At 68.5% G+C, this 54,176-nt stretch carries 63 protein-coding genes (2 of these 63 running past the window's edge); 27 read left to right on the forward strand and 36 right to left on the reverse strand.

Annotated features, from left to right (window positions below):
• A protein-coding gene (locus EGH21_RS12880; RefSeq protein WP_220618886.1) for an SOS response-associated peptidase crosses the window boundary here: on the forward strand, positions 1–623 show its 3' portion. 76 nt of this gene lie to the left of the window's left edge; the window shows 623 of its 699 coding nt (coding positions 77–699); its start codon lies off the left edge, out of view; it ends in the stop codon at positions 621–623.
• Positions 624–685: 62 nt separating this feature from the next.
• Entirely contained in the window at positions 686–1,624 is a 939-nt protein-coding gene (cysK, locus tag EGH21_RS12885) for a cysteine synthase A (RefSeq protein WP_220618887.1), read from the forward strand.
• Between the two features lie 102 nt (positions 1,625–1,726).
• On the opposite strand, the gene EGH21_RS12890 is transcribed toward cysK, so the two are convergent.
• Positions 1,727–2,338 carry a translation initiation factor IF-2 subunit beta gene (locus tag EGH21_RS12890; protein ID WP_220618888.1) on the reverse strand — a complete coding sequence of 204 codons (612 nt, stop codon included), beginning with the start codon at positions 2,336–2,338 and terminating at the stop codon, positions 1,727–1,729.
• A gap of 163 nt (positions 2,339–2,501) precedes the next feature.
• Between EGH21_RS12890 and EGH21_RS12895 the strand changes: the two genes are divergently transcribed.
• Positions 2,502–3,590: a collagen-like triple helix repeat-containing protein gene (locus EGH21_RS12895; RefSeq protein WP_220618889.1), complete on the forward strand. Its 1,089-nt coding sequence runs from the start codon at positions 2,502–2,504 to the stop codon at positions 3,588–3,590.
• A 4-nt stretch (positions 3,591–3,594) separates the two neighbouring features.
• Here EGH21_RS12895 and EGH21_RS12900 read toward each other — a convergent pair whose 3' ends face one another.
• Positions 3,595–4,692 carry a CapA family protein gene (locus EGH21_RS12900; protein ID WP_220618890.1) on the reverse strand — a complete coding sequence of 366 codons (1,098 nt, stop codon included), beginning with the start codon at positions 4,690–4,692 and terminating at the stop codon, positions 3,595–3,597.
• A 48-nt stretch (positions 4,693–4,740) separates the two neighbouring features.
• Positions 4,741–6,537 (reverse strand): L-aspartate oxidase, encoded by a 1,797-nt coding sequence (locus tag EGH21_RS12905; protein ID WP_236035530.1) that lies wholly within the window; start codon positions 6,535–6,537, stop codon positions 4,741–4,743.
• A 140-nt stretch (positions 6,538–6,677) separates the two neighbouring features.
• On the opposite strand from EGH21_RS12905, the gene EGH21_RS12910 reads away from it, so the two are divergent.
• Entirely contained in the window at positions 6,678–8,234 is a 1,557-nt protein-coding gene (locus EGH21_RS12910; RefSeq protein WP_220618891.1) for a bacterio-opsin activator domain-containing protein, read from the forward strand.
• A gap of 53 nt (positions 8,235–8,287) precedes the next feature.
• Positions 8,288–8,566 (forward strand): HalOD1 output domain-containing protein, encoded by a 279-nt coding sequence (locus EGH21_RS12915; RefSeq protein ID WP_220618892.1) that lies wholly within the window; start codon positions 8,288–8,290, stop codon positions 8,564–8,566.
• A gap of 1 nt (position 8,567) precedes the next feature.
• On the opposite strand, the gene EGH21_RS12920 is transcribed toward EGH21_RS12915, so the two are convergent.
• The 4 genes from EGH21_RS12920 to EGH21_RS12935 all read right to left on the reverse strand — a co-directional run bounded on the left by EGH21_RS12920 (position 8,568) and on the right by EGH21_RS12935 (position 12,983).
• Complete coding sequence (locus EGH21_RS12920; RefSeq protein WP_220618893.1) at positions 8,568–9,641, reverse strand: ABC transporter ATP-binding protein; 1,074 nt, start codon at positions 9,639–9,641, stop codon at positions 8,568–8,570.
• Complete coding sequence (locus tag EGH21_RS12925) at positions 9,631–11,448, reverse strand: ABC transporter permease (RefSeq protein ID WP_220618894.1); 1,818 nt, start codon at positions 11,446–11,448, stop codon at positions 9,631–9,633. The genes EGH21_RS12920 and EGH21_RS12925 overlap by 11 nt, the downstream gene beginning before the upstream one ends.
• A 1-nt stretch (position 11,449) precedes the next feature.
• On the reverse strand, positions 11,450–12,520 hold the full coding sequence (locus EGH21_RS12930; protein ID WP_220618895.1) for a thiamine ABC transporter substrate-binding protein: 1,071 nt from the start codon (positions 12,518–12,520) through the stop codon (positions 11,450–11,452).
• A 106-nt stretch (positions 12,521–12,626) separates the two neighbouring features.
• Positions 12,627–12,983 (reverse strand): DUF5658 family protein, encoded by a 357-nt coding sequence (locus tag EGH21_RS12935; protein ID WP_220618896.1) that lies wholly within the window; start codon positions 12,981–12,983, stop codon positions 12,627–12,629.
• Between the two features lie 91 nt (positions 12,984–13,074).
• Here EGH21_RS12935 and EGH21_RS12940 point away from each other — a divergent pair, with 91 nt between their 5' ends.
• The 3 genes from EGH21_RS12940 to EGH21_RS12950 all read left to right on the forward strand — a co-directional run bounded on the left by EGH21_RS12940 (position 13,075) and on the right by EGH21_RS12950 (position 15,514).
• A complete protein-coding gene (locus EGH21_RS12940; RefSeq protein WP_220618897.1) occupies positions 13,075–13,731 on the forward strand; it encodes a sugar phosphate isomerase/epimerase family protein in 657 nt (218 codons plus the stop codon).
• Between the two features lie 50 nt (positions 13,732–13,781).
• Positions 13,782–14,891, forward strand: a complete 1,110-nt coding sequence (pdhA, locus tag EGH21_RS12945) for a pyruvate dehydrogenase (acetyl-transferring) E1 component subunit alpha (protein ID WP_220618898.1) — start codon at positions 13,782–13,784, stop codon at positions 14,889–14,891.
• A gap of 95 nt (positions 14,892–14,986) precedes the next feature.
• Entirely contained in the window at positions 14,987–15,514 is a 528-nt protein-coding gene (locus EGH21_RS12950; protein WP_220618899.1) for an HTH domain-containing protein, read from the forward strand.
• 15 nt (positions 15,515–15,529) lie between these two features.
• On the opposite strand, the gene EGH21_RS12955 is transcribed toward EGH21_RS12950, so the two are convergent.
• Complete coding sequence (locus EGH21_RS12955) at positions 15,530–15,775, reverse strand: DUF7861 family protein (RefSeq protein WP_220618900.1); 246 nt, start codon at positions 15,773–15,775, stop codon at positions 15,530–15,532.
• A gap of 88 nt (positions 15,776–15,863) precedes the next feature.
• On the opposite strand from EGH21_RS12955, the gene EGH21_RS12960 reads away from it, so the two are divergent.
• On the forward strand, positions 15,864–16,325 hold the full coding sequence (locus EGH21_RS12960) for a nucleoside deaminase (protein ID WP_220618901.1): 462 nt from the start codon (positions 15,864–15,866) through the stop codon (positions 16,323–16,325).
• Here EGH21_RS12960 and EGH21_RS12965 read toward each other — a convergent pair whose 3' ends face one another.
• A complete protein-coding gene (locus EGH21_RS12965) occupies positions 16,326–16,481 on the reverse strand; it encodes a hypothetical protein (RefSeq protein WP_220618902.1) in 156 nt (51 codons plus the stop codon).
• 93 nt (positions 16,482–16,574) lie between these two features.
• Here EGH21_RS12965 and EGH21_RS12970 point away from each other — a divergent pair, with 93 nt between their 5' ends.
• Positions 16,575–17,303 (forward strand): GIY-YIG domain-containing protein, encoded by a 729-nt coding sequence (locus EGH21_RS12970; RefSeq protein ID WP_220618903.1) that lies wholly within the window; start codon positions 16,575–16,577, stop codon positions 17,301–17,303.
• Between the two features lie 79 nt (positions 17,304–17,382).
• A complete protein-coding gene (locus EGH21_RS12975) occupies positions 17,383–17,577 on the forward strand; it encodes a hypothetical protein (RefSeq protein WP_220618904.1) in 195 nt (64 codons plus the stop codon).
• A gap of 118 nt (positions 17,578–17,695) precedes the next feature.
• Here the strand turns inward: EGH21_RS12975 and EGH21_RS12980 are convergent, their stop codons facing one another.
• Positions 17,696–18,277 carry a hypothetical protein gene (locus tag EGH21_RS12980; protein ID WP_220618905.1) on the reverse strand — a complete coding sequence of 194 codons (582 nt, stop codon included), beginning with the start codon at positions 18,275–18,277 and terminating at the stop codon, positions 17,696–17,698.
• A 218-nt stretch (positions 18,278–18,495) separates the two neighbouring features.
• Complete coding sequence (locus EGH21_RS12985) at positions 18,496–18,732, reverse strand: hypothetical protein (RefSeq protein WP_220618906.1); 237 nt, start codon at positions 18,730–18,732, stop codon at positions 18,496–18,498.
• A gap of 139 nt (positions 18,733–18,871) precedes the next feature.
• Here EGH21_RS12985 and EGH21_RS12990 point away from each other — a divergent pair, with 139 nt between their 5' ends.
• On the forward strand, positions 18,872–20,119 hold the full coding sequence (locus EGH21_RS12990) for a sulfatase-like hydrolase/transferase (protein ID WP_220618907.1): 1,248 nt from the start codon (positions 18,872–18,874) through the stop codon (positions 20,117–20,119).
• Positions 20,120–20,146: 27 nt separating this feature from the next.
• On the opposite strand, the gene EGH21_RS12995 is transcribed toward EGH21_RS12990, so the two are convergent.
• The gene (locus tag EGH21_RS12995; RefSeq protein ID WP_220618908.1) at positions 20,147–21,103 is read right to left on the reverse strand and encodes a nucleoside hydrolase; all 957 of its coding nucleotides are present in this window, start codon (positions 21,101–21,103) and stop codon (positions 20,147–20,149) included.
• Between the two features lie 191 nt (positions 21,104–21,294).
• Positions 21,295–21,483: a hypothetical protein gene (locus tag EGH21_RS13000; RefSeq protein WP_220618909.1), complete on the reverse strand. Its 189-nt coding sequence runs from the start codon at positions 21,481–21,483 to the stop codon at positions 21,295–21,297.
• Between the two features lie 325 nt (positions 21,484–21,808).
• On the opposite strand from EGH21_RS13000, the gene EGH21_RS13005 reads away from it, so the two are divergent.
• Together EGH21_RS13005 and EGH21_RS13010 are read left to right on the forward strand one after the other, a co-directional pair.
• The gene (locus EGH21_RS13005; protein WP_220618910.1) at positions 21,809–22,465 is read left to right on the forward strand and encodes a DsbA family protein; all 657 of its coding nucleotides are present in this window, start codon (positions 21,809–21,811) and stop codon (positions 22,463–22,465) included.
• Positions 22,465–23,067 (forward strand): hypothetical protein, encoded by a 603-nt coding sequence (locus EGH21_RS13010; protein ID WP_220618911.1) that lies wholly within the window; start codon positions 22,465–22,467, stop codon positions 23,065–23,067. Before EGH21_RS13005 ends, EGH21_RS13010 begins: the two co-directional genes overlap by 1 nt.
• 82 nt (positions 23,068–23,149) lie before the next feature.
• Here the strand turns inward: EGH21_RS13010 and EGH21_RS13015 are convergent, their stop codons facing one another.
• The 3 genes from EGH21_RS13015 to EGH21_RS13025 all read right to left on the reverse strand — a co-directional run bounded on the left by EGH21_RS13015 (position 23,150) and on the right by EGH21_RS13025 (position 26,100).
• A complete protein-coding gene (locus EGH21_RS13015; RefSeq protein ID WP_220618912.1) occupies positions 23,150–24,337 on the reverse strand; it encodes a redox-regulated ATPase YchF in 1,188 nt (395 codons plus the stop codon).
• A 191-nt stretch (positions 24,338–24,528) separates the two neighbouring features.
• Positions 24,529–25,032 (reverse strand): GNAT family N-acetyltransferase, encoded by a 504-nt coding sequence (locus tag EGH21_RS13020; protein WP_220618913.1) that lies wholly within the window; start codon positions 25,030–25,032, stop codon positions 24,529–24,531.
• A gap of 63 nt (positions 25,033–25,095) precedes the next feature.
• Positions 25,096–26,100: a deoxyhypusine synthase gene (locus EGH21_RS13025; protein WP_220618914.1), complete on the reverse strand. Its 1,005-nt coding sequence runs from the start codon at positions 26,098–26,100 to the stop codon at positions 25,096–25,098.
• Between the two features lie 185 nt (positions 26,101–26,285).
• On the opposite strand from EGH21_RS13025, the gene EGH21_RS13030 reads away from it, so the two are divergent.
• The 3 genes from EGH21_RS13030 to EGH21_RS13040 all read left to right on the forward strand — a co-directional run bounded on the left by EGH21_RS13030 (position 26,286) and on the right by EGH21_RS13040 (position 29,174).
• The gene (locus EGH21_RS13030) at positions 26,286–27,869 is read left to right on the forward strand and encodes a succinic semialdehyde dehydrogenase (protein WP_220618915.1); all 1,584 of its coding nucleotides are present in this window, start codon (positions 26,286–26,288) and stop codon (positions 27,867–27,869) included.
• A complete protein-coding gene (locus EGH21_RS13035) occupies positions 27,869–28,945 on the forward strand; it encodes an SDR family oxidoreductase (RefSeq protein ID WP_220618916.1) in 1,077 nt (358 codons plus the stop codon). The genes EGH21_RS13030 and EGH21_RS13035 overlap by 1 nt, the downstream gene beginning before the upstream one ends.
• A gap of 67 nt (positions 28,946–29,012) precedes the next feature.
• Positions 29,013–29,174, forward strand: a complete 162-nt coding sequence (locus EGH21_RS13040) for a hypothetical protein (RefSeq protein WP_220618917.1) — start codon at positions 29,013–29,015, stop codon at positions 29,172–29,174.
• Positions 29,175–29,180: 6 nt separating this feature from the next.
• Here the strand turns inward: EGH21_RS13040 and thrC are convergent, their stop codons facing one another.
• The 7 genes from thrC to EGH21_RS13075 are packed head-to-tail and all read right to left on the reverse strand — an operon-like array spanning position 29,181 to position 34,525.
• Positions 29,181–30,368, reverse strand: coding sequence for a threonine synthase (thrC, locus tag EGH21_RS13045; RefSeq protein ID WP_220618918.1), 1,188 nt, complete (start codon positions 30,366–30,368; stop codon positions 29,181–29,183).
• 40 nt (positions 30,369–30,408) lie between these two features.
• A complete protein-coding gene (locus EGH21_RS13050; RefSeq protein ID WP_220618919.1) occupies positions 30,409–30,972 on the reverse strand; it encodes a SprT family zinc-dependent metalloprotease in 564 nt (187 codons plus the stop codon).
• Complete coding sequence (locus EGH21_RS13055) at positions 30,972–31,739, reverse strand: Nif3-like dinuclear metal center hexameric protein (RefSeq protein ID WP_220618920.1); 768 nt, start codon at positions 31,737–31,739, stop codon at positions 30,972–30,974. The genes EGH21_RS13050 and EGH21_RS13055 overlap by 1 nt, the downstream gene beginning before the upstream one ends.
• Positions 31,740–31,771: 32 nt before the next feature.
• A complete protein-coding gene (locus EGH21_RS13060; RefSeq protein ID WP_220618921.1) occupies positions 31,772–32,497 on the reverse strand; it encodes a hypothetical protein in 726 nt (241 codons plus the stop codon).
• 41 nt (positions 32,498–32,538) lie between these two features.
• On the reverse strand, positions 32,539–33,303 hold the full coding sequence (locus tag EGH21_RS13065; RefSeq protein WP_220618922.1) for a LolA-like protein: 765 nt from the start codon (positions 33,301–33,303) through the stop codon (positions 32,539–32,541).
• Positions 33,304–33,341: 38 nt separating this feature from the next.
• Entirely contained in the window at positions 33,342–34,142 is an 801-nt protein-coding gene (speB, locus tag EGH21_RS13070; RefSeq protein ID WP_220618923.1) for an agmatinase, read from the reverse strand.
• 2 nt (positions 34,143–34,144) lie between these two features.
• Positions 34,145–34,525 carry a translation initiation factor IF-5A gene (locus EGH21_RS13075; RefSeq protein ID WP_220618924.1) on the reverse strand — a complete coding sequence of 127 codons (381 nt, stop codon included), beginning with the start codon at positions 34,523–34,525 and terminating at the stop codon, positions 34,145–34,147.
• A gap of 154 nt (positions 34,526–34,679) precedes the next feature.
• Between EGH21_RS13075 and EGH21_RS13080 the strand changes: the two genes are divergently transcribed.
• From EGH21_RS13080 to EGH21_RS13095, 4 genes are all read left to right on the forward strand, one after another.
• Positions 34,680–35,450: a phytanoyl-CoA dioxygenase family protein gene (locus EGH21_RS13080; protein WP_220618925.1), complete on the forward strand. Its 771-nt coding sequence runs from the start codon at positions 34,680–34,682 to the stop codon at positions 35,448–35,450.
• A complete protein-coding gene (locus EGH21_RS13085; protein ID WP_220618926.1) occupies positions 35,451–36,788 on the forward strand; it encodes an NRAMP family divalent metal transporter in 1,338 nt (445 codons plus the stop codon).
• 4 nt (positions 36,789–36,792) lie between these two features.
• Positions 36,793–37,341, forward strand: a complete 549-nt coding sequence (locus tag EGH21_RS13090; RefSeq protein WP_220618927.1) for a hypothetical protein — start codon at positions 36,793–36,795, stop codon at positions 37,339–37,341.
• Between the two features lie 104 nt (positions 37,342–37,445).
• On the forward strand, positions 37,446–37,751 hold the full coding sequence (locus tag EGH21_RS13095; RefSeq protein WP_220618928.1) for an antibiotic biosynthesis monooxygenase family protein: 306 nt from the start codon (positions 37,446–37,448) through the stop codon (positions 37,749–37,751).
• 8 nt (positions 37,752–37,759) lie between these two features.
• On the opposite strand, the gene EGH21_RS13100 is transcribed toward EGH21_RS13095, so the two are convergent.
• From EGH21_RS13100 to EGH21_RS13110, 3 genes are all read right to left on the reverse strand, one after another.
• Positions 37,760–39,460 (reverse strand): ABC1 kinase family protein, encoded by a 1,701-nt coding sequence (locus tag EGH21_RS13100; protein ID WP_220618929.1) that lies wholly within the window; start codon positions 39,458–39,460, stop codon positions 37,760–37,762.
• Positions 39,461–39,476: 16 nt separating this feature from the next.
• On the reverse strand, positions 39,477–39,833 hold the full coding sequence (locus tag EGH21_RS13105; RefSeq protein WP_220618930.1) for an Hsp20/alpha crystallin family protein: 357 nt from the start codon (positions 39,831–39,833) through the stop codon (positions 39,477–39,479).
• 83 nt (positions 39,834–39,916) lie between these two features.
• Positions 39,917–40,690, reverse strand: coding sequence for an E3 ubiquitin ligase family protein (locus EGH21_RS13110; protein WP_220618931.1), 774 nt, complete (start codon positions 40,688–40,690; stop codon positions 39,917–39,919).
• Between the two features lie 98 nt (positions 40,691–40,788).
• Here EGH21_RS13110 and EGH21_RS13115 point away from each other — a divergent pair, with 98 nt between their 5' ends.
• From EGH21_RS13115 to EGH21_RS13130, 4 genes are all read left to right on the forward strand, one after another.
• A complete protein-coding gene (locus tag EGH21_RS13115) occupies positions 40,789–41,718 on the forward strand; it encodes a molybdopterin-binding protein (protein WP_220618932.1) in 930 nt (309 codons plus the stop codon).
• A 318-nt stretch (positions 41,719–42,036) separates the two neighbouring features.
• Positions 42,037–43,926, forward strand: coding sequence for a type II/IV secretion system ATPase subunit (locus EGH21_RS13120; RefSeq protein WP_220618933.1), 1,890 nt, complete (start codon positions 42,037–42,039; stop codon positions 43,924–43,926).
• A 1-nt stretch (position 43,927) separates the two neighbouring features.
• Positions 43,928–46,063 (forward strand): type II secretion system F family protein, encoded by a 2,136-nt coding sequence (locus EGH21_RS13125; RefSeq protein WP_220618934.1) that lies wholly within the window; start codon positions 43,928–43,930, stop codon positions 46,061–46,063.
• Positions 46,064–46,071: 8 nt separating this feature from the next.
• Positions 46,072–47,736 (forward strand): hypothetical protein, encoded by a 1,665-nt coding sequence (locus EGH21_RS13130; protein WP_220618935.1) that lies wholly within the window; start codon positions 46,072–46,074, stop codon positions 47,734–47,736.
• Between the two features lies 1 nt (position 47,737).
• Here the strand turns inward: EGH21_RS13130 and EGH21_RS13135 are convergent, their stop codons facing one another.
• From EGH21_RS13135 to ahbB, 7 genes are all read right to left on the reverse strand, one after another.
• Positions 47,738–48,367: an HAD family hydrolase gene (locus EGH21_RS13135; protein WP_220618936.1), complete on the reverse strand. Its 630-nt coding sequence runs from the start codon at positions 48,365–48,367 to the stop codon at positions 47,738–47,740.
• An 82-nt stretch (positions 48,368–48,449) separates the two neighbouring features.
• The gene (gene lwrS, locus EGH21_RS13140) at positions 48,450–48,833 is read right to left on the reverse strand and encodes an LWR-salt protein (protein WP_220618937.1); all 384 of its coding nucleotides are present in this window, start codon (positions 48,831–48,833) and stop codon (positions 48,450–48,452) included.
• A gap of 4 nt (positions 48,834–48,837) precedes the next feature.
• The gene (locus EGH21_RS13145) at positions 48,838–49,116 is read right to left on the reverse strand and encodes a 4a-hydroxytetrahydrobiopterin dehydratase (RefSeq protein WP_220618938.1); all 279 of its coding nucleotides are present in this window, start codon (positions 49,114–49,116) and stop codon (positions 48,838–48,840) included.
• 37 nt (positions 49,117–49,153) lie between these two features.
• Positions 49,154–49,441, reverse strand: coding sequence for a hypothetical protein (locus tag EGH21_RS13150; protein ID WP_220618939.1), 288 nt, complete (start codon positions 49,439–49,441; stop codon positions 49,154–49,156).
• Positions 49,442–50,782 (reverse strand): glutamyl-tRNA reductase, encoded by a 1,341-nt coding sequence (gene hemA, locus EGH21_RS13155; RefSeq protein WP_220618940.1) that lies wholly within the window; start codon positions 50,780–50,782, stop codon positions 49,442–49,444.
• Positions 50,782–51,429, reverse strand: coding sequence for a precorrin-2 dehydrogenase/sirohydrochlorin ferrochelatase family protein (locus EGH21_RS13160; RefSeq protein WP_220618941.1), 648 nt, complete (start codon positions 51,427–51,429; stop codon positions 50,782–50,784). Before EGH21_RS13160 ends, hemA begins: the two co-directional genes overlap by 1 nt.
• The gene (gene ahbB, locus EGH21_RS13165) at positions 51,426–52,493 is read right to left on the reverse strand and encodes a siroheme decarboxylase subunit beta (RefSeq protein WP_220618942.1); all 1,068 of its coding nucleotides are present in this window, start codon (positions 52,491–52,493) and stop codon (positions 51,426–51,428) included. The genes EGH21_RS13160 and ahbB overlap by 4 nt, the downstream gene beginning before the upstream one ends.
• Before the next feature lie 136 nt (positions 52,494–52,629).
• Here ahbB and EGH21_RS13170 point away from each other — a divergent pair, with 136 nt between their 5' ends.
• A complete protein-coding gene (locus tag EGH21_RS13170) occupies positions 52,630–52,914 on the forward strand; it encodes a DUF7577 domain-containing protein (RefSeq protein ID WP_220618943.1) in 285 nt (94 codons plus the stop codon).
• On the opposite strand, the gene EGH21_RS13175 is transcribed toward EGH21_RS13170, so the two are convergent.
• The 3 genes from EGH21_RS13175 to EGH21_RS13185 form a co-directional block, all read right to left on the reverse strand.
• Complete coding sequence (locus EGH21_RS13175; protein ID WP_220618944.1) at positions 52,911–53,321, reverse strand: DUF5778 family protein; 411 nt, start codon at positions 53,319–53,321, stop codon at positions 52,911–52,913. The genes EGH21_RS13170 and EGH21_RS13175 overlap by 4 nt on opposite strands.
• Before the next feature lie 102 nt (positions 53,322–53,423).
• On the reverse strand, positions 53,424–53,618 hold the full coding sequence (locus EGH21_RS13180) for a cold-shock protein (RefSeq protein ID WP_220618945.1): 195 nt from the start codon (positions 53,616–53,618) through the stop codon (positions 53,424–53,426).
• A 2-nt stretch (positions 53,619–53,620) separates the two neighbouring features.
• On the reverse strand, positions 53,621–53,815 hold the full coding sequence (locus EGH21_RS13185) for a cold-shock protein (protein ID WP_220618946.1): 195 nt from the start codon (positions 53,813–53,815) through the stop codon (positions 53,621–53,623).
• 103 nt (positions 53,816–53,918) lie between these two features.
• Between EGH21_RS13185 and uppS the strand changes: the two genes are divergently transcribed.
• Positions 53,919–54,176 carry the beginning of a polyprenyl diphosphate synthase gene (gene uppS / locus EGH21_RS13190; protein WP_220618947.1) on the forward strand. 657 nt of this gene lie beyond the right edge of the window, so the window shows 258 of its 915 coding nt (coding positions 1–258); the start codon lies at positions 53,919–53,921; its stop codon lies beyond the right edge, outside the window.

Below are 54,176 nucleotides of genomic sequence, written 5' to 3' on the forward strand. Positions count from 1 at the left end.
TCGAGCCCCGCTACAACGCCGCGCCGAGTCAGTCCCTGCCGGTCGTCACGAACGAGGACCCCGACACCATCCAGCGGATGGAGTGGGGACTGATTCCCTCGTGGGCAGATTCGCGCTCCGATCACGGCTACATCAACGCCCGCGCCGAGACGCTCGGTCAAAAGCGGTCGTTCGCCGACGCCTACGAGTCGCGGCGGTGTCTGGTGCCCGCCGACGGCTTCTACGAGTGGACTCGACGAAACGGAGGGAAACAGCCCTACCGCGTCGCCCTCCCCGACGACGACGTCTTCGCGATGGCCGGCCTCTACGAGCGGTGGGAACCGCCACGGCGCCAGACCGGTCTCGGCGAGTTCGGCGGAGGCGGCGACGGCGGCGAGGACGACGTGATAGAGACGTTCACCGTCGTCACGACGGACCCCAACGACGCCGTCCGCGACCTCCACCACCGGATGGCCGTGATTCTCGACCCCAACGAGGAGGAGACGTGGCTGACCGCCGACACCGACACCGCAGCGGACCTGCTGGACCCGTACGACGGGCCGATGCAAACCTACCCCGTCTCGACGGCGGTCAACAGCCCCAGTAACGACCGCCCGGAGCTAATCGAGGAACTCGACACGTAGGCCTTCGACACCCACAGTTTTCTGGTGGGGGGCTTACCCCGACCAATCGTGAAGCCCGCGATATGCAATCGGTCGCGGCGTCACCGGAGACACGCACAGTCGCATCGGACGTGACGGACCTCGTCGGCGACACGCCACTCGTCCGTCTCGACTCGTTCGCCGAGAACCTGCTGGGGAAGTACGAGGCGGCCAATCCCTACTCGGTCAAGGACCGCATCGCGGCGTACATGATAGAGGCAGCGGCCGAGGTCGGCGAACTGCCCGATGGCGGGACCGTCGTCGAGGCGACCAGCGGCAACACGGGCATCGGACTCGCGGCGGTGTCGGCGGCCCGTGGTTACGACTGCGTGCTGACGATGCCCGAGTCGATGAGCGAGGAACGGCGGCGTCTGCTGTCGGGACTCGGTGCCGAGTTGGAACTGACGCCCGCCGACGACGGCATGAGCGGGGCCATCGACCGGGCGGACGAACTCGCGGCGGCCGACGACGCCGTGCGGGCCAGCCAGTTCGAGAACGCGGCCAACCCGCGCGCCCACCGGGAGACGACCGGCCCCGAAATCTGGCGGGACACGGACGGGGACGTGGACGCCGTCGTCGCCGGCGTCGGCACCGGCGGCACCATCACCGGCGTCTCCGAGTACATCAAAGAGGAGGAAGGGGCGTCCCTCACGTCCGTCGCCGTCGAACCCGAGGCCTCCCGACTGCTGTCGGACGACGACCCGGACAGCCACGGGATTCAGGGCATCGGCCCGGGGTTCGTCCCGGACGTCCTCCGGACCGAACTGCTGGACGAGGTGCGCGTCGCCGCCGAGGACGAGGCCGTCGCGGCGGCCCGCCGCCTCGCCGAGAGCGCGGGGCTGATGGTCGGTATCTCGGCCGGCGCGGCCCTGCACGCCGCCACCGAGTACGCCGACGACAACCCCGACGAGACGGTCGTGGTGGTCCTGCCGGACACCGGCGAGCGCTACCTCTCGACCGACCTCTGGGACGGTGGCGAGTAACTCGGACTTGCCGGCCGGACACGTGGGCCTCCGCCGCCGAGAGCGAGCGCTCGGTGTGATAGAGAACGGATAGACGCAGTGGAGACCCGACCGCAGAACCGCTTACTGGACGCGACCGAACGCGAGCGTCCCGCTGATGCTCTCGATGTAGGCGTTGACGACCTGCCCCTCGCGAGCGCCGGAGACGAAGATGGTGTACTTGCCCTTCTCGGCGACGCCGTCGCCCTCGCGGCCGGTGCCGGTAATCTTGACCTCGTAGGTCTCTCCTTCTTCGAGCGTGGGCGTCTGCTGTTGGGTGTTCTTGCTCGCGCTCTTCGAGACGGGCCGGAACGCACCACAGGCCTGACAGCGGAGCATGTCGACGCCGTCCTCGGTCTTGAGGACGGTGTCGGGGAGGCCACACTCCGAACACGTCACGTACTCGGCGACGTAGGCGTCGATGGCGGCCTGGAAGTCGGCCACGTCGAACGACCCGTTGTAGCGGGCTTCGCCGCCGTCGAACTGGCCGTTGGTCCCGAACTCGCGCTGGATACTACTGTGGAGGTGCTGGGCGTCTCGCGAGAGAGCGTCGGCGATGGACTCGAGGTTGGTCAACCGTGTGAACGCCCCGTCTGTCTGTCCCTCGGGGTCGGGGATGGAGAGTCGCTCACCCGCCTCTCTGGGCTGGTCTGGAAGCACGTCGTACGCTCGCTGGAGTGCGGCCTCGTAGTTCATACCTGCTAGAGCGCGTTCTGACGTAAATGGGTTCCGTGATAGCCGCTGTCAGTTCCCGTCGGCGGGGCCCAGCACCCCGTAGCCGGCGGGTAAGCCCGGCTTCACGAATCACCGCCGAGATATGCGCAGTATAACAAATGCCTACTCTCCGGTTGCGTTCAGTATGACGGATACTCCGCCCGAATCGTTGAACCGACGCCAGTTCCTCGCGACGACGGCGACGGCCGCCGGTGGCCTCGCCCTCGCCGCGGGGTCGGTCAGCGGCCACGACGACCGCTTCGTCGTCGAACAGGGCGACCGGTGTTTCCGCGTCGAACCGCTCTCGGGTGAGGAGTCAGTTCGGGACCTCTACCGCTGGGGAAAGGAGGACTTCTACTACAGTTCCACTGGGACGACAGACCTCCAGCGCGAGGACACGACCATCCTGTTTCTCTACGACGGGCCCGACGGCCTGAGTCTCGTCGTCGTCCACGACAAACTCGACGACGGTACCGACGGCGGGTCCGTCTCGTTCACCATCGAGAGCGTCCCAGTCGAAGCGAAGTGGGTCGTAAAAGACGACTTCTACGACGGGGACTCGAACTACGACCGCTGGGACATCGACGACACGGAGACGACCGTCGATTGGACGTGGGCCGCCGAGCGAACCGACGGCGGGGCGCTCCGTGGCCTCGACGTCGACGACCTCTCGCTGGTCATCAAGCCGCGGTTCAACGAGGACGCGGCCCTGTTCGAAGAGTACTACGACGGCCGCATCGACCGCTGGGAGGTCCTCTCGGGCGACATTGACGACCCGGACCGGTACACACTGGACCGCGGGAGGCGTCTGCGCCTCCGTCGAGGGTCCTGTGACGACGACCATCACCACGACGACGATGACGACGACCACGACGACCGCGACCGGGACGACCACGACGACCACGACGACGATGACGACGATGATGACCACGACGACGATGATGACCACGACGACGATGATGACCACGACGACGATGATGACCACGACGACGATGATGACCACGACGACGATGATGACCACGACGACGATGATGACCACGACGACCGCAGGAAGCGCGAGCGTGACGAGAAGGACGAAGATGACGAGAAGGAACGGGGGCCGCCGGACCACGCTGGGCCGCCCGACCACGCCGGCCCGAAGGAAGACTCGAACGCCCCCGATCACGCCGGTCCGCCCGACCACGCGGGCCCGCCGGACCACGCCGGCCCGAAGGACGACGAGGACGACGACTGACCGCTCAGCAGTCGCCGAGCGGAATCCGGAGGCCGGCACCGTCCCGTTCGACGCTGGTCCCGAACGGGGCCGAGAGCGAGCGCATCCGGTCGCGTAGCCACCGGGCCGCGACGTCGTCGGCCGGCGTCACCCGCGAGTTCGTGATTTCGACCGGCACCAGTTCGAGCGCCGAGAGCGTCCCGTCGGTGACGACCAGTTCGAACAGGAAACTCCGGTCGTTGTGGAGGCCGTCCTTGACGAGGTAGTCGTCGACGAAGTCGCCGGCGTCGTAGACGATGGGGCGGCCTCGATACGTCTCGACGCCCTGTATCACGTGTGCGCTGTGGCCGTGGACGACGTCCGCGCCGCGGTCGACGAGCCACCGCGCGAACGACTGCTGGGTCTCCGAGGGCGCAGTCTCCCAGTTCGGGCCCCAGTGGAGCGAGACGACCAGCAGGTCCGGGTCGCGCTCGCGGGCCCGTGCCAGTGCGCCCCCGACCCAGTGACGCGTGAGTCGGTCGCTCGGTCGCAGCGGCGCGTAGGCGGCCCCTGCGGCGTCCGCACGGGCGGCGTAACTGGGCGACTGGTCCGTGACGGCGACGACGGCGACGTCGAGACCACCGACTGCGAGGTGGGCCGGTTCGAAGGCCGACGCTCTGTCCGGTCCAGCGCCGGCCGTGGGAACGCCGGCGTCCTCGAGGTGAGTGAGCGTGTCGGTCAGCGCTCGCGGACCGAAGTCGAGGACGTGGTTGTTCGCCAGACTGGCGAACACCGTCCCGGCGCTGTCGAGGGCGGGAACTGCCCACGAGGGGTGGGCCCGGAAGTGGAAGGTCCGGCCCGGGCGCGGGTCGCCGCGCGCGGAGACGCAACACTCCAGATTCAGGAACAGGCCGTCGAGGGCGTCGAGGCGGTCGGCCATCCCGTCCCAGACGCCGGTCGGGTCGTCGCGCCAGCGCTCGTCGACGTTGCGGCCGAGCATCACGTCGCCGACGAAGCCCAGTCGAGCGGCCCCGTCGGCGTCGACGGGAACCGGGCACTCGACGGACACCTCGTCAGCACTGCCCAGACAGCCACCGAGACCGGCGAGTGACGACACGAGGACGGCGCGGCGCGTCGGAGTCATCGTCAGTCACGAAACGCGGCACCCTCTTGAACCCGGTCCCCGAGACGGCTATTCGAGGTGGTGGTAGTCCAGTTCGTAGCCGGCGTCCAGCGCCCGCTGGACCGCCTCGCTCGGGTCGCCGACGCCCCGCGTCCACAGCGAGAGCCCCGTGTCGTCCGCGCCGACGAGGACGTTCCGCCGCCAGTCGGGGTCCGTCTCGGGGAAGTCCGTGCGGTAGTGCGCGCCCCGTGATTCCTCGCGTTCGAGGGCACTCAGCAGGAGCGCTTCGGCCAGCGTCAGACTGAACGAGAGGTCGACGGCGAACTCGAAGGCGCGCCCGGTCCGGTCCCCGTCGACCCGGAGGTCGGCCGTCCGTTCGCGAATCTCGTCGAGTTCGGCCAGTCCCTCGCGGAGCGAGGCCTCGTCACGGAGGATTCCGGCGTGGTCCCACAGGCAGTCCCCGAGCGCTTCGAGGAGCGCCCGCGGCGTCACGTCGCCGTCGCTCGCTTCGAGGTCGGCTAGCGCCCGGAACTCGCGTTCCGCGAGAGCGCGGACGCTGTCGGGGAGCGACGGCCCCTCGTCGCCGACCTGTGTGGCGACGTGGTCACCGACGAGTTTCCCGACGGCGACCGTCTCGGCCAGCGAGTTGCCGCCCAGACGGTTCGCGCCGTGGACCCCCGCCACCGTCTCGCCGACGGCGTGGAGGCCCTCGACGCCGGTCTCGCCGGTGTGGAAGTCGATGTCGACGCCGCCCATCGAGTAGTGGGCGGTCGGCGCCACCTCCATCGGGGCCTCGGTGATGTCGACGCCCAGCGCCGCGAACCGCTCGTACATCCGCGGCAGACGCTCCCGGACGTACTCGTCGTCCCGGTGTGAGATGTCGAGGTAGACGCCGCCGTTCTCTGTGCCGCGCCCTTCACGCACCTCCTGTGCGATGGCGCGGGCGACCACGTCGCGGGCGTCGAGTTCCATCTGGTCGGGCGAGTACCGCTCCATGAACCGCTCGCCGTCGGCGTTGAACAGGCGGCCGCCCTCGCCGCGGACGGCCTCCGTGACGAGGCGGCCGTCCCACTCCTCGCCGTAACGGTCCCCGACCATCCCGGTCGGGTGGAACTGGACGAACTCGACGTCCAGGAGCGACGCGCCGGCCTGCAGGGCCAGCGCCGGGCCGTCGCCGTTGTTCTCGTCGTCCCGCGAAGAGTGGCGGTGGTACAGCGCGGAGTACCCGCCCGCGGCGAGCACCACGTGGTCGGCGACGAAACAGACGAACTCGCCGCTCTCCATGTGGTAGCCGGCGGCCCCGTGCACTCGCTCGCCGTCCGAGAGCAGTCTCGTGACCAGCACGTTGTCGCGGTACGGAATCTCCAGCGACTGGGCCTTCGCGACCAGCGTATCGAGCATCGCCTCGCCGGTCCGATCGCCGACGAAGCAGGTCCGGCGGAACGACTGGGCGCCGAAGTACCGCTGGTTGATGCGGCCGTCCTCGGTCCGGTCGAACGGCATCCCCCACTCCTCGAGTTCCCGAATCCGGTCGGGCATGTGCTTCGTCGTCACCTCGACGGCTTCCGGGTCGTTGATGTAGTGGCCCTCGTCCAGCGTGTCAGCGGCGTGGATAGTCCAGTCGTCATCCGGGTCCAGCGACCCCAGCGAGGCGTTGATGCCGCCAGCGGCCCACGTCGTGTGTGCGTCCCCGTGGTCCCGTTTCCCGACGACCAGCGGCTCGACGCCCTGTTCGGACAGTTCGATGGCGACGCGGGCCCCTGCGGCCCCTGCCCCGACGACGAGTACCGGCACCGACACCTCCTCGTACTCGACGTCGTGGTCCCGCGTCGCCGGCGCACTGCCTGTCTGGAGTCGGTCTCGCATGGTCGAACGTAGGTGCCGGAGCAGTTTAAACGGCTTGCGCGCGTGCGCGCACGGGCTGGCGAACTTCCGGTTGTCCTGCACACGCTCGACCCCGGACCCCACAAGAATTTCAGGCCGCCACGTCTACCGAACCGGTCTAGATGGAGTCGGACCGCCGCGCCCTCCTCGGTGCCCTGACGCTCGTATCGCTCGGTCTCGTGATGGCGGCTGTCGCGTCCTACGACGTCGCCGAGGACGTCCTCGTACAGGGGGACCTCGTCGTCCTGACCCTGCTCGAAAACGCCGTCCCGTTCGCGCTCGCCTTGCTCGTCGTGGGCGCCGGCGTCCGCGTCTACACCGACGACGGACCGCTCGAGGACCGCCTGACGGTGGTTCGGTGGGCGCTGGTCGGGACCGGCGGCGTCGCGCTCATGGTGCTGTGGACGCTCGGGTTCCAGCTCTGGCAAGGCACGGTCAAACCCGCGTTCATCGTCTCGTACACCGCTATCTGGGGCTGTGTCGCCGGCTTGCTCGTCGGCGTGTACGCAGTGCGACAGCGCAGACGCGAGCGGACCATCGAACGGGTCACCGACGTCACCGCCGAACTGTGGAACGTCGACACGGCGCTGGTCGGGGCGTCCTCTCGCCCGGCGATGGAACGGGCCGTCTGTAACCGACTGACAGAGGTCGACCGGTTCGACTACGCCTGGATAGGCGATACGACAGCGGAGAGCGACACCGTCGAACCGCGCGTCGAGAGCGGGCTGGACGGTTCGCCCGACGGCCCCGCCGTCACCGACGGCGGGAGCACCATCCAGCAGGCGGCCCGGCGCGACGGCGAACCGAGGGTGGACCTGTCCCCGCGGGACTCCCTCACCGCGAGAATCGCCGTCCCGGTCCGGTACGACGGCGCGCCCTACGGCGTCCTCACGGTCGGTATCGACAGCGAAGCCGCGTTCGGGAAGTTCGAGCGCGAGGCCCTCGACAACCTCGGACGGCGTCTCGGCGACGCCATCCACGCACTCCGCTCGCGGGAGGCGCTCCTCTCGGACACGCTCGTCGAGTTCACCGTCGAAGTCACCGGGGCCGAGCAGTTCTGTACGTCCGCGACGGCGGCCACCGACGCGACGCTCGAACTGTCGGCGGCCGACGCCACGGCGGACGCGCCGCTGGCCTTCTTCACCGTCGTCGAGGGGGACCCGGACGCGGTCGCGTCGGCCGCCGAGGCCCACGACAGCGTCGCGGAGGTCGTCACGCTCACGGGCCGCGAGGGGGGCCCCGGACTGCAAGTGGTCTACGACGACGCCCCCTTCTTCACTACCGTCACGGAGGGGGCAGGTCGCCTAGCGGACGTGCGCGTCGACGACGGCACGGCGACGGTGGAAGTCTGGTACCCCCGGTCGGCCGACACTGCCGACGCGACGCAGTTGCTCGACACGCCGCCCGAGCGAACGGAACTGGTCGGCCGCCAGACCGTCGAGGTCGACCCCGACCACGTCGAGAGCGTCGAAGACCGGGTCCTCGACTCGCTCACCGAGCGACAGGCGACCGTCGCGCGCACGGCGTACTACGGCGGGTACTTCGAGACGCCCCGGGAACGCACCGGCGAGGAACTCGCCGCGTCGCTGGACATCACGTCACCGACGTTTCACGACCACCTGCGTGCGGCCGAATCCAAACTGTTCGAGGCGGTGTTCGAACCCGAACAGCGGGACTGACACTAATTTATGAGCCATGGCCTCTTTCAGGTAGGGGAGTGAAGTGTGACGACATGTTCCCCGAAACCGACCCTCGGGTCCGTCGCGACGTCGACGAGCCGGAGGCGTCACTCGCCGTCGTCGTCACGCGCGCCGTGGCCGACGCGAAGGGGGTCGACCCGACGGTGCTCCGTCCGTTCGACACCATCGTCCCGAGCGACGCGCTCTCGACGCTCTACGAGGACTCGGAGACGGAACTCGCCGTCCAGTTCGAGTACGCGGACCACCCCGTCGCCGTCCACGAGGAAGGGGAAATCTGTGTCTACCCTGCCGACGCCTCGCTGGGAGACTGAGTCAGCGCTCGACGGCGACGACGTGCGCGTCGGCCGGGTCGAACCCGACGACGACGTCGCCGTCCGGTGGGTCGGTGGTCCGTAGCCGGAGCGTCCCGCCGCCCCAGTCGAGGTGCGCGCGCGTCGTCTCGCCGAGGAACTCCGTACTCGTCACCGTCGCCGACAGCGTCGTCTCGCCGCCCGACAGCGAGAGTCGCTCGGGCCGGAGACAGAAGGTGAGGCGGTCGCCGACGCTGGCGTCGCGCCGGCCGTCGAGGCCGACCGCGAGCGACTCGCCGCTCACGTCGACGGTCGCGACGGGGCCGTCCGACTCCGAACCGACGTCGGTCACGGGCCCCGAGAGGACGTTGTTGTCGCCCACGAACGAGGCGACGAAACGGGTGGCCGGTCGGCGGTATATCTCGCGGGGCGTCCCGACCTGCTCGACGGTCCCGTCGCGGACGACGGCTACGCGGTCCGAGACGGCCAGCGCCTCCTCTTGGTCGTGGGTGACGTACACCGTCGTGATGCCCAGTTCCTGCTGAATCTCGCGGACCTGTACCCGGAGGCGCTCCCGGAGTTTCGCGTCCAGCGCGCTCATCGGTTCGTCCAGCAGGAGCAGGTCCGGCCCGGGTGCGAGCGCCCGGGCCATCGCGACGCGTTGCTGTTGCCCGCCCGAGAGCGTGTCCGGGTCGCGGTGTTCGGCCCCGCCGAGGTCGACCAGTTCCAGCAGGGTCGACACCCGTTCGTCCCGGGCGACGCCGCCCGGCGGGTCGGTGAAGCGCAGGCCGTAGGCGACGTTCTCGCCGACGCTCATGTGGGGGAACAGCGCGTAGTTCTGGAAGACGACGCCCACGTCGCGGTCCTCGGGCGGGACGCCGGCGACGCTCTCGCCGCCGAACCTGACGGTTCCCGCCGTGGGCGTCTCGAACCCCGCGAGCAGGCGGAGCGTCGTCGTCTTGCCACAGCCAGAGGGGCCGACGAGCGTGAAGAACTCGCCCTCCCGGACCGACAGCGAGACGTCTCTCAGCGCGGTGGTGTCTCCGTAGCGTCGCGTGACCCCGTCGAGCGCCACCGCCGGCGTCTCAGAAGCCACCGTCGGCACCTCCCAGTCGGTCGATGACGACGAAACTCCCGGCCGTCACCACGAGCAAGACGACGCCCATCGCCGTCGCGGGGCCGAGCCGCCGGCCGATGAACCGCTCGATGGCGACGGGCATCGTGAACTGGTCGGTGCCTGTCGCCAGCACCACCGTCGCGGAGAACTCTCCCACCGAGATGGCAAACGCGAAGGCGGCGCCGGCGACGACGGCCGGCCACACCAGCGGCAACTCCACGTCGCTGATGACCCGGGCGCGCGGCGCACCCAGCGCCCGCGCGGACTCCACGAGCGACTGGTCCATCCCCTCCAGTCCGGGGGCGACGGTGCGGACGACGAACGGGTACCCCGAGACGGCGTGGGCGGCGACGATGGCAAGGGCGCCGCCGATAGCGAGGCGTGTCCCGCCGATTTCCACGCCGAAGACCAGTCCCCGGAGGAGGCCGATGCCGACGACGATGCTCGACACCGCGAGCGGTGCCATCCCGACGGCGTCGACGAGTTTCCGCCCGCGGTACTCGCGGGTCGTGAGGACGGCGACGACGACGCCCATGGGCAGGGCCAGCAGGAGGGACCCGACGCCGAACAGGAGCGAGTTGCGCACGGCGTCCCACGGCGTCACCTGAAAGGCGGCGGCCGTCGCCTGTCTCCGGACGAGGAACTCGTAGTGGGCCAGCGTCAGTCCGTCCGGCCCGCTCACGCTCGCGTACACCATGCTCGCGATGGGGGCGACGAAGACGGCGAGAGCGACGACGCCGTACACCGCGAGGCCCGCTCTCGGGAGCAGGTCACCGAGCGAGCGCGACGGCGGGCGGAGCGGCCGCCGCGGGAGCGGTCGGATGCCGCGCGACCGGACGCTGTGGCGCGCCTCGTACCGGAGGTAGGCGTACAGCAGACCCAGCGAGACGACGAGTTCGACGATGGCCAGCGCCGCGGCCTCGGCGTACTCGAAGTCCCGAATCAGTTGGTAGACGAACACCTCGACCGTCGCGAGTTGGAACCCGCCCAGCGCGAGGACGATGGGGAAGGTGCCGAAGGTGAACACGAAGGTCAGCGCCGCGCCCATCAGCACCGAGGGGTACAGTTGCGGCGCGACCACGTCGAGGAACGCCCGACGCGGACTCGCCCCCAGACTCCGGGCCGTCTCGACGGCGCTGGCGTCGACGGACTCCCACGCCGCCGTCGTCACGCGGGCGACCAGCGGCGCGTTGTAGAAGGCGTGAGCGATAATCACGGCCTCCAGCGTGAACAGCAGGTCGACCTCGCCGAGACCGAGTGTGCCCAGCACGGCGTTCAGCGTCCCGTTCTGGCCGAACGTGGCGACGAACCCCACCGCGACCATGATGGAGGGGAGGACGAACGGCAGGATGGTCAGCGAGCGCAGAGTCCGCCGGCCGGGGAACTCGTAGCGGGCCAGCAGGTACGCCGCCGGCAGTCCGAGGACGACGCTCGCCACCGAGGAGAGCGCGGCCTGATACGCGGTGAAGCCGACGACGCCGAGGCGTCGGTCCGGCGAGAGGAGGTCGCCCAGCACCGACAGCGGCGACTCACCGGCCGCCAGCCCCGCGAGGTCACCGACGTAGAACGGGTCGGTGAGGATGCCGACGAACACCGACAGCGTCGCCCGTCCCTCGACGACGACGCTGTCGACGAACACCGTCGCTACCGGGTAGTAGAAGATGCCGAGCAGGAGCGCTACCGTCCCGGCGGCCAGCACCGGGAGTGCGTGCCGTTCGAGACGTGCTCGGACCTGCTCCTCCCCGGCTTCGCGTCCGCTGTCCGTCCCCTCGTCGGCGTCGGTCACGTCAGTTCTGGGCGAACTGCTGGCTCCAGTCTTTCACCCACTCGCCGACCGAGCCCTGCAGTTCGTCGTAGGTGAACGTCACCGGTTCGGGCGGTTCCAGCGCGAACTTCGCGTAGTCGCTGGGGAGGTCGGCGTTCGTCGTCGCCGGGAACGCGACGTTGCGCACCGCGATTTCGCCCTGTACCTCGGGGCGCAGGAGGAACTGCATGAACTCGCGGGCGAGGTCGGGTTCGTTCGCGCCCTCGAAGACGGCCATCCCCTCGGGGTTGGCGTAGCCCTGGTCGTTCAGGAACCGAATCCGGTGTTTCTCCAGATTCTGGTCGTAGCGGTCGGCGTACACCCGGTCGGTGGAGTAGGAGGTGACGATGGGGGCCTCGCCCTCAGACCACGCGCTGTACGAGTCGTCCCACGACCCCAGCACGCGGACGTCGTTGGCCTGTAGGTCGGCCCAGTAGTCGAGGTAGCCGTCGGCGCCGAACTGCTTGACGGTGTGGAGCATGAACGCGCGCCCGGTGTCGGAACTGCTCGGGTTCTGCGTGATGAGGTCGCCGGCGTGGTCCTCGGTCAGTAGTCCGTCGAACGTCTCCGGGGCCGTCGTCGACGTGCCGTCGAAGACGAGGCTGACGTAGCCGGTGTCGAACGGGACCGCGCGACCCTCCGGGTCGAAGGAGAGGCCGTCTTTCACGTCGCTCTGGCCGTTCAGGTCGCCGGCGTCGGCGAACAGCGACTCGTCGAGTGTCTCGTCGACGCGGACGAGGTCGTCGGCGTTCAGCCCCACGTAGAGATCGGCTTCGACGTCGACGCCGGCCTTCCTGCGCTCGATGTAGTGGTTGAGTTCGTTGCTCGGCGTCTGCCACACCAGTCGGGCGTCGAACTCGCTCTCGAACTGCTCTTTGAGCCACGCGCCGGGGCTGGAGGAGGGCGCGTCGATGAACGGGCTGTAGGTCCCGACCACGAGCGTCCGTCGGCCGCTCTCGGTGCTCGTCTCGCCCGTGGTCCCGATACCGCTACACCCTGTTAGCGACGTGGCGACCGTCGCGCCGGCCGCCGCGAGGAAACTGCGTCTCTCCATTACGCCGTGGTCACACCCAGTGGTACTTAACCCCCGTGTTCTCCGAAGACGGGGTTTCGGGCCGCAGAGACGACCGTTCGGCGACGGACTCGCTCTGTCGCTCTCCTCAGCCGAACAGGAGGACGGCGTTGTAGCCGGCGACGCCGACGGTGACCGCGGCGAACAGCGCGAGGAAGACGGCCGCGTCGCGGTCCGAGAGCAGGGCCCACCCACCGACGAGCCACAGCATCGCCGCGAACTTCACGAGCCACAGGCCCGCCACGCCGAACTCCGAGACGAGCGCCGCCACGACGACGTTCCCCTCGCGATAGCCGGCCGCCAGCCCCGAGAGCGTCAAGAGGACGTCGGCCACCGTCGAGGCGAGGACGAGCGCCCACAGGACGGCGTGGACTCGGGTCATCCGCCGCTCCCGACGGAGGGTGAACAGCGCGTCGTCGTCCTCGTCGGTGGACACCACGGGCATCGGCGGACCCAAGGACTGGACCGACATGAGCGCTCGGGTCGCCGAGGGCTCGGGGCCGAGTTTTAGGACCCGGGCGGCGTAGCCCGGGGCGATGGACCTCGTCGGCAAGTGCCCGCCGGACCCCGACTCGCTCGCCGCGGCCGCCGACCGCGGCTTCGACAGCGTCGAACTCCACCTGCGACCCGCCGACCTCGACGACGTGGCGGCGACGGCCGCGACGGTCGAGGCCTCGCCCGTCGACGCCGCCACGGTACACACGCTCCACGCCCGCCCGGACGACGCCGAACCGTTCCGTCGGAGCGACGCACTGGCCACCCGCCTCGACGCCTACCTCGTCGTCCACAGCCAGTACGCCCAGCACACGCATATCGAGACGCTGGAGCGCTACGATTTCGCGGCCCCGTACGGCTACGAGAACAACCCCGGCGCGACCCCGTTCCACCTGCGGAACCTCGTGCTGGACCGGGGCCACGACCTCCTGCTGGACACGGCGCACCTGTTCATGTCACAACCGGACTACATCGACGGGCTGACGGACCTCCTTCGGGCCGACGGCGACCGGATTCGGGTGGTCCACTTCAACGACGCGACACCGACGGAGGACGGACTCCCGGTCGGCGACGGCGAGATGCCACTCGAACGCACCGCCCGACTCCTCTCCGCCCACTTCGACGGGCGCGTCGTCCTCGAAGTGATGCCCGACTATCAGGCCGACGCGCTCCGGCAGGTCCGGGAGTGGGTGGGCTGACCCCGTTCCCACGCACCTTTTTGCCGGTCTACCCCGATTGTCCCGACAGGATGCCAGCCGACGTGCTCGACCGGGCGCCGGACGACCGTGTGCAGGTACTCGACGCCGACGGCGAGGTGGTCGCACCGGACCTCCTCCCGGACCTCGACGACGAGGAACTGGTCGAGATGTACCGGGACATGCGCTTCGCTCGCCGGTTCGACGAGCGGATGATAAGCCTCCAGCGACAGGGCCGACTGGGGACCTACTCCTCGCTGGCCGGTCAGGAGGGCGCACAGGTCGGGTCGACGTACGCGCTGGCCGACACGGATACGCTGTTCTACCAGTACCGCGAACACGGGGCGCTGGTCGCCCGCGGCCTCCCGTGGGAGTACCTGCTGTACTGGATGGGCCACGAACGGGGTAACGCCGCGCTCGCCGACGTGAACGTCTTCCCGCTGAACATCTCCATCGCCGGCCACATCCCCCACGCAGTCGGGTGGTCGTGGGCGGCCAAACGCGACGGCGACGAACAGGTCGGCGTCGTCCACTTCGGGGACGGTGCCACCTCGGAGGGGGACTTCCACGAGGCGATGAACTTCGCCGGGGTGTTCGACACCCCGACCGTCTTCGTCTGTAACAACAACCAGTGGGCCATCTCGGTGCCCAGAGAGCGCCAGACGGCCAGCGCCACCATCGCACAGAAAGCCGCCGCCTACGGGTTCGACGGCGTGCAGGTCGACGGGATGGACCCACTGGCCACCTACGTCGTCACGAAGGCGGCCCGGGAGCGAGCGCTGGACCCGGCCGAGGGCGAACTGCGGCCGACGCTGATAGAGGCGGTCCAGTACCGCTTCGGCGCCCACACGACCGCCGACGACCCGGATGTGTACCGAGACGAGGACGAAGTCGAGGAGTGGCGCGACCGGGGCCCACTGGCCCGGTTCGGCGCGTTCCTCTGGGACCGGGGCCTGCTGGACCAGGAGCGCCTCGACGCGATGAACGAGGCGATAGACGACGAGTTGGCCGACATCGTCGACCGGGCCGAGGACGTGGCCGCCGACCCGACGGACCTCTTCGCCGACGTCTACGCCGAGTCGACCGACGAACTCGACGCACAGCGCGCGTATCTGACCGACCTGCGGGCGCGCCACGGCGACGAGACCCTGCTTGACGAGTGAGCACGGGCCCGGTGGATTCGAGAGACGGCGACCGGACCGGTCGCCAATCGTGCGCGTATCCACACTTACATGAGCGTGGTTGTGGTAGGACCCGTATGGTCCAAATCGACCTGACCACCAGTCAGGAGCAGACGCTGACTGCGCTGGTCAACCACCACGGCTCCGCGGACGGGCCGGTGAAAGGCCAGACCATCGCCGACGACGTCGACCGGAGTCTGGGCACCGTCCAGAACCAGATGCAGAGCCTCGCCCAACTCGGCCTCGTCGAGGGCCACTCCGGTCCGGAAGGGGGCTACGTCCCGACCGAACAGGCCTACGCGTCGCTCGGTCGCGACCCCGACGCCGAGACCGAATCGCTCACGCTCGCCCGGGAGTTCGAGCGACTCGACGTCACCGTCGACGGGATACGGTTCACGACCGTCAACCACCCAGAGGAGTGTCGCGCACAACTGCACCTCCAGCAGTCCGTCGGGCAGTTCTCGACCGGGCAGGCCGTCGCCGTCGGGCCGACGCCGAAACACAACCTCGTCGTCGCCGGGACCGTCGTCGCCGTCGACGACACACAGAACACGCTCATCCTCGACGTCGCGCAGGTCGAAGCGCCGGTCGAACCCCCGGAGTGAGCCGTCGTGGTGGCGTCAGCCGCCGCGTTTCCGGTACCAGACGCGCTCGCCGACCGGTGACGCCCCCGCTTCGACGTCCAACCTGCTCGAGAAGAGGTCCCGCACGGCGAACGTGACGGCCAACTCGACCGTCTCGCCGTCGGCGGCCTCGACGTCGACGACGCAGTGCCCGTCGCGTTCGCCGATTCGTTCGATGGTCCCGACCGACCACTTCTCGACGTGGTGGCTCGGCTCCCGTGCGTGGATTCGGTCGTGGTTCACGGTCGTTCTAGGTCCAGCCCGGTGTTGAGCGTACTGCTCTCGCCGCCGAAGACGGTCGATTTACCCGCCTGCGGGCCGACCGGCGGGTATGGGAGACTCGTTCGACGACTTCGACCACGAGACGCACATGCGTCGGGCGTTCGAACTCGCTCGCGAGGCGGCCGACCGCGGGGACCGGCCGTTCGGGTCCGTCCTCGTCAGAGACGACGAGATACTGATGGCGGCGTCGAACCGCGTCGTCACCGAGGACGACGTGCGACGCCACCCCGAACTCGACCTCGCGATGCGGGCCCGCCGCGAGTTGTCGCCCGCGGAGCGCGCCGAGACGGTCATGTACACCAGCACGGAGCCGTGTCCGATGTGCGCCGGCGGCATCCGGCACGCCGGTCTCGGCCGGGTCGTCTACAGCGTCGGCGGCCGGGACATCGGCGACTTCACGGACCAGAGCGCGCCGGTCCAGTCGGCGGCGATTCTGGCCGGCGTCACGGAGGTGGTCGGACCGGTGCTCCACGAGGAGGGCCGGGCGATACACGAGGCGTTCGACTGGTAGTCACCGCTGCCACTCGTAGAACCACCACGCGCTCCCGAGCAACATGAGACCCGCGCCGAGCGCGGAGGTGGCCGGTTCGGGGATGACGAACAGGACGAAACCGACGACCAGCATCGTCACGGGCTCTATCTCGTCGTAGTAGTCGGCGAGGGACATGCGGCACAGTACGACGGCCCCCCTCAAAGCGGTTGGTGTGGCACTCGCAGGTGGGAAAGAGACTTGGGACAGCTGGCCGAGCTCGGTGACACGATGGCTCGCGCCGACGACGTCGACCGGTTCTACGACCTGCTCGCGACGCTCCAGCGACGGGTGGGCGGTCCCAGAAAGCTGAAACACTGTACCGGCTACGTGGACTGGCCCGACCGCGGCGTCTACTTCTTCCTCGAACCCGGCGAGACGCACGGCGACAGTGACCAGCATCGTGTCACCCGCATCGGCACGCACGCCGTCTCGGCCGGGAGTAGCACGACGCTCTGGGACCGTCTGAAACAGCACTCCGGGACCGGCGACGGCAGTGCTGCCCACCCCCACGGCGGCAACCATCGCGGGTCGGTCTACCGGAAACGCGTCGGCGAGGCGCTCGTCGAGCGACACGCGCTCCACGACGACTACCCGAGTTGGGACGACCGCTGGGCCGGCATCGACCGGGACCGCGGCGCGGTACGAGACGAGGAGTACCCGCTGGAACGCTGGGTGAGCGCGTACGTCCGCGACCAGCCGTTCCTCTGGGTCGCCGTCGACGACGAACCGGCCCCCACCAGCGACCGGGCCTACCTCGAACAGAACGCCATCGCCCTCCTCAGCAACGTCGGCGGGTCGACTATCGACTCGCGCCCGGACCACTGGCTCGGACACCACAGCAGGAGCCCCGAGATTCGCGCGTCGGGGCTCTGGAACGTGAACCACGTCGAGGCGACGTACGACCCGGCGTTTCTCGACCGGTTCGAGCGGGCCGTCGGCGCGACGACACCACCGTGACCCGCCGGCCGCGTCGCCGACGGCTTGCATACTCCGGGTGGGGCTATATCCGCTCGGCCGTGGTAGCTACGGCCGAGACATGACTACTGTCCAAGGCTCGCCGCTGAACAGACTCAGCGTGCTCTCGACGCTCGTCGACGCCGCGTTCGCCTTCGTCCGGGGTCGGACGAAGAGCGGCCTCGTACTGCTCGGTGCCGCCGCCCTCTCCAGACGCGTCCCCGGCATCGGAACCGCCGTCTCGGTGTTGCTCAGGCTGATTCGCCGGCTCCGGTGACGGAGTCAGCGAGCGCCCGCGACGCGGTGCCGTCGCTCGGTGGGTGGTCACTGCTCCGAAAGCCGTCCACGGACGCCCTCCCACAGGCCGCTCCCGTGGTGAGGCGTCTCGGCGTCGGTTACGCGTCGGTCTGTTCGACGCAGTCGTCGTCGCTGTCGTCGCCGGCGCTCTCCGCGACGGCGAGCGAGGCGTCGGTCGTGGTCCCAGCGCTCTGGGCGTTGACCGTCAGTTCGACGGGGTAGTCGCCAGCCGACGCGGGGTTCTGCGTGTCCTCGAAGACGAGGACGACTTCGTCACCCTGCTGGAGCTGGTAGTTCCCGCCGAAACCGACGGTCAGCGTCGACCCGTCGTCGCTGGCGCCGACGCTGCTCACGTCGTCGGCGACCGACTCGTCGACGCTCGCCCCGTCGGCGTCGTCACCGCGGTCGATACCGACGACTCGAACGTCTCCCTGACCGACGTTCGAGATGTCGGTGCCGCTCTCCCCGTAGGAGACGGCGAGTGAGTTCAGGGAGCTCCCGACCGCGTCACCGTCAACGGTGACTGTCGCCGTGTGAGCGGCGGTCGAATCGGGCGTCGCGGGGTCGGCGACGATACTTCCGTCGGTCGCTGCGCTGGCGACGAGCGGACCAGCGGCGACGAGCGAGACGACTACGGCAACCGTGACTCCGAACTGTCGGAGCCGGGACGTGTCGGACATTGCGTGTCGAAGGGCTCGGGGACGTCAGAACGGCAGTGCGTGACGCCGTGCGAGCGAGTCGAACACTCGGAGGGGGACCGGAATATTATCGGCGAGATAAGGGCTGTATACCCGGTTATTGTCGTATTAACGCAACGTGGCTTCCACTCGGTTGCACGGTAGATTGGCGGCAACGGACGCTCGGCGGGACGCCGCTCCGGTACGGCTACCGCCCGGCCTCACTCCATGTAGCCCAGCGATTCGAGACGGCTCTCGACCTCCTCGCGGTCGACGGCGTCGTAGTTCACGTCTTCGCCGTCCGAGACGGCGGCGAGGACTTCCTCGACGACGAACTCGATGTAGGCGCTCGCGTCGTCGAAGTCGGTGTACTGGAGGCGCTGTTCGACGTCGTCGACGAGGGCCGTCGGCAGTTCGACGCGGGTGACGCTCTCGGCGGGGACATCGGACCGTGACATGGACGACGGGACCGCGGGCTAGCATAAAAACGGCACCTACTGTTCAGCCGTACTCTCGTACAAATAGCGCGTTTACCGGCTGAAACAGCCGGATTACGTGCTGAATAATAACCCCTGCTCTCCGACTCCGGGAGGGCACATGCCCGACGACCAGAGCGTGGTCCTCGTCACTATCGACAGTTTCAGAACCGACTACTGCGGCGTCGCGGCCGGCGATACTGACACGATGCCGACACTCGCGTCCCACGCGGCGGACGGACTCGTGTTCGAGAACGCCGTCGCCCCGGGCGCGGCGACGTTCGCCTCCGCCACCTCCTTCCTGACCGGGACGGACCCGGTCGAACGCCCGGACGCCGACGGCGCGACCCGCGAGGACACGAAAGCGCACGTCCGCGAACACATGGCCGCCCGGCGGAGCGTCGCCGAGGAGTTCTCGGAGCGCGGCTACGAGACGGCCGCGTTCACCGCCAACCCGTGGACCTCGCGGTACTTCGGGTTCGACGAGGGGTTCGACCACTTCGAGGACTTCATGGAGGACGACGCGTCGAGCGACCTCCTCGAAGGCGGCGAACAGGAGAGCACCGTCGGAACGCTGGCGATGAACGCCGCCAACTGGTGGCAGGGACAGGACATGTTCATGTCGTGGGAGGCCCTCGCCGACGAAATTCGCGAGTGGACGGCACAGGCCGACGACCCGTACTTCCTCTGGGTCTTTCTGGTCGACAGCCACCTCCCCTACCTCCCGCCCGAGGAGTACCGCACCCAGTCCCGCCTCAAGACCTATCCGGCGAACATGGGGCTGTTCCTCAGTCGGGACCTGCCGTTCGAGTCACTCCTCCACGACGTGTTGACGACGGCCTACGAGAACTCGCTGGAGTACACCGACGAGTTCCTCTCCTTCCTCACCGAGGAGGTGGGCGAGGACCCTCTGTTCGTCGTCCACGGCGACCACGGGGAGGCCTTCGGCGAACACGGGATGTACGGCCACGGCCGGCAACTGTACGACGAACTCGTGAACGTCCCGCTCGTGGTCTGTAACGGGCCGTCTGGGCGGGTCGAAGAACCGTTCTCGCTCGGCCGACTGCCGGCCCTCTTACACGGCCTCGCCAGCGGCGACGAGACGGTCCCCGAGCGACTCACCGAACCCTACGTGTATTCCTCGACGCGGATGCCGAACGTCGCCGTCCGCGGGAAAGACTGGAAGTACATCTGGTCGCCCGAGGACCGGGAACTGTACGACCTGACAGACGGCGAGGACGTGGAACTCGACGACGAGGAACTCCGGGAGGTCGGGCAGGACCTTGTCGACTTCTGGCGCGGGTCACAGGCCGAGAAAGAGCGGGTCGTCGCCGCCGCACAGGACCTCGCCGAGAGCGGGCAAGTGTAGGTCACCCAAACTGCGACGCCGGGCGGTTCACAGCGACCGCTCCGGGTCGCCGTGGAGGAGCATGTCCGCGACCATCTGGTCGAAGGCGTCCTCGTCGACCGATTCGACGACGCGAGTCCGTGGCTCGCCGTCGGTGATGCCCAGTTCGTCGACGAGGCTGTACCCACGGGTCATCCCCTCGCGCTCGTCCACGTCGACGAAGTACGTCCCCGCCTCCGTCACGATGTCGGGGTCGAGGAGACACGCCATCGCGAGCGTGTCGGGTTGGGTGGCCGCGTCGACGCCGAACCGCTCCTGTGAGAACTCGCGGGCGTGGCTCGTGATCTCGGTGAAGAACTCGGCGTAGGGCGTCTCCGCCGCCGCGAACCGGTCGAGTGCCTCCCCGTCGATGGTCCCGTGGCGAACCGTCAGTCCCCAGTCGACGAGCGTCAGGTCCAGTTCGTTCACGACGATCTTCGCGGCGTCGGGGTCGACCCAGAAGTTGAACTCCGCCGAGGGCGTGTCGTTGCCCAGCGTGTTCACCGCACCCCCCATCACCCACACCTCGTCCAGCAACTCGTTCAGGTCTGGTTCGCGCCGAATCGCCATCGCCACGTTGGTCAGCGGCCCGATACAGGCCAGACTCACCTCGCCCGGCGACGCCCGAACGGTCTCGACGATGGCGTCGACGGCGTGGTCGTCCGCGGAGGGGATGCCCGTGTCTGGGTAGAGGTCGCCGCCCAACCCCCCGTCGCCGTGGACGTGGTCGACGTGGTCGAACTCCTTGAGCAGTGGCCGGCGTGCCCCCTCGTAGACCGGCACCGCGTCGGCGACGCCCGCGAGGTCGAGCGTGTACTTCGCGTTCTCGACCTCGTAGTCGAACTCGACGTTGCCCGCGACGATGGTCAGCGCCTCGACGTCGACGGAGTCGGCGAGTGCGGCCATGAGGATGGCCTGCGTGTCGTCGCCCGCGGTGTCAGTGTCGATAATGAGTCTCTGTACCACGGCAGTGATTCGCACGGGATTTACTTAATCCTCCCGACAAGACGTGTCGGGTCCCGACAGACCGGCCAGACGTGTCGGGTCCGGGGCCCGGTGACTCGTACAGTGAATAGGTCGTGACTGGTTTGACTGCCCACGACCGGCGACTCGGCCGACCCGGAGTTTCGCCGTCGTCTCCGTACCCGCCTCCGTGACTACGTCCGAGCGGAGCAGACGCCGTCAGCACGGACCAGCACGCGGACCGAGGGCCGTCGATACTCGTCGTCGAATCGGACCGACTCGGTGGGTTGGCCGTCGCCGTCACGAGCGATTCGGTGCCGCCGCTCGACGCCGACGTCGTCGACGCTGGCCGACCCGACGCCACAGACCCGTCCTACTACCACGCCGCCCTCCGTCCCGTTCTCTCGCGCGAGGCGTACGACGGGACCCCGGGGTCGCGGCACGGTTCGACGACTACGACCTGGACTCGTTGATTCCCGAGTACGGACCCGAGAGCGACCGGAACGCGAGTCCGAGGGAGTTCTGAGCGGCAGGTACGGAAAGGGGCCTCGGCACTCATAGGGTTCGTCACCGCCGGGGAGTCACCCCGACTCGGAACGCGTCGTCGTCATCGGCCATCGGAGCTACCCCCTCCGACGGCAAGACGGTTCCCCCTCGCCGCCGCACAGGAGAACAAACGATAAACCGAGTGGAACCCTTCCAGCGACCATGAAGCGACGACGCTTGCTGGCGCTGGTGGGGACGGGGACCGTCGGCGCACTCGCGGGGTGTGGCGGTGGCAGCGACGCCACGGGCGAGTCCATCGAGGACCACCCGGCGGCGGCGGACTACCGCGAGCAACCGCGACTGGGCGACCTTGGTGGCCACGTCGTCCTCGCGTTCGAGGACCCCTCCTGCGAGCGGTGTGCGGCGTTCCACGAGAACACGGTGCCGCGGATTCGCTCGAACCTCGTCGACTCGGGAGCGGGCGCGTACGTCGTCCGCACGTACCCGGTCGTCTTCCCGTGGGGCGAGCCGGCGACGCAGGCGCTCGAAGCGACCTACGCTCGCGACGCCGACGCGTTCTGGTCGCTGTTCGAGCACTACTTCGCGACGCGGTCGCAGTTCGACGTCGACAACGTCCTCGACCGGACGGCGTCGTTCCTGAACGCCGAGACGTCGCTGGACGGCGACGCCGTGGCCGCGGACGCACGCGAGGAGGCCTACGACGACGCCGTGCAGGCCGACATCGCGGCCGCCGAGGACGCGGGACTGGGCGAGACGACGCCCGTCGTCCTCCTCTTCCGGGACGGTGACTTCGTCACGAAGGTCAACGGGAGCGTCGGATACGAGGTCATCGCCGAAGCGCTCGGGGAGGCCGACTGATGAGCGCAGTCCGAATCCGTCGGCGGTTGCCGGTTCGGGGCCGCGACTGGCGGCTGATGGGTCGGACGGCGCGACTCGTGCTGACGCTCCCGGTGTACGCCGCCGTCGCCGTCCTCGCCGGCGTGGCCTCGCTGACGGCGTTCGTCGTCTCGCTGAACGTCCCGCTGGTGCTCGACCTCGTGGTCGGTGGGTCGCTCCCGCTGGCGAGTCGACTGACGGTCCTCGTCGAACTCTACCCGTTCGTCGGCACGTTCTTCCACCCGGCACAGGGCCTGTTGCTGGTGGCCGTCGCCGCGCTGACCGGCGTGGACGTGGCGATGGCGACCTACCACTTCCGCGAACACGGCCTCCAGATTCGACAGGGCGGGGCCGGCGCCGCGGGCGTCCTCCTCGGAACGCTCGGTGCTGGCTGTGCGGCCTGCGGGTCGGCCGTCCTGCTCGGCTTGCTCTCGCTGCTGGGCGTCTCGACGTCGCTGCTCTTCCTCCCGCTCGACGGGCTGGAGTTCGCCGTCGGCGCGCTCGTCGTCCTCACGCTCTCTATCTACTGGCTCGCCGACGGGATGCGCGGCGGCGAGATAAACGGCTGTCCGGTCGATATCTGACGCTCGGGCTCAGTCGGTCGTCGCCCGTTCCCCGACGGCGCGCTCTTCGACTGCGTCGGTCTCTTCGCGGGTGGCCGGCCGCTCAGTTCGTCGTCGTAATCTCGACCACGTCGCGGTGGTCCAGTTCCGTGTCGGCGCCGACCTGCCGCCCCGAGCGCACGTCGTGCGCGTGGAGGAACCCGTCGCCGATGTCGGTGTGCAGGAAGTACGCGAAGTCCTCGGCGGTCGACCCGTCGGGCAGGACGAAACAGTCCTGCAGGAAGGTGCCGTCGTCCTGTGGCTTTCGCGCACCCGGGAAGACGGCGATGGCGTCCAGCTCCTCGAACAGCGCCGTCTCCAGTGCCTGCTGGACGCCGGTGCCGTCGAACTCGTCTACGAACTCCCGAATCTGTTCGAGGCCGGCGGCCTTCTCCTCGGGGAGGTCGGCCGTCACCTCGAAGTCGTCGTCGCCGGGCCGGTAGTCGAGGACGCCCTGTTCGTCGCCGTTCTTCAGGGCCTTCTCGGCGTGGGCCGAGACGGGGACGAACGTGAGGTGTTCGTACTCGGGGTCGGAGGTGACCGCCTCCCAGTTGTCCTGTGCCGCCGGGGTGTCCATCTTGTTGGCCGCGATGACCATCGGCTTGGTGCGGATGCGAATCTCCCGGGCCAGCGCTTCACGGTCCTCATCGTCCCAGGCGTCGGGGTCGAGTTCCATGTCCAGCGAGAGGACGACCTGCTTGATCTCGTCCTCGCTGATCTTGAACGCCGACATCTGCTCCGCGAGGTCGGCCTCGACGTCCTTGTCCTCGCCGTGGTAGCCCGAGCGGTAGCGCTCGATGCCTTTCTCCAGGATGTCGAGGTACCACATGTCGAGTTCGTTCTCCAGGAAGTCGATGTCCTCGCGTGGGTCGTGGTCCTCGGTCGGTTCGCCTTCGAGGTCCGTCTCGCCGGTGAAGTCGACGACGTGGACGAGTACGTCGGCCTCGTTGAGGTCGGAGAGGAACTGGTTGCCGAGTCCCTTGCCCTCGTGGGCCCCGGGAACGAGGCCGGCGACGTCGACCAGTTTCGTCGGGACGAAGCGGACGCCGTCGGCGCAGTAGCCGTGGTTGGGCGTACAGCTATGTTCGAACTCCGGGGCCGCACACTCCACGCGGACGTACGCCTCGCCAATCGAGGGGTCGATGGTCGTGAACGGGTACGCCCCTTCGGGGACGTCGTTCATCGTCGCCGCGTTGAAGAAGGTGGACTTGCCGACGGAGGGCTTGCCGACGAGTCCGATCTTGTAACTCATTGGGACCTAGGAGACGAATCGGCGGCTAAAACGTTGTCAAACGGACCGAGAGAGTGTGTGAGTGGCAGGCACGGTGTGAGCAGGAACGCAGCGAGAACTTTCGAATCGGGACGGGAGGAATCAGCGACTCGTGAGGTGGAGCACCTATCACCCTCTCACGGCGAGGGTCTGCGCCGTCGCTCGGACCCTCGCTAGCCCCACAGCGATAGTTCGTACACGTTCACCGGCAGTTTCTCGCCGCCGAACTCGGCCGTTCGCTCGCCGACGTGGTCGAAGTGTTTCCGGTAGAACGCGTTCCCGACGTCGTTGTCGACGAGCACCTCGTCACGAACCTTCCGGACCGAGAGGCTCTGGAGGTGTTTCTCGCCGCGGTTCAGGAGGCGGGTCCCGATGCCCTCGCCCCAGTAGTCCGGGTGGACGTAGAGGTCGAGGTCGCCGATGCCGGCGGGGTCGGTCATCCCGCAACTGGCGTACCCAACCACGTCGTCGTCCGCCGTCGCGACGAACAGGCCGATGTCGTCGAGGTCGACCATCTCTCCGAGGAGGTCGTCGTCGTACCCCTCCGCGAGCAGTTGCTCTACCCGCTCTCGGCCGAGGATGTCGTCGTAGATGGCGTGCCACGAGGCACGGGCGACCTGCCGAATCGGCGAGATGTCCGTCTCGTCTGCCGGTCGGATGTTCAGCTGGAACGACATATGTGAACGTATCACGCCCACACCCATAGAACTAGCCCGGCGACCCCGGAGACGGCGGCCGCGCTATTCACCGACGCGTTCGCGGGCGGCGGCGACGACCAGCGGCAGGGTGATAGTCGCGTCGGCGTACACCGAGACGTTCCGGGCGTCCTTCTCCAGTTTGCCCCACGACCGCGCCTCGTCGAGCGTCGCGCCCGAGAGGCCGCCGGTGTTCGAGGAGTCCATCGTCAACTGGACGGCGTAGTCGTAGGCGTCCGGGGAGACGAGCATCGTCTGGAGGACGTAGTTCTTCGGGACGCCGCCGCCGACGAGCATCGCGCCGGCGCTGTCGGCCTCGTAGGCGATGTCCGTAATCTCGGTCATGTCCGCCAGCGCGTCCACGGTGAACTCGCTCGTCTGGGAGTACATCCACGCTTGCAGGCCCAACACGGAGTCCTGGAAGGCGGGACAGTACACCGGCACGTCGTTCTCGTAGGCCGCCGCCAGCACCCCGGCGTCCTCGGCGACGTCCTCGCTGGCGTTGACCTCGCTGTTGGCCCGCCCCAGCTCCTCGGTCATCCGCTGGATGGACACCGCGCCCTCGTCCTCGAGGACCGAGAACACGTCCTCGCGGAGGTGGTTCTCGAACAGCGCGAAGTGTTCCTGCGGGAGGTAGACGTTGTAGATGCGGTCGACGCCCTCGTCGCGCAGGGTCTCGTCGTGTTCGCGCTCGGTTCGCTCCGGCGGCGTGACCTCGCCGTGGTGGTGCTTCCCGCCGATGGCCTCGATGGTGTCGTGGGTCAGGTTCGCGCCCGTCGTCACCAACACGTCGACGTGGCCGTCCCGAATCAACTCGGAGACGATAGCGCGCATCCCGGTCGGTACCATCGCGCCGGCCAGTCCGAAGAACGTCGTCACGTCGTCGTCGAGCATCTCGGCGTAGACGTCGACGGCCTCGTGGAGGTCGTTCGCGCCGATACCGGCCTCGCCGTAGCTCTCGGCCAGTTCGCCGACGGTCATCCCGGCACGGGCCTCCGCGTGTCCGATAGGGTCGTGACAGAACGTCTCGCGGTCCTCGTGGTCGCTCATTGTCGGTCCGGAGTCGGCCCGACGGCTTGAACGACGTGGTTCGTCCCAGTGTTGCGACCGCCGCCGTTCCGTGCCCGGTCCCGGCTATCTGTCGAACGGTAGACGGAATCTACGTGCAAAATTCGCGACACGAGAGGGTGCAACCGCCACAAGACCATTGACCCTCCCGCCCGTCCGACGGAACGATGCCCGCGTCGAACGTCTCGTCGTCGCTGTCCGAGCGCACACGGACACGGTTACAGGGTGGGGTTACACACGTCGCCGACCGCGACCCGCTGACGGTCCGGAGTCCGTTCACCGGCGAGGAGATAGGGACCGTCCCGGCGTGCCAGTCGGCCGACGTCGCCGAGGCCGTCCGCACGGCACGGGCGGCACAGACCGACTGGGCCGAGCGTCCCGTCGAGGAGCGAGCGGCCGTCCTCCAGCGGTTCGCCGACGAGGTACTCGACCACCGCGAGGAGTTGCTCGACCTCGTCCAGTTGGAGGCCGGGAAGGCGAGACTCGACGCCCACGTCGAACTGCTCGACGTCGTCCTCAACGCCGACTACTACGCCCGCGAGGGCCCCGGTCACGTCGCGTCGACCCGGAGAGGCGGCGGGTTTCCACTGCTGACGACGGCCGTCGAACACCACGACCCGGTCGGCGTCGTCGGCCTCGTCGAACCGTGGAACTACCCCCTGACGCTCGCGATTTCGGACATGCTACCGGCGTTGCTCGCGGGCAACGGCGCGGTGCTGAAACCGGCCGAAGCGACGCCGTTCTGCGCGCTCCGGGCGGTCGAACTGCTCGTCGACGCCGGCGTCCCCGAGGACCTCGTGCAGGTCGTCACCGGCCACGGGTCGACGCTTGGCGAACCGCTGATTTCGAGCGTCGACTACGTCACCTTCACCGGCAGTACGGAGACCGGCCGGACCGTGGCGTCGTTGGCCGGCGAACACCTCGTCGACGCCTCGCTGGAACTCGGCGGGAAGAACGCCGCGGTGGTGCTGGCCGACGCCGACGTCTCGCAGGCGGTCAGGGGAACGGTCCACGGGAGCTACGCCAACGCGGGCCAACTGTGTATCTCCTTCGAGCGAATCTTCGTCCACGAGGACGTCTACGACGAGTTCGTCGACCGGTTCGTCGACGCGACCGAGGCGCTCGACCTCGGTGCGTCGCTCGCCTTCGGCCCGGACGTGGGGTCGCTCGTCGGCCAGCACCAACTCGACACGGTCGAGGCCCACGTCGCCGACGCCCGGGAGCGCGGTGCCACCGTCGAGACCGGCGGGCGCCGACGCGAGGAAGTCGGACCGCTGTTCTACGAACCGACGGTGCTGACGGACCTGCCCGACGACGCCACCGCCGCCTGCGAGGAGACGTTCGGCCCCGTCGTCTCGATAACGCCGGTCGCGGACGCCGACGAGGCGGTCGAGCGCGCCAACGACACCGACTACGGCCTCCACGCGAGCGTCTGGACCGAGGACGCCGACCGCGGCGAGGCACTGGCCCGCCGTATCGATGCCGGGTCGGTCTGTGTCAACGACGCCTACCTCGGCATGTGGGCGTCGACGGACGCGCCGATGGGCGGCGTCGACGACTCCGGTATCGGCCGCCGCCACGGGGCCGACGGTATCCGAAAGTACACGGAGTCACAGACGGTCACGACCCAGCGCCTCCATCCGCTGGTGCCCGTCGACGGCCTCCCGAACCGCGTCGCCGCCGCTGGCGCGACGCTGAGCATCCGGGCGCTCCGGCGACTCCGACGCCTCTCCCCACTGGGCGGACGCTGATGCAGTTTTGCACCGGTTTCCCCGGCTTTCTGGGGTCGGCACTCGTCGGCCGACTGCTCGCCCGGAGCGACGACACCGTCACCTGTCTGGTCCAACCCGCCTACCGCGAGACGGCCGAACGGCGGGCCGGCGAACTGACCGACGAGGCGGGCGTCCCCCGTGAGCGTGTCCGCCTCGTCGAGGGCGACGTGACCGACCCGGACCTCGGACTCACCGCCTACGACCGCCTCGCCGAGGCCACGGCGACGGTGTACCACCTCGCCGCCGTCTACGACCTCGGCGTCGACGCCGAGGTGGCCGACCGGGTCAACGTCGTGGGGACCGACCACGTCCTGGCCTTCGCCGAGGCCGCCGACGTCGAGCGGTTCCACTACGTCAGCACCTGTTACGTCAGCGGCCGCTACGACGGGACCTTCACCCACGCCGACCTCGACGTGGGCCAGGAGTTCCACAACCACTACGAGCGCACCAAGTTCGAGGCGGAGGTCGCCGTCCAAGCGCGGATGGCCGACGGGTTCCCGGCGACGATATACCGCCCGGCCATCGCCGTCGGCGACAGCAGGACCGGCGAGACACAGAAGTACGACGGCCCGTACTACCTCCTGTCGCTGTTGCGCCGCCAGCCACGACTCGCGTTCGCACCGGCGCCCGCCACCCCGGACCGCTACCACCTGAACGTCGTCCCCCGGGAGTTCGTCGTCGACGCTATCGCCGAACTCTCCGGGCGGGACGAGACCGTCGGCGAGGTGTACCAACTCTGCAACCCGCATCCGCCGACTATCGGCCGACTGGTGCGCGCGCTGGGTCGGGCCAGCGACCGCTGGGCCGTCCCGGTGCCCGGCACGGTCGGACTCTCCTACGCGGCGCTGTCTCGCCTGCCGCGACTGGCCGACCGACTCGGCGTCGAACCCGAAGCGCTCCCGTATCTCTCGCACGCGACGAGGTACACCGACGAGAACACGCGGCGGGCGCTCGCGGGAACCGGTGTCAGATGTCCGCTGTTCGAGGCGTACGTCGACACGCTGGTCGCGTACGTCCGCGAGCACCCGGCCGTCGACGACGCGGCGATGGTGTGACACCGCGGCCACCGTCGCGTGTGCCACGTCCCGTAGAGTTATGTCGCCCGGTTGTCTACTCCCGACGATGGAGTCCGAGTACGCGTTCCTGCCCCTGTTCGCGGTCGTGCTCTCGCTCGGCGTCACCGGTCTTCTGGTAGTGCCCTCGTGGTCGATGGTGTTCGCGGCCCTCGCGGCGCTCTCGTGTCTCGGCATCGGCGTCGTCGTCTACGCCACGTACTGGTGTTGACTCCGGTCAGACGACGCGCGTCACGGTCTCGGCCAGCGCCGACAGCGGGACCGTCTCCGCGTCCACACCGGGCGCGTCTACCTCGCGTTCGGTGAACCCCGTTCCGGTGGCGACGAGCACGACGTCGTCGTCTGTCACGAGGTCGCCACGGTCGCCCAGCCGGCGAGCGCCCGCCAGCGCCGTCGCACAGGCGCTCTCGACGAACAGGCCCGCACTGCTCGCCAGCGCGCGGCGGGCCTCGAGGATGGCGTCGTCGTCGACGGCGAGCACACCGCCCTCGGTCTCGCTGGCGGCCGCCAGCACCCGATTGCCGCTCGGCGGGTCGGCGTTCGCGATGGAGTAGGCGACCGTCTCCCCCGCCTCGACGGGTTCGACGACATCGTCGCCCCGGCCCCACGCCTCGGCGATGGGCGCACAGGCCGCCGCCTGCACGAAGTACAGTCGCGGTACTCGGTCGAGCACACCCGCGGTCGACAGGTCTCGAAATGCCTTCCAGACGCCGCTCGCGTGGCCGCCGCTGGAGACGGGGAGCACGACGGCGTCGGGGGTGTCGGGCGCGAACGACTCCGCGATTTCGAGCGCCGTCGTCCCCTGGCCGGCCACGCGGAGCGGCGCGTCCGAGTTGACGAACCGAACGCCGGCCTCGGACCCGATTCGAAGCGACTCGCGGTAGAGGCGACCGTAGTCGCCGTCGACCCGGAGTATCGTCGGGTCGTAGCGAGCGAGGAGCGACAGTCGTTCGGTGGGGACGTCCGCCGGGACCAGCACCAGACAGTCCACCCCGGCGCTGGCGGCGTGGGCGGCCATCGACCGGGCCATGTTGCCGTGGGAGACGGTGCCGACGGCGTCGTCTCCTGTTTCTGCGGCCGCCGCGACGCCGACGGCGCTCCCGCGGTCTTTGAACGTCCCCGTCGGGTTCGCCCCCTCGTACTTCACGTGGACGGTCGCGCCCACGTCGTCGTCCAGTCGCGGCGCGCGCACCAGCGGCGTGCCGCCAGCACCGGCGGCCAGTCCGCTCGGGTCGACGTCGGGCAACAGGTCCCGATACCGCCACAGCGACCGCTCCGGGGTCGCGGGCCAGTCGAACCCCGACGGTTCGGTCCGGACCCAGTACGGTTCGCCGCAGTCACAGCGGGGCCCGTCAGCGAGCGTCGCCGTCGCCCCGCAGGCGTAACAGGAGAGCGACAGGTCCATACCGGCGGTTCGGCCGTGGGGGACCTAACCCTGCCGCCGGTCAGTCCAGCGCCAGTTCGGCGCCACAGCAGTCCGAGCGGTAGCGCGCTCGCTCCCGGACCAGTTTGCAGTCCCGGTAGCGTCGGGCGACGAGGCCACCGCAGTCGGTACACGACAGCACGTACTTCGGGTCGGCGAACGTGGGACAGTGGACGTCGGTTTCGAGGTCGGCGGCACGCGTCCGGAAGGCCGCGCCGTGGTCCGTCGTGCCGTCGCGCTGGTACTGCTCGACGTGGACCAGTTCGTGGCGGAGGGTCGCCTCCCACTCGCCGCGGTCGAACGCCTCGAACGCCTCGCGGGTGAGCGACAGCGTACAGGGGAGCGGCCGGCCGTCGGCACCGTCGACACCCGCCCAGTCGTAGGGGTCGCCGACCGTGGCATCGGGGAGTTTCGGCCGTTTGACCGCCGCCGCGCGCCGCTTCGCGCGGGTCGACACCTCCCAGTCGACGAGGTCGAAGCGCACGTCGACGCCCCACTCCCGCCGCACGTCCCGGCAGTACTCGCGGGACCACGCGACGACGTCGGCGTCCGAGGTCACGTCCTCGTAGGCGACGCTCTGGCCCATCAGAGCCCGGTCGGACAGTCGACGAACGTCGTCTCCAGCCCCCACTCGTCCAGTCTCGACTGGAGCGAGCGGACGCCGAACGTCTCGGTGGCGTAGTGGCCCGCCAGCACGACGCCGATGCCGGCCTCGCGGGCCTCGTGGTACACCTGCTGTTTGCCCTCGCCGGTGACGAGGACGTCCGCCCCCGCCTCGACTGCTTCGCCCACCCAGTCGACGCCGCTCCCGGTGACGATGGCGACGTCCTCGACGAGCGACGGGCCGAAGTCCAGCGTCCGGACCGACTGTCCGCCGGTGTCGAGTTCGCCTTCGAGCGTCTCGGCGAGTTCGGAGGGGGTGGTCGCCTCGGCCAGTGTCCCGCGCTGGCCGACGTACTCCGGCCCCATCTGGCCGAACGGCGCGCGGTTGTCGAGGTCCAGCAGGTCCGCGAGGCCGGCGGCGTTGCCGAGCGACTGGTGGCCGTCGAGCGGGAGGTGGGCGACGTACAGCGAGAGGTCGTCGTCGACGAGCGGCGCGACCCGCTCGTAGGTCGTCCCGGTGAGTCGCTCGACGCTCCCCCAGACGATGCCGTGGTGTGTCACGAGGAGGTCCGCGCCGGCGTCCTTGGCTCGCTCGATGGTCTCGACGGCCGCGTCGACGGCGACGGCGACGTGGTCGACCGGTTGCTCGGCCGGGCCGACCTGTAGCCCGTTGGGGCTGGCGTCCACGTCGGCGTACGCGGCTACGTCGAGTTCGTCGTCGAGTCGGGCGGCGATGTCGCCTGCGTGCATGGCCGGGTGTTCAGCCGCCGGGTTGGTAGGCCTTACTCCGTCTCGACGAACTGGCCGTTCTCCTCGGCGATGAGGCCGCGGTCGACGGCCGCGTCGATGATGGCGTCGAACTCCTCGGGTTCGATGTCGTAGGCGTTGACGGCGACCGCCCGAATCTCGTCGCGGTCGACCGGTAGCTGGCGGTTCTGGAGCAGGCGCATCACCTTACTGTACTCCAGTCGGGTCAGCGACGGGCCGTCGTCGCTGGCCTCGTCGGCCGTGTCGTGTCGGCTATCGGTGGACTCGCTCGCAGACCCGGCCTGCGTCCCCGTCGTCTCGGCCGTGCCCGAGGAGGCCGTCCCTGTGGGCGTCGTCTCGCTCCGCTCGTCCGTGTCGGCCGGTTCGTCGGCTCCCGCCATCGGGTGTGTGCGGTCGGGGGCTGTCTCCGAACTCGCGTCGTCCTCAGTATCGAGCAGTCCCTCCTCGTCGACGTCTGACTCGCTCTCGCCGGTCTCACTGGCGTCCCCGACGGCCATCGGGTCTGGCTGGGGTTCCATCCCGGACTCGTCCATCAGGCCGCTCTGGTCGTCCGGGTCCTCGTCGGCCGCGGCCACGACCCGCTTCAGCACCGTCGCGAGCTTTCGCCGACAGGTCGGACAGAGCGTGACCTGCTGGTCGGGCGTCGCCTCCGTCTGGAGGGACTTCGGAACGACGGGGTACTCGGAGAGCGAGGCGTCGAGGGCCGCACCGCAGAAGTAACACGACGAGAGTCGGTCCATGCCGACACGTCCTCGCCCCTCGGTCTTAAAACCGGCACGCCCTAGGTCGGACAGCCCCCTCGCATGGCCTTCTCCCGGACCTCGGCGGGAACCGTCACCTCGACGCGCTCCCCGTAGTCACGGTACCGAGTGGTGAGCGTCGCCGTGGCCGTCTCGCCGTCCCCCGAGACCACGACGGTCACCTCGCTGCGGACCGGTCTGTTCGTCCGTTCGTCCAGCCAGAGCGAGACCGTGAGGCTGTCGACGTTCGGTGACCCGAACAGCGGCCGACTACCGGCGCCCGCGCCGTAGCGGTCCAGTTCCGACTTGGAGGGCGCGCCAGTGAGGTGCACTACCTCGCGACCGTCGATGGTCTCCGTGCCGTTGTAGTAGAGGTCGCCCGTCGAGAGCATCGCCAACTGGCGGCCTATGGGGGTCGTCTCGCGCCAGTCGTGCTCGGTCGGGACGTCCTCCTGCCCCCAGAAGACGCTCGGCCCCCCGGCGACGCCGGGACACTGGACGTAGGCCGTCCGGTTGTCGACGTAGGACCGTCTGGTGGTCCCGTCGACGGTGAGGTTGGTGGTGGCGTGTCGCGTCGTCAGGTTGATCCGGCCCGTCCCGCTGCCCCCGACGCGACGACTGCTCGCCGAGGACTCGACGGTGAACGAGAGATCGTAGCGGTACGACTCGAGCGTGGCGGCGCGCTCGCTGGCGGCGTCCAGTCGCTCGACGGCCGCTCCCTCGCGGACGGGGTCGTCGCCGAGGACCGAACACCCCGCGAGGACGAGACAGACAGCGAGCGCTACGTGGAGGGTGGGGCGGCGCATCGGTCGCCGATACTCGGGAGGGGAGAATGAATCTTGTGTCAGGCCTCGGCGTGGGCGTAGACGAACGCTCGCAGGAGTTTCGCCGCCAGCGTCGCGGCCTGTCCGTCGTCCCGGTCGTTGACCTCGACGACGTCGAATCCGACGGCCTGCGGCGCGACCGACCGCACCACGTCACGCATCTCGCGGGGCGCCAGTCCGAACGGTTCCGGCGTGCCCGTCCCGGGTGCGAACCCCGGGTCGGCGGCGTCGATGTCCACCGAGAGGTACACTGACTCGTCGTCGAAATCCGGCGACCAGTCGGCCACGTCCTCCGGCGGGACGGCGGTCACGTCTCCGGCGTCGGCGCGCTCCCACTCCGCCTCGCTCCCGGTCCGGGCGCCCAGCACGATTGCGCGGTCGGCGACCGACAGCGCGTGGTGGGTCACGGTCGCGTGGGAGTACTCGTCGCCGGCGTAGGACTCCCGGAGGTCCAGATGTGCGTCCAGACAGACGAACACGTCGGGGTCTGTGGCCCGGACGGCGGCGACGCTGACGGTGTGTTCGCCGCCGACCACGAGCGGGACGGCCCCGTCGCTGTCGAACTCGGCGACGGCGCTCTCGAGGAAGGTCAGGTACTCGGCGGTGTCGGCCGTCGGGCCGACGTCGCCGTGGTCGTACACCCCCAACTCGGTGAAACGCCGGGCCGAGCGGTGGTCGTAGTCGTCGAACTGTTCTGCGAACTCGCGGACGCGGCGCGGGCCGAACCGGGCGCCGGGACGGAAGGAGGTCGAGGCGTCCAGCGGCGCCCCCACGAGGGCGTAGTCGGCGGCCTCGCGGTCGGCGACCGCACCGGGGAACATCGTTACGAGCGGGTGATCTTGCGCTGTTCCTCGTACTCGAGGTACTCGATTTCGTCGTCCGGCTGGAGGTCGACGTCGTCCGGCATCAGCATCGTGAACGTCTCGTAGGTGTCGAGGTCCATGACCTGCGCGTCGTCGCCGCTGACGGAGACGACCTGCCCCTGCTTCCGGTCGATGATGGGGACCCACACCTTCGCGTCGACGGGCTGGGAGAGCGAGCGCTTCTTGCTGTCGAACACACCGCGGGCGTCGATTCGAGCCTTGGCGCTACCGTGTTTGCCGGGCTTGGCCGTGCTGTAGGAGTCTATCTTACACGGCGTGTCCTCGATCATGACGTAGCTGCCTTCGTCGAGTTCGCGAACCTCAGTCTGCTCTCTTGCCATACGGCCGCGTTACCCCTGTTGGGGTATAAACGGTTTGGAATGGCGCAGTCACCGGCCTCCGGGCCGAACTGACGGTCGGACACTCGCCGCTCCGTCGCTCCGACCGCTCCGACGAGTTAGCAGTGCTTATTACTGGAGAATAGTAGAGAGTGGTATGCAACTCACAGCGGCGCAGTTCGAGCAGTACCAGCGGGACGGCTACGTCGTCGTCGAGGACTGCCTCGACGGTGCGACCGTCGAAGCCGTGACGACGCGTATCGCGGCGTACGTCCGAAACGACCGCGAGGAGACGGGGTTCGAGCGGATGCTCGAACCCGAGGCCGACGGCGACGCCCTCGGGGACGCCGACCCGGTCCGGAAGTTCGAGGGTCTCGGGATGGTCCGGGAGGACGACGTCTTCGCCGAGTTGGTCCACGACGAGGCGATTCTCGACGTGGTCCGGCAGTTGCAGGGGCCGAACCTCCACCTCCTGCGGAGCGCGGCGATGCTGAAACCCCCTCGCGTCGGCAGCGAGAAGAAGTTCCATCAGGACGCGGCCTACTACCCCATCCACCCGATGGACCACGTCACCGTCTGGATAGCGCTGGACCAGTCGACCACCGAGAACGGTTGTATGCAGGTCGTGCCGGGGGCGCACAAAGACGGCCTGCTGGGTCACGAGGCCATCGAGTACGACACCGACATCACCATCGCCGAGGCCGACTACGGTCCCGAGGACACCGTCGCCCTGCCGATGGACCCGGGCGACGTCCTCTTCCAGCACTGCCTGCTCCCCCACTACACCGCGCCCAACGAGACGGCGGACTGGCGGCGCGCGTTCATCGCCTCGTACATGCGCAGTCGGTCCCGCTTCACCGACGAGGACCCGCCGGAGTGGGTCGACAGCTACGACGTCGCCGGCGAGAGCTTCGCGGGGTGCGTGTAGATGGCGACCGGTGACTCCGGCGTGCTCTCGCGCTTCTCCGAGATGGGGCCGACGTGGCTCGCGGGCGCTATCGCCACCGGGCCGGCGACCATCGGGGCGCTCGTCACCGCCGGTGCGAGTTTCGACTACACCCTGCTGTGGGTCGTCGTCCTCTCCGCGGTGATGGGCGCGACGGCGCAGTACCTCGCGATGCGCCTCGGCCTCCTCACCGAGGCCGGCATCGTCGCCGTCGTCGAGGACAATCTCGGCGAGTCGTGGGCGTGGCTCCTCGTGGCGGACACCGTCGTCGCCGCCGGACTGGCCCAACTGGTCATCATGAAGACGCTGGCGGGCGTCTCCGCGGAGGTCGCGGGGCTCAGTCCCGTGGTCTGGGCGGTCGTCTGGGGCGTCGTACTGGCGGTCGGACTCGCCGGCGGCGGCTACCGCTTCGCCGAGTGGGGCGCGAAACTGCTCGTCTCCGCCGTCGTCCTGCTGTTCGTCGTCTCGCTGTTCGTCGTCCCAATCGACTACGGCGCGGCGGCCGCCGGACTGATTCCGACCGTCCCGGCCGGCGTCGAGGGCGCGCTGCTCGCCGCCGGGATTCTCGGCGGCGCCGTCCACATCGCGCTGGTGACCATGCAGTCCTACACGATGCGAGCGCGTGGCTGGACGACCGAGGACTCGGCGCTGGCCCGCTTCGACGTGGGCGCGTCGATGCTGGTCGCCTTCGGCGTCGCCAGCCTCGCCATCTTCCTCGTCGCCGCGTCCGTGCTGAGCGACCCGAGCCTCGGCGCCGTCGGGGCCGCGAACGCGCTGGGTCCGCTCGTCGGCTCCGACGCCAAGTGGCTGTTCCTGCTGGGGCTGTGGGGCGCGGCCGTGACGACGCTCGGCGGCAACACCGTCGTCCCGCCGTACCTCCTCGCCGACAAGATGGGGTGGGAGCAGGACACCGAGGATACCCGGTATCAGGCCGCAGTCGCCGGGTTCGCGCTCGTCAGCGTCCTCGGCGTCTTCATCCCCGGGGCCGTGTTCGGTCTGTTGATTCAGGCGCTGGCTATCGGCTTCGTCGGCACGCCGTTCGTGCTGGCGCTCGTCCTCTACCTGCTCAACGATCCGACTGCCGTGCCGACGACGAACACCCCGCTGGAGAACGTCGGGGGCCTCCTGCTGGTCGGTATCAGCACCGTCGTCGCCGGCCAGTGGGTCCAGCGCGTGGCGGCCGGCGGTGTCACCGACCCGGTGTCGCTGTCTATCCTCGCGTTCGCCGCCGTCCTCGCGGCCGCGATGCTCGGCCTCGCGGCGATGTCGGTCCGCGACTGGCTGACCCGGGGGACCGACCGCTCGATAGCCGCCGACTGAGACGATGGTGACGGTTCCGCTCGACGGGGCGACGCTCGTCGTCGGTCCCTCGAACGTCGGCAAGACGCGGCTGACGGCGCGGGCCCTCGACCGCTGGATCGCCCGGCACGGAGCCGACGGCTGTGTCGTCCTCGACTTCGCGCCGACGGTCGAACGGGACGGCGAGGTGCTCGGCGGCCCCCTCACGCAGTTCACCACGGTTCCGGAGGGTGTCTGGCACGGCGTCGTCGACGCTCACGCGCCGCGCTCGGCGGGTGACACCGACGACGCAGCGCTGGAACTCGCCGCCGACAACGCCGCGGCGGCCGCCGACAGACTCGACGCCGCGCCAGCGGACCCGGCGGCCGTCTTCGCCAACGACGCGACCATCGCCCTGCAGGCCGATTCCGAGGCGACGAGTCGACTCACCGACTACTGTGACCGGGCGACGTGTGCAGTCCTGAACGCTTTCGAGAGCGACGCACTCGGCGTCGAGAATCCGGTGTCGAAGAACGAGGCCGACGCCCTCGCTGTCTTGCGAGTGTGGGCCGACCGCGTGGTCGACCTGTCGTAGCCCGGCATCGGACCGGTCGCGACTGTTCGCCGGTCGACGCGTCTCCATCGAGAGCGAGACGGTCCGTCGTGCGTACTTTTGTGACTAGAGACTAACCGTTCTGTATGCTCGTCGTCGCGAACCATCTCCCGGTCGCGCCCGAACACGAGGCGGACTTCGTCGAGTTGTTCGAGGAGCGCGTCGCACAGCTCGGGGGGCGGTCGGGGCTCGAAAAGGTGGAGATTCTGCGCCAGCGTGAGGGGAATCAGTTCGTCGTGCAGGCGTACTGGGAGTCGAGGGACGCCTTCGAACAGTGGCGCGACAGCGACGACTTCGTCGCCGCGCACGCCGACCTCCCGTCCGAGATGTTCACCGGACAGAACCGGCTCGAAATCTACGACCTGGCGGCGGTGTTCGAACCGGACGCCTGAGCCGCCACTCAGGCCTCCTCGTCCTCGAACGACGTCGTCATCCCGCCCGCGCTCTCGCCCTGCCGTTCGCGCATGCTCTGGCGCGTGAACTGCGGTTTCGCTCGGACGCCCTTCTTCGAGCGGAACGACCACCAGAGCGCGCCCGCGAGGCCGACGACGCCCGCCCCGGCGACGGCGGCGACTATCGGCGTCGCCTCGGCGTAGAGGAACGCCGTCGAGAACACCGTGCTGGCCAGCAACATCCCCAGAATCAGGCGTTTGGTCATCGTCGCCAGCAGGCGGTCCGAGTCCTCGATGTCGGCCCGAATCTGGAGGTCCTCCCGCTCGACCCTGTCGAGGACGGACTCGAGTTTCGGCGGGATGCGGACCGCCGACTGCGCGGCGTCCTGTACCTCGTTCGCGCGGTCCTCGACGTAGTTGCGGACGCCGGCGGCGATGTACCCCTCCTCGCGGAGGTACTCGGTCGCCACCGAGATGAAGTCGAAGTCCGGGTCCAGCGTCACGCAGACGCCCTCGACGACCGTCGCCACCCGCAACACGAGCGCCAGATTCGACGGCAGGCGGAGCGGGAACTCGTAGATGGTGTCCTCGACCTGCTGGATTATCTGCTGGACGCGGTACTGCTCGATGTCCTCCCCGCGGGCGTCGGCGATGGCCAGTTCCATCACGTCGCCCATCACCTGCCGGTCGGCCTCCGGACTCAGAGTGCCCATCTCGATGAGGGCGTCGAGGATGGCGTCGATGTTCTGGTCGGCGACGGCGGCGTAGAAGTCGACTATCTTCTCTTGGACGAACGGGTCGACCCGGCCGGACATCCCGAAGTCGTAGAAGACGAGTTTGCCGTCCTCCTGCACGGCGAGGTTCCCGGGGTGGGGGTCGGCGTGGAAGACGCCGTCGTCGATTATCATCTGGAGGTAGGCCTGCTGGAGCGTCTCCGCGAGTTGGGTCCGGTCGAAGCCGCGTTCGTCCAAGTCCTCGATGTCGTTGATTTTGGTCCCGGGGACGTACTCCATCGTGAGGACCCGTCGCGTCGAGTGCGAGTCGACGACCCGCGGGATGCGGACCCGGTCGTTGTCGGCGAAGTTCTCCCGGATCTCGCCGAGCATCCGGGCCTCGCGCTCGTAGTCCATCTCCTCGCGGATGGTCTTCGCGAACTCGTCGGCCAGCGTCTCCAGCGAGAACGACCGCGACTCGTCGATGAAGTACATCAACAGGGGGAGCGACCAGCGGATGACCCGCAGGTCGGCCTCGACGAGGTCCTCGATGTCCGGGCGGCGGACCTTCACTGCGACGGGTTCGCCGTCCACCTCCGCGCGGTAGACCTGCCCGAGCGACGCCCCGCTGATGGCGTCCGTCTCGAACTCGGCGAACCGCTCGTCGACCGGGCCGAGTTCGGATTCGAGGACGCGTCTGGCCCGTTCCCACTCGGCGGGGGGCACGCGGTCCTGCAGTTTGGAGAACTCGTCGATGTACTCCGGCGGGAGGATGTCGGGCCGGGTCGAGAGTAACTGCCCGAGTTTGATGAACGTCGGCCCGAGCGTCAACAGCGAGTCCAGTAGCGCCGCCGCACGCTCGCGTCGCTGTTCGCTCGTGACCTGTCGCGAGGACCCGAACAGCAGGAATCGGTTTCGGTCCCGGGCGTACGCGAGCAACAGCGGCAGGAACTGCCATGCGACGACGAAGAACCGTCGGTACGCGCGGAGATTCACCTACAGAGTCCCCCGCTCAGGCCTCGTCGATGGGAATCGTCGTGCTCGGCGCGGCGGTGGCCTTCGGGATGGTGAGTTCGAGGACGCCGCGGTCGACGGTGCCCTCGGCCCCCTGTCCGGTCGCGTCCGGCGGAAGCGGCAGTTCCACGTCCAGGAACACCGACCGGTCCTCGCGGACGAAGCGGAACTCCCGGGGGACGTCCTTACTGCGCTGTCCCTCGATGACCAGACGGCCGCCTTCGACGCTGACGTCGAGTGTCTCCGCGGTCACGCCCGGCAGGTCCAACACGAGCAGGTACGCCTCCTCGGACTCGAGCACGTCCGCGAACACGGCGTCCGGGAGGTCCCGCAACGCCTCACGCAGCGCTGACATGGGCAGGTCTAGGGAGGGTGGTGCGTTAAACCCGGCGGTTTCGGCAGGTTCAGGAGACGCTTCGGACCGCCGTCTGCGCGGTGTCACGACAGCAGCGGGGCCGCGAACACCACGCCGAGTACGGCGAGGACGAGCCCCACACCGACCCGCCACAGGCCCCCGCGAGCGATGCGCCACGCGGTCCCCCGCTCGGACGTGTCCGAGACGACGAAGACGGGTGTCACGTCACCGTCGGAGACCACGGCGTCGACGAGGTCGCTCCCCCACTCGACTGGCGGTCCGCGACCGGCCTGTCCGTAGACGTAGACGGACTCCCCGACGTCGAGGCGGCGCTCGGTGAACCGCTGTCTATTCCCGACGTGCAGCTCGGTCACCAACAGGTTCACCGTCGCGTCCTGCGGGTCGACGGCGTCCGACGCGGCGACGTACTGGGCGAGTCTGTCCGGCAATTCGGTCCCCGGGGAGACGGTCACGGTGTGGTCTTCGAGGCGGAGGTCCGCCCCCGTCGGGTCGACGCGGACCCGGTCGGTGCCGTCGTCGACGACGAAGTCAACGCCGTCCATCCCTTCGTCGAGCGTGTGCCACGAGGAACTCTTCCCCGACGAGCGGAGCTCTTCGACCTCGTAGGTGTAGGCCAGACACGCCGACCCGGTGAAGGGGGCCGTCACCGTCCCGTCCTCGCCCGCCACGGCGGTGCCCGATATCTCGACCGGCCCGGTCTGTCCGTGGAGCTCTCGGACGGGAACCGGGTCGTTCCGGAGGACGTGGAACACCGTCGTGAGTTCGCGACCGCCGGTGTAACAGAGGTAGCCGGCGACGGCGAGGAAACTCAGGGCGACCACCTGCTGGAGGACCATGCCCGGACCCGCGGCGGCGAGGCGCAAAAGCGTTCCCGAAGCGCCGGCGGAATTGCCCCACTCCGGAGTCTTTTGCCCTCGCAGTCCCAACGGCGGGTATGGCCGGGGCTTCGCCGACGGACACCGAAGAGTGCAGCCTGGAGACCGCCCGCCGCCAACTCGGGAGCTACGCCGTCCCGGTCGACCGGACCGACCGCATCCCCCTGTCGGTGGCCGTCGGGCGCGTGCTGGCGACGGACGCGACGGCCAACGAGCAGGTGGCCGACGCCGCGATCGACGTCGGCGAGACGGTGTTCGAGCGCGGGCAGCAGGTCAGGCCCGCCGACGTGGGGCTCCTGAAGAGTGCCGGCATCACCGAACTGCTCGTCCGGCAGCGGCCACAGGTCGGCATCCTGCCGACCGGCGACGAACTCGCACGGCACGTCTCCGGGGCAGACACCCGCATCGAGACGGCCGGCTTCACGCTCGCGCAGTACGTCGACCGGTGGGGCGGGAAAGTCACCTACCGTGACCCGGTCGCCGACGACCCGCCGGCGCTCCGGATGGCCGTCCAGCGCGACCTGACGCGGGACGTCCTCGTCGTCACCGGGACCGAACCCGGCGACACGCTCCGGGAGGTCGTCCGCGAACTCGGCGACGTGATTGCCGACCGCGTCGCCATCTCACCGGGCCGGGAGACTGGGCTGGCCGTCGTCGAGGACCGCCCGCTCCTCCTGTTGCCGGAGTCGGCGGTCGCGGCCCGCGTCGGTGCCCTCCAGTTGCTCCGCCCGCTGTTGAAGGCCTTCGGCGACGCGCCGCTCACGCCCCACCCGACGCGGACGCGCCCGCTCACCGACGGTATCGACGCCGACCCGGCGCGACACACGTTCGTCCCGGTCGCGGTCGACGACGCGGGTGCCACCCCACTGCCCGGCACCGACGTGGCCACCGCGACGCGGGCCGACGGCTGGGTCGCCGTCCCCGAGGGGACCGCGGGACCGACCGCCGGCGACAACGTCGACGTAGAGGACTGGGACTACCTCCCGTAGCCCTCGACGACCGTCGTGACACGGTCCGCCCCTCCAGTCGTGGCCACGGGGCCGTCCGCGCGTGGCTACTCGCTGAGGTGGTGCCAATCTGCCGGGTTCTCGTGAGTAAGCGATACATAACTTGATTACGTCTGACATCCTCTCGGAGCGTAACTACCGTCAGGATAGGGGGCAGAAGCGGTCCGAAACCGAGGTGGCACTGACCGTCACCGACCACGGCTACCGGCCGACTGCAAGTGGTTCGCGGCGTACTGTACGACGTGCTTTCTGACGGCGTGACCGGACAGCGGCGGTCGACTACCGCCCGAAGGAGCACACATGGACGAGAAACCGAGCAGTGAACTATCGGCAGAAGCGGGTACTGAACAGTCTGTGGCCGTCTCGGGGGTGGCAGACGGCGTCTCGGAGCGACGGGACCCGCCCGAGAACGGGGACGGCGACACACTCTCGGACGTCCTCGACATCGAACTGTCGGCCGTAGACGACGGCCAGACCGAGACGGACATCGTCCTCTGGGAGGACCCGTTCGTACAGGACATCCTCGCCGACGTCGACGCGTACTTCGCGACGCACCGGGACGAGACGTTCGCGGACGCGCCCTCGAGCGAGTTCGTCGCCACTCGGTTCTTCGACTTCTCCGTGTTCGACGACTACGACCTGCTGGAGTACCGCTGGGTGAACGAACCGTTCGCACTCGTCGCCATCGTCTACGACGACGACGAGATGGAACACCGGTATCTCGTCGTCGAACCGGAGATGAACAACTTCGAGCGGTACGTCCGCCAGGACATGGTCGAACTCCTGCGCAACCAGTTGATGTACAAGGAGTTCGACGAGGACGCCGAGCGGCGTGACCTCTTCGAGCGCGAAGCCAAGCAGATGATACTCGACAACGCGGCGACTGTCGAGGAGGGGAGTCTGCACAAACTGCTGTACTACCTCGTCCGCGACTTCATCGACTACGGCGCTATCGACCCGATTATGCGTGACCCGGCCGTCGAGGACGTCTCCTGTGACGGCACGGCGGTCCCCGTCTTCGTCTACCACCGCGAGTACCGCGACCTGAAGACCGACGTCGCCTTCGACCGCGAGTCGCTGGACTCCTTCACCTCCCGGATGGCACAGCGAGCGGGCAAGCAACTCACCGTCTCCAGTCCCCTCGTCGACGCGTCGCTCCCGAACGGGTCGCGCGTCCAGATTACCCTCGGCGGCGACATCAGCACTCGCGGGGCGAACTTCACCATCCGGAAGTTCGCGGACATCCCGTTCACGCCAGTCGACCTCGTCCGCTGGAACACCTTCTCCGCGGAGATGATGGCCTACTACTGGCTGGCGATTCAGAACAACAAGTCGCTCGTCTTCGCCGGTGGCACCGGGTCCGGGAAGACGTCCAGCATGAACGCCATCTCGTTTTTCATCCCGCCGGCCAGCAAGATCGTCTCCATCGAGGACACGCGGGAGATCGACCTCCCCCACGAGAACTGGATTCAGAGCGTCACCCGCAGTCCCCTGACTGCGGAGGGGCGCGGCGAAGTCAGCATGTACAACCTGCTCAGCGCCGCACTCCGCCAGCGACCGGAGTATCTGCTCGTCGGCGAGATTCGGACCGACGAGAACGTCGCGCTGACGTTCTTCCAGGCGATGTCGACCGGACACACCGCCTACACCACCTTCCACGCCGACTCCGTCGAGACGGTCATCTCGCGGATGCAGAACCCGCCGCTCAACGTGCCGGTCCAGATGTTGCAGGACCTCGACATCATCTCCATCCAGCAACAGACCTACCTCGGCGACAAGCGCGTCCGGCGGAACCGGTCGACCGCCGAAATCCAGTCACAGGAGTACGACACTAACGACATCCACATCAAGCGCGTCTTCGAGCGCGATTCGACCACGGACACCCACGAGAAGGTCTCCGAATCCAGCCTGATGGCCGAGATAGCGGCCGACCGAGGCTGGGACGACGCGGAACTGGCGGCGCAACTCGCCGACCGGGCGCGCCTCCTCCAGCATCTGGTCGACGAGGGCATCAACGGCTACGTCGCGGTGTCCTCGGCCATCCAGTTGTTCGACAAGAACCGCGAGGAAGTGGTGCGTCGACTCGACGCCGGCCAACTCACCGAGGCGTACCTCAGAGAACGCGGCCCGACCGTCGAGGACCTCGACTCGATGGGCATCGACCTCAGAACGCTCATCGAGGAGGAGTGAGATGGCGACGGACGAACACCGACGCGACGAGGGCCTGTCGGGCGCTGCTCCTCGCCAGCACCGTGACCCGACCGACGTGCGGCCCGAAGACAGCGACGAGTTCCGCGACCAGTACGGCTATCTCCGGAGTTACTTCCGACTCCGACCGAAGCGGTACCAGACCCTCCAGCGCTGGCTGAATCAGGCACGCTTCGGCAAGAACTACGACGCGTACCTCGAACAGAGCGCGATATACGCCCTCCTCACGGCTCTGCTCGGCGTCCTCTGTGGCCTCCTGATAACCGCCGTCCTCGTCGGTGACGGCGTCATCGCGTCCCTCTCGAACCCCCTGTCGGTCCGGGGAGACCTGACGGCGTTCGTCGGGCAGAACCGGGTGCTGTTTGCGGGCGGTGCCCTCACCGCCGTCTCTGCGGGCCTGTTCGCCGCCGTGACGTGGTACGCCCGGTACTACTACCCGCGGTCCGTCGTCGGGACTCGTCGCCGGAACATCGACGTGACGCTCCCCCACGCTATCACCTTCATGTACGCGCTGTCGTACGGCGGCATGGGTGTCGTCGAGGTCATCACGGTCCTGGGGTCGGCACAGGACACCTACGGCGAGGTGGCAAACGAGTTCCAGATGGTCGTCCGCGACGTCGAGCTGTTCGGCAACGACCTCTACACCGCTCTCCAGAACGCCCGGAACCTCACCCCGAGCGACAACCTCGAACAGTTCTTCGACGACCTGCTGAGCGTCTTAGACGCCGGCGGCGACGTCACCGTCTTCTTCGAGAACCAGACCGACATCTATCTCGAAGAGGCCCGCGACGAGCAGACGGCCTTCCTGGAGACGCTCTCTCTGCTCAGCGAGGTGTTCGTCGTGCTGTTCGTCGCCGCACCGCTGTTCCTCATCGTCATCCTCATCGTGATGAGTCTGCTGGGCGCCCAGACGCTCACGCAGGTCACGCTCCTCGTGTACGTTGTCATGCCGCTGGCGATGCTCGCTTTTCTCATCCTGCTGGATACACTCTCGTCGCCGTTCACGCAGTCGGCGGTCACGCTGGACGACCACCACCACGCGACGACCGGTGGCATCGGTCGACTCATGTTGCTCGTCGGCCGCGACACCGTCGTGGCGGCGGGCGAGCAGTGGGCCGCCGGGATGGCGACACTCCTCGGACAGGAACCGCCGTCCGTCGACGACGACCGGCACCTGCAAGCCCAGCGAAACGCCTATCTCCGTCGCCGGCGCCGGCGGCACCTGTTCGACGCGCTCGAATCGCCACTGGCCATCTTCGACCGGAGTCCGGTCCTGACACTGCTGCTGACAGTGCCGCTGACGGCCGTCTGGGTCGCGTTCGCCGTCACGTGGGGGGCCGTCGAACCGACGCGGGACGCCTTCCTCGCCGCGCCACGCACCGCGACGCTGTGGCTCGTGGTCGTACCGCTGCTCACGCTCACGGTCCCGCTCTCGGTGTTCGTCGAACGCAAGAGCCGACGCGAACGCCACATCTCGCGGCAGTTCCCCGACACGATGAACGCGCTGTCGAGCGCGAACAAGATGGGGGTGCCGACGACGGAGGCGCTCGGCCTCGTCGCGAAGTGGTCCAGCGGTCCCATCGAGGTGGAACTCACGAAGGTCAGAAACGACATCCGGTGGAACCACGACACGGCACGGGCGCTCCGGGCGTTCGCTGACCGACTCCGCGTCCCGCAACTGTCGCGGGCCATCAAACTCATCGCCGAGGGGATGCGCTCTAGCAGCGACCTCGCGCGCGTCCTCAGCATCGCGGCCGACGACACCCGGAACCGGTTCAAAATCGAACAGCAGCGCCGCCGCGAACTGAGTTCGTACGTCGCCGTCGTCGTCATCGGCTTCCTCGTGTACCTGCTGGTGGTGGCGCTGCTGACCGAGAGCTACCTCCAGCCAATCGCGGCGGCGTCGGGGCCGACCACCGGCACCGAGGTCGAATCACCCATCAGCATCTCCAACCTGCCGGTCGCGGCCTACGAGACGCTGTTCTTCCACTCGGCCATCATCCAGGCGTTCGGCTCCGGACTGCTGGCCGGCAAACTCGTCGACAACAACGGGTTCAGTGGACTGAAGTACAGTATCCTGTTGGTCCTGCTCTCGACTGTCGCGTTCACCCTCATCTAACCCCGACGATGACTCAGCTACCCACCTCAGACGGCCGGAATCGCCTCTCCCGAGCGCACCGTCTCGTCCGGGCCGTGCGTGCGGTCCGGGGCGACGACCGGGCGGTTTCTGAAGTCGTCGGTGCCATCCTGCTGTTCGGCCTCCTCATGTCGCTGCTGGTGTTGATTCAGGTCAACGCCGTGCCGGCACAGAACCAGCAAGTCGAGTTCGAGCACAACCAGCGCGTCCAGCAAGACATGCTGGCGCTGGACGGAGCGCTCCTCCAGACTGGAACGGAGAACGTGCCGGCCTCGGCCAGCGTCGAACTCGCCGCACGGTACCCCTCGCGGTTCTTCCTCGTCAACCCCGGCGTCGGTTCCGGGACCATCGAGACGACAGCGCCGGGTACGGTCACGGTGTCGAACGCACACGCGCCGTCGGCCCCGACCTACTGGGACGGCGACGACCGGACGTTCGAGACACGTCTGGTCCGGTACCGGCCGAACTACAGAGAGTACCGGAACGCACCCGCCACGGTGTACGAGCACAACACCCTCGTGAACACCTTCGCGAGTGGCGCAACGGTCCCCGTGGACTCGGGCAGTTTCGTCGACGGCGACCAAGTGACGCTCCTCCTCGTGGACGGGCAACTGTCGACGGCGAGTACAGGGGCCGTCGCCGTCGAGACGACGCCGCTGTCCGCACCGGCCCGGTCGCTGACTATCACGAACGAGACGGACGACGGCATCACTATCTCCGTGCCGACGACGCTGTCGGAGACTCAGTGGGAGTCACTGCTCGCCGACGAGACGGGCGCGAACGGTAACGTCACCGACGTCGTGGTCGCACCGAGAACGCCGCACGACGTGCTCACGGTGACGCTCCGTCCCGGGAGCTACCGACTGCGGATGGGGATGGTGGGCGTCTCCGGCAACACGGACGACAGCGTCCTCGGCCCCCACTACGTCACCGCGGACGACGAACCGTTCGCCGGGACGCTCCGCGAGGGCGAGTCCAAGCAGGTGACCGTCCGAATCAGCGACCGGTTCAACAACCCGACCACCGGCGACGTGACGTTCTCCTCCCCGGACGGGTCGTTCGTGCGACCCGACGGCAGTGTCGTCGCGTCACTCACGAAGTCGAGCGACGAGAGCGGGCGGGTCGCCGCCGTGTTCCGCCCGACACCGGGGTTCACCGGCACGACAGTCGTCACTGCCGAACGCGACTTCGACGGCGACAGCACGGTCCAGTCCCGAGAACGCGTCGACCTGTCTATCCCGGTCGGACAGACCGGTGCGACCGGCGACTCCAACGAGGATTCCGTATCCGGCATCAACCCGTGGTCCGACGAGAGCGTCCGACTCGAGTCAGTCGCCCTCGACGGGGGAGCCAACACGGTGACGCTGGGCCTGTACAACAACGGGTCGGTCGATAGAGAGATTCGGCGAGTCCGATTGCTGTTCTACTCGGCCAACAGCGGCGACCCCGCGGAGTGGGGGAAACTGAACGGCAGTGACGACGACCAGTTCTTCCGACTGAGCGACTGGGAACAGGTCGACCAGTCCATCGTTATCGAATCGAAGACGCCGGAGGCGGTCACCATCACGTTCGACGACGCCGGGAACAAGGACTTCTTCGGCATCGCCGTCCAGTACAACGGGATGTCCTCGAACTACTTCGTGCAGGTTCCGTGACCTAGAGGTCCAGCAGCGAGGTGACGCGGTGGTCGCCCCGCACACACCGGTCGGTCGAGACGGGGGACTCGCGGTGGACGTGGATGCCGTCCAGCCCGGCGTTCCGGGCGGCGCCGATGTCGCCGGGGTTGTCGCCGGCCAGCGCGCCGACGTGACCGTTTTGCCCGACGCCCATCTCGCCCATGGCCCGGTGGACCGGTTCCGGGTCGGGTTTCCAGCCGATGTCGTCGTCACAGCAGACGACCGTGTCGAACCAGTCGGCGATGTCGAGGTGTTCCAACACCGGTTGGGTCAGGTAGTCCTGACAGTGTGTCACGAGCCCCACGGGGTCCGTCCGGTCGGCGAGGAACTGCTCGGCGTCCTCGTAGAGGTACGTTGCCTCGGCGCGGGCCTGCGGGTCCTCCTCGTCGTGGAAGGCGGCCCAGAACCGTTCGGGCGTTACGTCCCGTTCGGCGAGCAGTTCGGCGCGGGTATCGCCCTGTCCGTACCAGAGACGGACGGCGTCCCGCTCGGTGAACCCCTGACCGAGGCGGTCACCGACTCGGGCCATGACCTCGACCGGGTACGACGGGTCGACGTCGACCAGCGTCCCGTCGAGGTCGAACAGCCAGAAGTCGTAGTTGCGGGGCATGGGGACACGTTGGTAGGGTAGTTCAGTGTATAGTCTTTCTGCCCCTAACGGCCTCGTAGAGAGTGGCTAATTCGGCGCGATATCACTCGACGCGGATGGAGCTCCCGAGGTACTTCGAGAGGACCTCGGTGACGTTCTCGGCGTTGAACGCGTCGAGGTCGTCTGCGATGGCCGCCCGCAGGTCGTCCAGATACGCCTCGTCGGTCTGGAGTTCGCTGAACGACGCGGACTCGACCGGGACGCCCAGCGCGTCCTCGGCCTGCCGACGGAAGTGGCCCTCGTCGGCCAACTCGCCGCGCCAGAGGTTGTCTCTGAAGAACAGCCACCCGTCCTCGCCGGGTGGATCCGCCGTCCGGTACAGCACCGTCTCGAAGTGGTCCGGGTCGACGGCGAGGCCCTCGCCCGGCGCGAGGCGGTACGTCACGCGGAAGACGTAGCGGGCCGGCGCGTCGTCGGGGTCGGTCACGACCCTACTCGTAGATGCCGTTCAGTCGCTCGGCCATGTCGACGTCGTTGTCGGTGATGCCGCCCGCGTCGTGGGTCGTCAGTCGGACCTCGACTTCGCCCCAGCGGACGGTCATCTCCGGGTGGTGCCACGCGTCCTCGGCGACGCCCGCCGCGGCCGCGAGGAAGCCCGACGCGTCGAGGTAGGCGTCGAACTCGTAGGTGCGGACGATTTCGTCGCCCTCTCGCTCCCAGCCGTCGGGGATGCGTTCGGCTATCTCCGTATCGGACAGCAGGTCTGCCATACGCTAGCGGTGACGTGCCAGCCGCAAAACGGTTGTGTCAGTCGACACCGAGGCGTCGCCGGAGGCGGCGCTGGACGAGGACGACGCCCACGACGGCGACGGCGAGGCTCACGAACAGCCAGAACGGCAGGTCGGCGTTCTGGAGGCCGACCCACGCCGCCGCCACACCCAGTGCGGCGACGAGCAGACAGCCGTACGCGAACGCCTGCACGAGGCGTCGCTCGTCGCGTCGCTGGCGCTCGGTGTAGTTCGTCACCTCGTACAGGCCGCCGACGGCGGCGACGACGAAGCCGACGCCGACGACGAACGGGAGCAGCGAGACCATCTAGTCGTCGGCCAACTGTTCGAGGACCGCCGGGGGTATCTCCTCGCGCATCCCCTCGGGGATGTCCTCGATGGCCATGTCCTCGATTGCGGCCGGTGGCTCGCCGCTCTCCGGGCCGAAATCGGGGTCGAACAGCTCCAGCGCCGTCTGGATGGTCGTCCAGTCGTCCTCCTCGGCAGCGTCACGGAGGCTCCGGGTCGGCGCGGCGAGCAGTTGCGAGACGATGGCGTCGGCCATCGACTCGACGACTTCGCGCTGGTCCTCGTCGAAGTCGGCCCCGGCCATCGCCGTGTTGAGTTCGGCGGCCTTGACCTGTTCGGCGCTCTCGTACATCGCCGAGATGACCCGGTCGGCCCGCTTGCGCTTGTACTGAGTCAGCAGGTGGTCGAACTCCTCGTCGACGAGGCGCTCGACGGCCTCGGCGGCCCGACGGCGCTGCGCGCGCGTCTCCTCGGTGACCGACTCCAGCGCGTCGAGGTCGTAGACGGTGACGCCGGGGACGCCGTCCGCGCCGGCCGGGACGTCCCGTGGTTGTGCGATGTCGACGACGTACGTCTCCCCGGCCCCGGCGAACGTCTCGGCGTCGAACACGTGGTCGTTGCTCCCGGTCGCCGTGACGACGATGCGGGCCTCCTCGACGGCGGCCTCGGCGGCGTCGAGCGCGACGGCGCTGGCGTCCGCGTCGATGGTCTCGGCGACGTGTTCGGCGTGCGGGACGGTCCGATTGGCGACGATGACGCGGTCGACCCGCGTCGAGAGTGCCTTCGCGGCGAGTTGCCCCATCTCGCCGGCGCCGACGACCAGCGCCGTCTCGCCGTCCAGCGAGCACTCCCGGTCGACCAGCCTGACGGCGGCCGACGCCAGCGAGACGACGCCCTCGTTGATGCGCGTCTCGTCGCGGGCACGCTCGCCGACGTGGATGGCTTTCGTCACGCCGTCCTCCAGCAGGGGGCCGACGCCGCCGACGCCGCGAGAATCCTCGTAGGCGTCGCGTAACTGGCCCAGAATCTGGTCCTCGCCGAGCACGATGGATTCGAGGCCGGCGGCCACGCGGAGCAGGTGGCGCAGGCTCTCCTCGTGGTCCATCGTGACGACCACGTCGTCGGGGATGTCACGGGTGAACAGTGAGAGGGCGTCCAGTCCCGTCTCGTGGTCGGGCGCGACCACGTACCCCTCGGTCCGGTTACACGTCTGGAGCGCGAGCGCCTCCTCGACGCCCGGTCTGGCGAGGAGCGACTCGACGGCGTGGCGCTGGCTGTCCGTCGCTGCCGTCTCCAGTTGGTCGACGCTCGCGCGGTCGTGCGAGACGCGAACGCCGACGATGACGCCGTTGTCCTGCATCACGTGGTCTCACCCGGTAAATCTCCGATCACGTCTTCAGCTACCTGTCGGGCTTTGGGTCTACCACTATCTAAAGCCTTCCAAACCGCTCGGTCTCTGACGACGGCACGGACGGCGTCCCGACGTTCGGCCGGCGGGATACCCTCCGATTTGAGGGTCTCTCGCAGGTCGCCGGTCAACTCGGCCATCTCGCCCGCGCCGGCGAACTCCGACTCGAACCGCTCGCGGAGGTGTTTCGACAGCGCCGGCGCCCGGCCGCCGGTGGCGACGGCCATCGTCACCGGGTCGTCACGGACCGTCGCCGGCACGACGACGTTCCCGACGGACTGCTCCCCGTGGTCGTCGGCGCGGTTGACGAGTGCGCCGTGGTCCCGGGCGGCCGACTCGGCGGCCGCGTTCAGGTCCGGGTCGTCCGTCGCGGCGACGACCAGTGCCGGGTCGGTTCGCGCTATCCACCGGCGAATCTCGTCGGCGTCGGGTGCGGCACGAACCAACTCGGCACCGCCGAACTCGCGCTCCCCGAACTCGGGACTCAGGACGACGACGGACGCCTCTTCGGCGAACCGGCGGGCTTTCCGCGCGCCGACGGGGCCGCCGCCGACGACGAGCACGGTTTCGCCGTCGAAGTCGTGGAGTAGTGGTATCATCCCTGGTCGGGGGCCGATTCGACGTTCGCCTCGGCTCTATCCTTAACTCTAATGCCCGTCTTCTTCAATATTCGTGTCGAGAACAGGGTGTCCCAGTCGTCGTCGCCGACGTCCCAGTACTCGGACATCCGGTCGTGGACCTGCTGGATGCGGCGCTCGCTCTCTGTCTCGGTCCGCCCGTGGGTCATCGCGAAGAAGTTGTACGGCCAGACGTCCTCGTGGCGTGGCCGCTCGTAGCAGTGGGTGACGAAGTCGAACTCGGCGATGGCCGGCCCCACCTCGTCGACGACGTCGTCGGGCACGTCCCAGACGGTCATCCCGTTCTCCGAGTAGCCCAGCGCGTAGTGGTTCGGGATGGCACCGACCCGGCGGACCTTCCCCTCCGCGTCGAACCGCTTGATCGTCTCGACGACCCACTCGGTGTCGGCGTCGATAGCGTCGGCCACGTCGGCGTACGGCGTCTCCGTAATCGGGAGGCCGCCCTGAATCTCCAGTACGAGGTCGAGCTCCTCGGGGGTTAGGGACTGCCTGTCGGTCGGGGTCACGTCGGGGCCAGCGTCCGAGCAGTCGACGGCCTGCGTCTGTGGGCCCTCGACCGGGAACTTCGCGCCGACGTGGAACTCCTGCTGTTTGGGGAGGTTGAACGTCGGTTCGCCGGTCTCGCCCTCTATCTCGGCCAGTACGTCCTCGACACGGCTCTCCTCGGCCACCGAGAGGACGAACCACATGTTGAGGTAGGGGTGTTCGCGCTCGTAGTTGTGGGCGACCTCGGGGTGGGCGTTCACCATCTCCGCGTGTTCGTCGTAGGCGTCTTCGGGGGCGTGTGTCGCCACCAGCGTCGCCGTCCCGCCTATCTCCTCGGCGTTGATGAGTGCGCCGAAGCGGGTCAGCACCCCCTCCTCGTCGAGTCGCTGAATCCGTTCGAGGAGTTCGGCCGCGCTCACGTCGACGCCGTACTCGGCCAGTGCGGCCGCCGCCGGTTCGAACGGTCGTTCGACGACCGGGAACCCGCCCTGAAACGCGTTGAGGATGGCCCTGTCCACCCGCCCGAGGTCTTCGCTCATGTACGACGCTCGGGACTCTGTGAATAAAAACGGCGCGGGAGCGAGTATCGCCACACGCCGGCAGGGCTGGGTGGTCTGCGGCCCACTCCGGGCCGCTCGGCACAGTGCTTTAGCGCTTCCAGCACCTACCTGTGGTGTGCAGATATCCACCGCTGAACTGGCGGTGCGGTTGCTGGTCTACTGTTTCGTACTGGTGGGTGCACCGCTCTTCTTCGTCGTCATGTTCCGCATCATGGACTACGCGGCGAAGGATTCGCTCGTCGAGCAGTTCAGCGGTCGGCGCGCCGGCCTCGACACGGGGCAGCTAAACGCCTACTTCGAGCAGGCGGGCGTCGAGGCCCGGACCTGCCGGTTCTGTGGGTCTGCCAACGGCCCGGACTACACCTACTGTCACAACTGTCAGGAACGGCTGACGGACTAGTCGCCGCGGACGCCGGTGACCGCGAAGCCGCGGTCCTCGATGGCGTCGAGGATGGCCTCGTGGTCCGCGCTGGCCTCGTAGTAGAAGACGAGGTCGAACGACCCGTCGCGCAGGAGTTGCTGGCACTCCCAGACGAACGCCTCGTCGTCGAGCGTCAGGCCCTGATGCTGGTTCGAGGCGAACTCGGGGTCGTCGCTGCCGGAGTAGACGAACGTGTCGCTCGGGTCCATCCCGTACCCCTCGGCGATGTCGTCGCCGACGTCGATGGTGGCCTGCATCATCTCTATCTCGTCGCTGCCGTCGTACTCCGTGTGGACGACGGCGCCGTTGAGTCGAATCTCGCCGGGTTCCAGCAACTGTTTGGTCCGGCGATACAGGTCGTCGTCGAGTGCGTCGGCGTCGCTCATACCGATGGTGGGCCTGCCGCCGCCTAATGTACTTCGGATTCACGCCGACGTAGCGGCCGCTCCCGCCACGACGACAGTCTCGTCGGCCGCGAACGTGTTCGCCTACAACCGCGTGACGTTCTCCGCACGCGGCCCCTTGTCAGCCTGCACGATGTCGAACTCGACCTCCTGACCCTCCTCGAGGTCGGGGCCGCCGACGTCCTCCATGTGGAAGAACACGTCCTCCTCGGAGTCCTCCGTCTCGATGAAGCCGTACCCGCCAGTGTCGTTGAAGAAGTCGACTGTGCCGGTCGCCATCGTCACAACCTCTGGAGGTTCTTCGCGCGCGGACCCTTGTCCGCCTGCTCTATCTCGAACTCGACCTCCTGACCCTCCTCGAGGTCGGGGCCGCCGACATCCTCCATGTGGAAGAACACGTCCTCGTCCGCGTCGTCTGTCTTGATGAAGCCGTAACCGCCCGTATCGTTGAAGAAGTCTACCGTACCGGTCGCCATTGCACCTGAACGTAGACGCCGGGGGTATTAAAACTATGCGGCGGTGTCACACGGGCGGTCGGAGCCACAAACGCCTTATCGTTCGGTTGATATGCTTCGGGTGATGCGAGACAGGGTCCGCAGTCTCGGCTACGCCGCCTACGAGCGACTGCTCCGCTGGGAGCTGTCCGGGACCCCGAGTCACGTCGCCGTCATTCAGGACGGCAACAGACGGTACGCCCGCGAGCGAGGCGTCGACGCGAACAGAGGCCACAGCGAGGGTGCCGAGACGACCGAGGCGCTGCTGGACTGGTGTGACGAACTCGGCGTCGACGAGGTGACGCTGTACGCCTTCTCGACGGAGAACTTCGACCGGCCGAAG

This window comes from Haloarcula rubra (assembly GCF_019599465.1).
In the GTDB taxonomy this organism is placed as follows: domain Archaea; phylum Halobacteriota; class Halobacteria; order Halobacteriales; family Haloarculaceae; genus Haloarcula; species Haloarcula rubra.

Bases quoted from the DNA above. Each gene is read 5' to 3' on its own strand.
- EGH21_RS13030 (WP_220618915.1), top strand. From the start codon at position 26,286: ATGCCCGCGTCGAACGTCTCGTCGTCGCTGTCCGAGCGCACACGGACA.
- EGH21_RS13055 (WP_220618920.1), bottom strand. From the start codon at position 31,739: ATGCACGCAGGCGACATCGCCGCCCGACTCGACGACGAACTCGACGTA.
- ahbB (WP_220618942.1), bottom strand. From the start codon at position 52,493: ATGAGCGAAGACCTCGGGCGGGTGGACAGGGCCATCCTCAACGCGTTT.
- EGH21_RS12915 (WP_220618892.1), top strand. From the start codon at position 8,288: ATGTTCCCCGAAACCGACCCTCGGGTCCGTCGCGACGTCGACGAGCCG.
- EGH21_RS13115 (WP_220618932.1), top strand. From the start codon at position 40,789: ATGGCCGGGGCTTCGCCGACGGACACCGAAGAGTGCAGCCTGGAGACC.
- EGH21_RS13105 (WP_220618930.1), bottom strand. From the start codon at position 39,833: ATGTCAGCGCTGCGTGAGGCGTTGCGGGACCTCCCGGACGCCGTGTTC.
- thrC (WP_220618918.1), bottom strand. From the start codon at position 30,368: ATGGACCTGTCGCTCTCCTGTTACGCCTGCGGGGCGACGGCGACGCTC.
- EGH21_RS12935 (WP_220618896.1), bottom strand. From the start codon at position 12,983: ATGCCCGTGGTGTCCACCGACGAGGACGACGACGCGCTGTTCACCCTC.
- EGH21_RS12940 (WP_220618897.1), top strand. From the start codon at position 13,075: ATGGACCTCGTCGGCAAGTGCCCGCCGGACCCCGACTCGCTCGCCGCG.
- EGH21_RS13135 (WP_220618936.1), bottom strand. From the start codon at position 48,367: ATGCCCCGCAACTACGACTTCTGGCTGTTCGACCTCGACGGGACGCTG.
- EGH21_RS13130 (WP_220618935.1), top strand. From the start codon at position 46,072: ATGACTCAGCTACCCACCTCAGACGGCCGGAATCGCCTCTCCCGAGCG.
- EGH21_RS13085 (WP_220618926.1), top strand. From the start codon at position 35,451: ATGGCGACCGGTGACTCCGGCGTGCTCTCGCGCTTCTCCGAGATGGGG.
- EGH21_RS13035 (WP_220618916.1), top strand. From the start codon at position 27,869: ATGCAGTTTTGCACCGGTTTCCCCGGCTTTCTGGGGTCGGCACTCGTC.
- EGH21_RS12980 (WP_220618905.1), bottom strand. From the start codon at position 18,277: ATGTCCGACACGTCCCGGCTCCGACAGTTCGGAGTCACGGTTGCCGTA.
- EGH21_RS12965 (WP_220618902.1), bottom strand. From the start codon at position 16,481: ATGTCCCTCGCCGACTACTACGACGAGATAGAGCCCGTGACGATGCTG.
- EGH21_RS12905 (WP_236035530.1), bottom strand. From the start codon at position 6,537: ATGCGAGACCGACTCCAGACAGGCAGTGCGCCGGCGACGCGGGACCAC.
- EGH21_RS13015 (WP_220618912.1), bottom strand. From the start codon at position 24,337: ATGAGTTACAAGATCGGACTCGTCGGCAAGCCCTCCGTCGGCAAGTCC.
- EGH21_RS12985 (WP_220618906.1), bottom strand. From the start codon at position 18,732: ATGTCACGGTCCGATGTCCCCGCCGAGAGCGTCACCCGCGTCGAACTG.
- EGH21_RS13095 (WP_220618928.1), top strand. From the start codon at position 37,446: ATGCTCGTCGTCGCGAACCATCTCCCGGTCGCGCCCGAACACGAGGCG.
- EGH21_RS13120 (WP_220618933.1), top strand. From the start codon at position 42,037: ATGGACGAGAAACCGAGCAGTGAACTATCGGCAGAAGCGGGTACTGAA.
- EGH21_RS13175 (WP_220618944.1), bottom strand. From the start codon at position 53,321: ATGAGCGACGCCGACGCACTCGACGACGACCTGTATCGCCGGACCAAA.
- EGH21_RS13090 (WP_220618927.1), top strand. From the start codon at position 36,793: ATGGTGACGGTTCCGCTCGACGGGGCGACGCTCGTCGTCGGTCCCTCG.
- EGH21_RS13010 (WP_220618911.1), top strand. From the start codon at position 22,465: ATGAGCGCAGTCCGAATCCGTCGGCGGTTGCCGGTTCGGGGCCGCGAC.
- EGH21_RS13160 (WP_220618941.1), bottom strand. From the start codon at position 51,429: ATGATACCACTACTCCACGACTTCGACGGCGAAACCGTGCTCGTCGTC.
- EGH21_RS12910 (WP_220618891.1), top strand. From the start codon at position 6,678: ATGGAGTCGGACCGCCGCGCCCTCCTCGGTGCCCTGACGCTCGTATCG.
- EGH21_RS13075 (WP_220618924.1), bottom strand. From the start codon at position 34,525: ATGGCAAGAGAGCAGACTGAGGTTCGCGAACTCGACGAAGGCAGCTAC.
- EGH21_RS13040 (WP_220618917.1), top strand. From the start codon at position 29,013: ATGGAGTCCGAGTACGCGTTCCTGCCCCTGTTCGCGGTCGTGCTCTCG.
- EGH21_RS13180 (WP_220618945.1), bottom strand. From the start codon at position 53,618: ATGGCGACCGGCACAGTCGACTTCTTCAACGACACTGGCGGGTACGGC.
- EGH21_RS13145 (WP_220618938.1), bottom strand. From the start codon at position 49,116: ATGGCAGACCTGCTGTCCGATACGGAGATAGCCGAACGCATCCCCGAC.
- EGH21_RS12970 (WP_220618903.1), top strand. From the start codon at position 16,575: ATGGCTCGCGCCGACGACGTCGACCGGTTCTACGACCTGCTCGCGACG.
- EGH21_RS13060 (WP_220618921.1), bottom strand. From the start codon at position 32,497: ATGGACCGACTCTCGTCGTGTTACTTCTGCGGTGCGGCCCTCGACGCC.
- EGH21_RS12890 (WP_220618888.1), bottom strand. From the start codon at position 2,338: ATGAACTACGAGGCCGCACTCCAGCGAGCGTACGACGTGCTTCCAGAC.
- EGH21_RS13110 (WP_220618931.1), bottom strand. From the start codon at position 40,690: ATGGTCCTCCAGCAGGTGGTCGCCCTGAGTTTCCTCGCCGTCGCCGGC.
- EGH21_RS12895 (WP_220618889.1), top strand. From the start codon at position 2,502: ATGACGGATACTCCGCCCGAATCGTTGAACCGACGCCAGTTCCTCGCG.
- cysK (WP_220618887.1), top strand. From the start codon at position 686: ATGCAATCGGTCGCGGCGTCACCGGAGACACGCACAGTCGCATCGGAC.
- EGH21_RS12975 (WP_220618904.1), top strand. From the start codon at position 17,383: ATGACTACTGTCCAAGGCTCGCCGCTGAACAGACTCAGCGTGCTCTCG.
- EGH21_RS13025 (WP_220618914.1), bottom strand. From the start codon at position 26,100: ATGAGCGACCACGAGGACCGCGAGACGTTCTGTCACGACCCTATCGGA.
- speB (WP_220618923.1), bottom strand. From the start codon at position 34,142: ATGTTCCCCGGTGCGGTCGCCGACCGCGAGGCCGCCGACTACGCCCTC.
- hemA (WP_220618940.1), bottom strand. From the start codon at position 50,782: ATGCAGGACAACGGCGTCATCGTCGGCGTTCGCGTCTCGCACGACCGC.
- EGH21_RS12960 (WP_220618901.1), top strand. From the start codon at position 15,864: ATGGGAGACTCGTTCGACGACTTCGACCACGAGACGCACATGCGTCGG.
- EGH21_RS13150 (WP_220618939.1), bottom strand. From the start codon at position 49,441: ATGGTCTCGCTGCTCCCGTTCGTCGTCGGCGTCGGCTTCGTCGTCGCC.
- pdhA (WP_220618898.1), top strand. From the start codon at position 13,782: ATGCCAGCCGACGTGCTCGACCGGGCGCCGGACGACCGTGTGCAGGTA.
- EGH21_RS12900 (WP_220618890.1), bottom strand. From the start codon at position 4,692: ATGACTCCGACGCGCCGCGCCGTCCTCGTGTCGTCACTCGCCGGTCTC.
- EGH21_RS13065 (WP_220618922.1), bottom strand. From the start codon at position 33,303: ATGCGCCGCCCCACCCTCCACGTAGCGCTCGCTGTCTGTCTCGTCCTC.
- EGH21_RS12930 (WP_220618895.1), bottom strand. From the start codon at position 12,520: ATGGAGAGACGCAGTTTCCTCGCGGCGGCCGGCGCGACGGTCGCCACG.
- EGH21_RS12950 (WP_220618899.1), top strand. From the start codon at position 14,987: ATGGTCCAAATCGACCTGACCACCAGTCAGGAGCAGACGCTGACTGCG.
- EGH21_RS12990 (WP_220618907.1), top strand. From the start codon at position 18,872: ATGCCCGACGACCAGAGCGTGGTCCTCGTCACTATCGACAGTTTCAGA.
- EGH21_RS13020 (WP_220618913.1), bottom strand. From the start codon at position 25,032: ATGTCGTTCCAGCTGAACATCCGACCGGCAGACGAGACGGACATCTCG.
- EGH21_RS13125 (WP_220618934.1), top strand. From the start codon at position 43,928: ATGGCGACGGACGAACACCGACGCGACGAGGGCCTGTCGGGCGCTGCT.
- EGH21_RS13050 (WP_220618919.1), bottom strand. From the start codon at position 30,972: ATGGGCCAGAGCGTCGCCTACGAGGACGTGACCTCGGACGCCGACGTC.
- EGH21_RS13005 (WP_220618910.1), top strand. From the start codon at position 21,809: ATGAAGCGACGACGCTTGCTGGCGCTGGTGGGGACGGGGACCGTCGGC.
- EGH21_RS13185 (WP_220618946.1), bottom strand. From the start codon at position 53,815: ATGGCGACCGGTACGGTAGACTTCTTCAACGATACGGGCGGTTACGGC.
- EGH21_RS13080 (WP_220618925.1), top strand. From the start codon at position 34,680: ATGCAACTCACAGCGGCGCAGTTCGAGCAGTACCAGCGGGACGGCTAC.